The sequence below is a fragment of the Ideonella sp. P3_A4 genome (assembly GCF_056403075.1).
Map to the genome: position 1 here is coordinate 1 of NZ_JBFUGE010000002.1, position 55,955 is coordinate 55,955.

Consider the following 55,955-nt stretch of genomic DNA (forward strand, 5'->3'; position numbering starts at 1 on the left):
CTTCGCCCGCCTGGTCAATCTGAGCCAGAACCCGCTCGCCCTCGTCCGGTGTGTGCAACTGCGCCATCAGCGCCTGGCGCTGCCGAGCGCTGAGCTCGTGCAACCGCTTCAACCACCGCTTCCAGTCTTGTTCCTGCATCGCCTTCTCCAGGGAACCCGGCTTGCCGCCGTCTACCTGGCACGATGCACTTCCACTGGCTCATGGCCTGCGCCTGTCACTACTCAATGCGCAAAGAGCCTTTTTCTTGGCCGAGTGAGCCGTGGCGCGAACCTCTGCACAATGCGGCCATGACCCTGACCGAGCTGCGCTACATCGTCGCCGTGGCCCGCGAGCGCCATTTCGGCCGCGCGGCCGAAGCCTGCTTCGTTTCGCAGCCCACGCTGTCGGTGGCGATCAAGAAGCTCGAAGAAGAGCTCGATATGAAAATCTTCGAGCGCGGCAGCAACGAGGTCACGATGACGCCGCTGGGCGAGGCCATCGTGCGCCAGGCGCAGCAGGTGATCGAGCAGGCGCAGGGCATCCGCGAGATCGCCAAGCGCGGCAAGGACCCGCTGGCCGGCCCGCTGCGGCTGGGCATCATCTACACGATCGGCCCCTACCTGCTGCCCGAGCTGGTGAAGAACGCGATCGAGCACACGCCGCAGATGCCGCTGATCCTGCAGGAGAACTTCACCGTCAAGCTGCTGGACATGCTGCGCACCGGTGAGCTCGACTGCGCGATCATGGCCGAGCCCTTCCCCGACACCGGGCTGGCGATCGCGCCGCTGTACGACGAGCCCTTCATGGCCGCAGTGCCGCGCACGCATCCGCTGGCGTCGCGCGAGCGCATCACGTCTGAAGAGCTCAAGCGAGAGACGATGCTGCTGCTGGGCACCGGCCACTGCTTTCGCGACCACGTGCTCGAGGTCTGCCCCGAGTTCGCACGTTTCTCGAGCGACGCCGAAGGCATCAAGAAGAGTTTCGAAGGCTCGTCGCTCGAGACCATCAAGCACATGGTCGCTTCCGGCATGGGCGTCACCGTGGTGCCGGCGCTGTCGGTGCCGCGCGAGCCGCAGCTGCACGTGGTCTTCATCCCGTTTGCCGAGCCGGTACCCACGCGCCGCGTGGTGCTGGCCTGGCGCAAGACCTTCACCCGCTATGAGGCCATCGCCGCCTTGCGCAACGCGGTCTACGCCTGCGAGCTGCTCGGGATGAAGCGGCTGACCGGCTGAGCCGGGCGCTGCAGTAGCGGCGGCGCGCACCTTTCCCACACGTTACGAAACTTCGGCGTTGTTCGGCGCACGCCGTCAGCTTACGGTTGGTGTGTCTCTGATGCACGGCGGGCTCGATCCTGCCTGCGATACAACACCAAAGGGAATAACCCATGCTGATTTCCGACGCAGGCGCGTCCGCGCCCTATTGGCCGCCACAAGCTGCCGATGCGCAGCCCGTCACGCCGCCGCCTCCACCGCCACCTCCCGCACCGCCGCGCTACACCGAACAACAGGCCACGTCTGACGCCAAGCGGCTGTGGGATGCGACCGAAGGCGGCCTGTTCGGCTGGGGCACCGACGAAGACCAGGTCTGGTCGACGCTGAAGGACAAGAGCGCCGACGACCTGGCCCTGCTCAGCCGGATGTTCAAGCAGAACTACGGCAAGGACCTCGACCACGTACTGCGTGACGAGCTGAGCGGCGACGAAGCCAAGCGTGCCGAATCGCTGCTGCACGCAGACCAGTCCGACGCCAACGCCGTGGCCCTGCACAAGGCGGTTCAAGACGGCTCGACCGACGGCGTGCTGGACCTGGTCGATGGCCTGGACGCGAAGGGCCGCGACGCGCTGGCGCAGGCCTATGCCAAGCGCTACGGTCAACCGGCCGACCAGCAGAACGCCGGCCAGTACTTGCTCAAGCAGATCCAGGGCTCGCCGCAGGAAGTGGCCCGGTTGCGGTTCTCGCCTGAAGAAAGCACACGCCTGACGAGCTTGTTCGCGCCGCAAGGTGGCGATGTGGCCACCGGCGAAGCGCAGGCCGATGCAGCCAAGGCCAAAGAGGCGATGGACGGCTGGGGCACCGACGAGGGCGCGCTGCTGGACATCTTCCGCGGCAAGACGCCGGAACAGGCCAAGGCCATCTCGACCGCCTACCAGGTGGCTTACGGCGACGACCTGAAAGGCCGCCTCGACGACGAGCTGAGCGGCACCGACCAGGACGAGATCTTTCACCTGCTGGATGCGCCGACCAGCGACCCGGTGGCCAAGGCCGCGTGGGACGCCGACGACAGCGCGATCCAGCTGCAGAAGGCGGTCGACGGCCTGGGCACCGACGAAGACGCGCTGCGAAGCACACTCGAAGGCAAGACACCCGAGCAGATCCAGGCGATCAGTGCGGCGTTCCAGAAGCGCTACGGCACCGACCTGAAATCGCGGCTGGAGGAAGACCTGAGCGGCGACGATGCCGCCGGCATCCTGCACCTGCTGCAGACACCGGGCGCGAACGACCCGCGCCGTGCGTCGTGGCAGATCGACCAGGACGCCGTCGAGCTGCATCGCGCGGTCGACGGCCTGGGGACCGACGAAGACAGCATCCGGCAGATCCTCGGCATGCACAGCAAGGGCGAGATCGATGCCATCGCTTCGGCTTACCGCGAAAAGTACGGCAGCGACCTGCGCGCCGACCTGACCGACGACCTGGACGGGCGCGACGAAAAAGAGCTGGTCGACCAGCTCTACGACCGCGGCGCGATCGACCTGAAGGCCGACCCGGCAGCGGTCATTGCCGAGAAGAACCGGCGCACGCGCGAGTTGCAAGCCTACGAGGGCGACACGAGCGGCATCGGCTTCGCGCAGCAGCTGTTCCGCGCCGACTTCGATTTCGAGACCGACGGCGAGCGGCTGGACCGCACGCTCGACACCTCGGAAAGCGCGTTGAAGCAGGGCGACATCGCGACCGCTGCGCGCAACGCCGGCTTCTCGGAAGAGAACATCAAGACGCTGGTCGAGACCAAGGACCAGGCGGGCGAAACGGCGGCCGCAACAGCGGCGGTCGCGGCCACGGTCGTCGTCAGCGTGGCCACCGCCGGCACGGCGACGCCGCTGGCGGTCGCTGCGTTGTCGGCTGCGGCGGCAGGCACAGCCAGCGGCACCGCCTACGTCGCCGTCGACTCGCAGGCCGGCGGCACCGAAGTGGCGCGGCAGGTGCTGATCGGCACGGTGTCCGGCGCCACCGGTGCGGTGCCGATCGGGCGGGCCACCTCGCTCGGCGTTTCGCTGGCCGACGACGCAGCGCTGGCCACCACCCGCGGCACCGTCTTGGGTGCGGTACGCAACAAGGTCGGCGACCAGGTGATCATCGGCATGCAGGTGGGCGTTGGTGACAGCGTCGCGCGCACGGCGACCGAGAGCGAGACCTGGTCCGGCGATTTCCTCGATGGCCTGAAGCAGATCGGCGAGAACGCCACGGTCGCTGGCGGTGCCGGCGCCATGATGGCCATGGTGCCGATCGTGCCACGCGGCGCGCTGTCGCGCGGGGCTTCTCAGGCGGCCGAGGGTGCCGCCAGCCGGTCGATCCCGACGCGCATGCCCTGGTACCTGGAGAGCAAGCCGAAGGACTTCTGGCGGCATCCGCGCCAGCTGTTTCGCAACGACACGCTGAAGAAGGTCTACGACGATCCGAACCATCCGCTGCGCGGCATCATCCTGGCCGACCGCAAGGCCGCGGGCGCCGACCCCTACAAGAAAGACTGGCTCAAGCCACCGGCCCGGACGCACGAGGCGCTGATCGGCGCTTCGCCGTACCACGACGCCCCGCACCTGCGCCAGCTGGCCGAGCAGCACCCCGAGTTCGGCAACTGGGTGCGCGACGCCGAGGCTGCCGGCATGCCACCGGTCGAAACGCTGGCCACCAAGGAAGACTGGGCGAAGTGGATCGACGACGCGGCCACGCATGTGGGCCGTCCGCCGTCGGCGGTGCTGGACCTCAAGCCGATGTACTTCGAGGCCTCGCATCTGACCTCGCTGGCCGAGCTGAAGACCGACTGGGGCGACTGGATCTACCGGGCCGAACAGGCCGGCGCGCAGCGCTTCGACACCTTGGCCTCCGAGGACTTCGCCGAATGGGCCGAGAAGGCGACAGCGCTGGTCGGCCCACCACCGGCCACGCCCGAGCGACTGGCGGTCGGCTTCGCCTACATCAATCAATGGGACAGCGTGTCGATCGAAGCCAAGGGCGGCTTCATCGAGCTGCAGGCGGTCGATGTCGGTGGCGTGCCTGTCGAAGCGCGCACCGCGCAGCGGCTGGTCGAAGAGGGTTACCTGAAGCCCAGCGACATCGGTCCACCGCACCCGGGCTGGAGCATGAAGTAGGTTGCCCGCACCGACCGCGCGGCCCGTCAAGCCGCGCGGGGCTATCGCCGCGCTGAACAAACTCAATTGGCCTTCGCGGACCCCGAAAAATAGACTTTGCTCATCGCCCCACGGGCCGCCTCACACAGGAACCGACGATGAGCAAGACCCCCCCGCCCCGCCTGACCACCGCCTCCGGCATCCCGGTCGCCGACAACCAGAACTCGCTGTCGGCCGGACCGCGCGGCCCGTTGCTGCTGCAGGACTTCCACCTGATCGAGAAGCTGCAGCACTTCAACCGCGAACGTATTCCCGAGCGCGTCGTGCATGCCAAGGGCTCGGGCGCCTACGGCACTTTCGCCGTCACGCACGACATCACGAAATACACACAGGCCAAGCTGTTCGCCCAGGTTGGCAAGACCACCGAAACCTTCGTGCGCTTCTCGACAGTTGGCGGCGAGCGCGGCTCAGCCGACACCGAGCGTGACCCGCGTGGCTTTGCGCTGCGCTTCTACACCGAAGACGGCAACTGGGACCTGGTCGGCAACAACACGCCGATGTTCTTCATCAAGGACCCGATCAAGTTCCCCGACTTCGTCCACACGCAAAAGCGCGACCCGCAGACGAACCTGAAATCGGCCCAGATGATGTGGGACTTCTGGAGCCACGCGCCGGAGTCTCTGCACCAGGTCACGATGCTGTTCAGCGACCGCGGCACGCCCGACGGCTACCGCCACATGGACGGCTTCGGCAGCCACACCTACAGCCTGATCAACGCGGCCGGCGAGCGCGTCTGGGTCAAGTGGCACCTGAAGACCAAGCAAGGCATCAAGAACCTGATGGCCGACGAGGCCGCGCGCCTGGCCGGCACCGACCCGGACCACGCGCAGCGCGATCTGTTCAACGCGATCGCCGCCGGCGACTTCCCGCAGTGGGACGTCTCGATTCAGGTGATGACCGCCGCGCAAGCCGATGAGTTCGAGCGCCGCACCGGCTGGAACCCGTTCGACCTGACCAAGGTCTGGCCGCATGCGGACTTCCCGCGCATCCCTGTCGGCGTGCTGGAGCTGAACCGCAACCCCGACAACTACCACGCCGAGGTCGAGCAGGCCGCGTTCTCGCCCGCCAATCTGGTACCGGGCATGGGCTACAGCCCCGACAAGATGCTGCAAGGGCGGCTGTTCGCGTACCACGACGCGCAGCTGTACCGCGTCGGCACCAACCACCAGCACCTGCCGGTCAACCGCGCGCGCTGCCCGTTCCACAACCAGCAGCGCGACGGCGCGATGGCGATCCACAACGGCGGTGCGGCGCCCAACTACGAGACGGTGAACGCCGCCGGCACAGCGCCATCCGGCTTCGGCCACGGCGACCCTGGCTGGGCGCTGGACGGCGCGGCCGGCCGCTACGACGAGCGCGGCGAGTCGGACGATTTCACCCAGGCCGGCAACCTGTTCCGCCTGATGCCGCCCGATGCGCAGGACCGGCTGACGACCAACATCGCCAACGCGATGAAGAGCGTGACCGCGGATGTGCAGGAACTGCAGATCGGCCACTTCACGAAAGCCGACCCGGCGTATGGTGCGGCGGTGCTGCGCAAGCTGGCGGACCTGCGCGAGCGTTGAGCCCGCCGCGCCCCGCGGGCTTGATCAGGGTCACCCGGCCGCGTCGATGCGGCCGGGTGGCTGCGCTGGTACCGTAGCGGCCGAATCCACCCACCGACAGGAGAACCCCTGATGGCGAAAGCGAAAGACAAGAGCGTGCCGGCTGGCCGTGGCGGCGTGAGCATCAACATCGGCATCAGCGACAAGGACCGCGCCGCCATCGCTGGCGGCCTGGCCAAGCTGCTGGCCGACACCTACACGCTGTACCTGACCACGCACAACTTCCACTGGAACGTGACCGGGCCGATGTTCAACACGCTGCACGCGATGTTCATGGCCCAGTACACCGAGCTGTGGAACGCTGTCGATCCGGTGGCCGAGCGCATCCGCTCGCTCGGCCATCCGGCGCCGGGCAGCTATGCCCAGTTTGGCCAGCTCAGCTCGCTGAAGGACGCACCGGCCACGCCACCCAAAGCGCTGGAGATGGTGCGCATCCTGGTCGAGGGCCACGAGGCCGTCGCCCGCACCGCACGCAGCATCTTCCCGCTGGCCGACAAGGCCGGCGACGAGCCGACCGCCGACCTGCTGACGCAGCGCCTGACGGTGCACGAGCAGACGGCCTGGATGCTGCGTAGCCTGCTCGAAGAGTGAACCTCGCGCGCCGGCCCCGCCGATGCGCCTGAAGCACATCGAGGCCTTCAACGCCGTGATGCTCACCGGCACGGTGAGCGCCGCGGCGCGCCTGCTGCATGTGACGCAGCCGGCGGTGACGCAGACGCTGCAGCACGCCGAGCTGCAACTCGGCTTCGTGCTCTTCACCCGCCAGCGCAACCGGCTGGTGCCCACGCGCGAAGCCCAGGCGCTGTACCCCGAGGTGCAGCGCCTGATGTCGCAGCTCGAATCGGTGCGGCGCATCGCTTCGGCGCTGCGCCACGGCGAGGGCAGCCAGCTGCGCATCCTGATCGTGCCCTCGCTCGCGGTGCATGCCCTGCCCGCCGCACTGCAGCGCTTTCGCGCCCGCTACCCGGACATGCCGGTGTCGATCCACACGCTGCATTCGAGCGAGATCGCCCGCGCGATCGCGCTGCAGGAGGGTGACGTCGGCATCGTCTACGGCAGCCTGCCGCACCCGGCGCTGCACGAAGAGCTGGTGGCCACGGGCCGGCTGGTGTGCGTGTCACGCGCCGGCAACCCGGCCGCGGACCGGCGCAGCACCGTGGCGCTGGAAGACATCTTGCGCGCGCCGTTCATCCGCATCGACGAGCGCGACCCGCTGGGCACGATGCTCGCCGACCAGTGGACCCGCCTTGGGCTGGTGCCCAGTGCCGGCATCACGGTACAGACGCACCACATTGCGATGGTGCTGGCCGAGCAAGGCTTCGGCCCGGCCATCATCGACTCGTTCACCGCGCAGGCCAGCCACCGCGACACGCTGCATGTGCGCACCGTGTTGCCCGAGGTTCCGGTGCAGGTGAAGGCGCTGCTGCCGCTGGGCCTGCGCTCGCCGCAGCCGGTGGCCGATTTCATCGCCGCGTTCCGCGAAGTCACGGCCGCGGCCTGACGGCGTCGGCCGACTTGTCAGCCGGTCATTCGATCTCGACGACCGCCTCGATCTCGACCGCGAAACCCATCGGCAGCGAGCCGACGCCGATGGCCGACCGGGCATGCTCGCCGCGATCGCCGAGCACGTCGATCAGCAGGCCCGAACAGCCGTCGATCACCTCGGTGTGGCGGGCGAAATCCGGCGTCGCATTGACCATGCCGAACACCTTGACCACCTGCTTCAGCCGCGAGAAGCCGCCGAGGGCCTCTTGCATCACGGCCAGCAGGTACAGCCCGACGTCGCGCGCGTAGGCCTGGGCTTCGGCGACCGACACCTCGGCCCCGACTTTCGGCACCGGCCCAGAGCCAGGGCGCGCAGGCGCCCCTTTGCCAGACAGGTAGAGCATCGAGCCGGCGATGACGAAGGGCTTGAACCGGCCTCGTGGCGCGGTGAGGGTGGGCAGGCTGAGACCCAGGGCCTGGAGGCGTTGTGCCACGTGTTGATCCATCGGCAACCTTTGGGGTAACGGGCGCGAAGCCCTGTCACGGTGATGTTAGGGGCTGACAGGACGCAGCACTCGTTCGCGCATCAACCCCGTCAGTTGAGCGGCGCTGCCCGCCGCCAGCGTGAGCCCGAGGGCTCCGTGGCCAGTGTTGAGCCAGAGGTTCGGACAGCGCGTCACACCCATCAGCGGTCGCCCGCTGGGTGTGGCCGGACGCAGGCCGGCCCAGGGCTCGGCCTGTTCCACGTCGCAGGCGCCAGGGAAGCGGGCTTGCACGGCCTCACGCAAGGCGTCGATGCGGTCCGGTGCCAAGACCAGGTCCGCGCCGACCAGGTCGGCAAAGCCGGCCACGCGCAAGCGATTGCCCAGCCGCGCGAACACCAGCTTGCGGGCCTGGTCGGTCACGCTGACGCGCGGCGCCGCCTCATCCTGCACGATCGGCAGCGTCAGGCTGTAGCCCTTGATCGGCTCGACCGGCAGCCGCATGCCCAGCGGGCGCAGCAGGCCGGGCGTCGCAGCACCGGTTGCCACCACGAAGTGGTCGGCTTCGATGCACTCGCCCGACATCAGACGCAGGCGGCGCAGTCGCGCGCCTTGGCGATCGAAGCCACAGGCACGCTCACCCAGCAGCAGCGTGGCGCCACTGGCCTGCGCAAGGGCTTGCGCCAGCCGCGCGGGGTCGACGACTTCGTCGCTGTCGGTCCAGACGCCAAAAGCAGCCGGCGGCTCCGTGCTGGCCGCCAGCGCCGGCTCGATCGCCACGCATTCGTCGGCACTCACCAGGCGCTGCCGGCACCCCAGGGCCTGCTGCCAATCCAGCTGGCGCTGCACGGCGGCGCGCGCGCCGGCATGCCGATAAAGCACCAGCTTGCCGGGCCGGGCGTGGCCCACCGCCGCGGCGGCGCCGGGCAGCTCGTTCAGCCAGGCGTGCAGCGTGTCGCGGCTGAGGAAGGACAAGGCCAGCAAGGCCTCGGTGGTGCGCTGGACTTGCGAAGCCCGGCAGGCCAGCAGAAAGGAAGCCAGCCAGCGCCAATGCGCCCACTCGGCACGGGGCCGCCAGCGCAGCGGGCTGCTCGCCGACAACAGCCAACCCGGCATGGCACGCAGCGCCGCCGGCGTGGCCAAAGGTTCGACATAGCTGTAGCTCAGCTGCGCACCGTTGGCCAGGCTGGCGCCTTGGCCTGGTGCGTGCAGCGCGTCGACCAACGTCACCTGCCAGCCGGCGCGCGCCAAGGCATAGGCGGTCGCGCAACCGACGATGCCGGCGCCGACGATGCAGACGTGGCGGCGCGCCATCAGGCCGTCAGCCGCCGCTGGCCGAGCGACCACGCCACGGCCCGGTGCGCCAACGCAGCGGTTGCATCGATCAGCGGCAGTGGCACGTTGGCCGCGTCGAGCACCAGCGGAATCTCGGTGCAGCCCAACACCAAGGCGCTGGCGCCCCGTTGCTTCAAGGCCAGCGCGGCGGCGAGCAGCCGATCCGCGCCGCCCGACAGATCACCTGCCTTGACCGCCGCAATGCCGGGCATGACCCACTCCAGCATCTCGCGCGCGGTCGGCAGCAGCCACTGCACCGCCGGCGCGCCCTGCATCTGGCGATTGAGGTAGAGCCCCGAAGCCAGTGCAGCGTCAGTGGCCAGCAGGCCGATGCGGGCAGACGGGCCGGCCAGCGCCACCGCGTCGTGCAATGCAGCGTCGACCAGGTGCAGCATCGGCAGCTCGAGCGAGCGCTGCAGCTCGTCGAACCAGAGGTGCGCGGTGTTGCACGGCATCACGATCAGCTGCGCACCTGCACCGGCCAGGCGCCGCCCGCTGGCCACCAGCGCGGCCAACGGTGACTCGCCTTCGCCGCGGAAAGCCTCGTTGCGATCGGGCACTTGGGGAATCGAGCTGACGACCACCGGCACGTGCTCCTGGTCGGTGGCTGCGGGCGTGGCCAGCAGCATCTTGCGCATGAAGTCGATCGTGGCCAGCGGGCCCATACCGCCCAGGATGCCGACCACGCCCGCCGCGGCACTGTTGTCGATCACAGCAGGGCTCAGGTCGCCGGCTTGTCGGACAGGGCCTTCAGGTTGTCCCGCAGCTGCGGGCTCATCGGCGCATTCAGGTTGATGCCCTTGGGCGGAATCGGCGACAGAAACCACTTCTTGTACAGCGCCTCGAATTCGCCGCTGCGGATCAACGCGGCCAGCGTGTCGTCGACCAGTTTCTTGAAGGCGGGGTCGTCCTTGCGCAGCATGATGGCGTAGGGCTCGACCTGAATCGCCTCGCCGACCACCGTCAACTCGGCCGGGTTGAGCGAGCTGGCGCGCAGGCCGTAGAGCAGGATGTCGTCCATCCCGAAGGCATCGGCCCGCCCTTGCTGCACGAGCAACACGGACTCGGCGTGGTCCTTGGCCGCCAGCAGCTCGAAACCGAGCTTGCGCTCGAGGTTGACCCGGCGCAGCACCTGCAAGTTGGTGGTGCCGGTGGTCGAGACCACCTTCTTGCCGGCCAGGTCGGCCAGCGACTGGACCGGTGAGTTCGCCTTCACCAGCAGGCGCGTGCCGGTGTAGAAGTAGTTCGTCGCGAACGCCACCTGCTTGGCACGCTCGCTGTTGTTGGTGGTCGAGCCGCACTCGATGTCGATCGTGCCGTTCTGCAGCAGCGGGATGCGGTTCTGCGAGGACACGGCATGCGCCTCGACCTGCAGGTCGGCGCGGCCGGTGGCCTTCTTCACCTGCTCGACCACCTTGGCGCAGATCTCCCAGCCGAAGCCAGTGGGCTGCGCGTCACCGCCCAGGTAGGAAAACGGGATCGACGACTCGCGGTAGGCCACGGTCATGTGGCCTTGCGCCTTGATCTTGTCCAGCGTGGTGGCTTCCTGGGTCCAGACGGGGGCCGGTGCACCCGCCAGCAGGCCCAGCGCGAGCAGGGCCGGGGCAGCAACAAAGATCGAGCGATGCATCGTGAAGTCCTTTCGGGTGGCCGCGGGCTGCGGCGAGGCGACAGGACAAATGCTAGTCACGGCGTCGGCGGGCATTCATTGCGTCTTGAGCGAAGACCATAAGGTCTGCTGATGGCACCCCCGCCGGCCGTCGGGGCAGCCACGATCGTGCCGTGTCGCTAGTTGCTGCGCCGTACGCTGCGCAGGACGTTCAGCAACAGCACCGCACTCAGGCCTCCGACAGCCAGCGGCTGATCGGCCACCAGATCGGCCACTTGGCGAAAGACCTCGGGCGTGGCTTGCTGCAGGTAGGCTGCCAACTCCATCACCTGGTCGGCGCTGATGCGCGCGGCATCGTCCAGCGTCACCTGCAACCGGGCCCAGCCATGGCGCTGACGCACGGCGGCAAAGACGCCGCCGGCCACGGCCACCAGACCGAGCGCGCCCATCGGACGCATCAAGCACTCGATCAGCTGCACGCGAAAATCGGCCGGCGCCTCGCGGAAGACACCAGCCACATAGAGCGGTACCAGCACGGCACCGCCCTCGCCGCCGGAAGCGGAGGATTGCAGGGCTTCGTTCATGGTCGCTCGATCCTGCAAGCGTCGCGTTGGCCAGGCGTGAAGCCAAGGTAAAAAACGGTGACTTGCGGCGACGAAGTCCGGCATGCCCTGACCGCGGCAATCGTCATGCCCATGCCACTGAGCCTGGGAGCTAGTCGTCCAGTGTTTTCGGCCAGCTGGCCTTCAGCAGCCGCGACAACGCACGGTCGGCCAACAGCTTGCCGCCAGTCTGGCAACGGGCGCAGTAGTTGGTCTCGTTGCTGGCGTAGACGATGCGCTGCACCGGCGCGCTGCAGACCGGGCAAGGCTGGCCAAAGCGGCCGTGGACCGCCATCTCGGGCCGAAACGCCGTCACGCTTTTTGGCCAGCCACCGCTGCGCGCGGCCTCGGCGCGCAGCCGCTCGGTCCACTCGGCCAACACCTCGCGTGTGGCCTCGAACAAGCGCACGCGCTCGTCGGCGCTGAGCGAGGTGGTCAGCGTCACCGGCGACAAACGCGCGCGGTGCAGGATCTCGTCGGAGTAGCTGTTGCCGATGCCGCTGAAGGCTTGCGGCGCGGTCAAGGCGCGCTTGAGCGTGTGCTTGCCGGCGAGCAGTCGCGCATCAAACTCGGCTTGGCTGGCCTGCATCACTTCCAGACCGCCGGGGTCCATCGCGGCCAACGCCTCGCGACCGGCCACCAGATGCAGCGACGCGCGGCGCTGTGTACCGGCTTCGGTGAAGACCAGTGTGCCGGCGTCGAACTCGAAGAAGGCCTGCGCACCCTTGGCCGGCGGCTTGGCACCGGCCGCGTACCAATGCAGGCGTCCGGCGATCATCAGGTGCAGCACCAGGAACCAGTCCTTTGCCGCGTCGCCGGGCACGTCGCCCTGCAGCGCGATGACGACCCGCTTGCCCAGCCGCTCCACGCCGTGCACCGATCGACCTTCAGCCGCGTTGATGGGCGGCACCGCGGTGCGCAGCAGGAAGGGGTTGACGATGCGGATGCGCCGCAACACCGATCCCCCTAGCTTCGCGGCCAGGCTCTCGGCGTAGACAGAAACGTCAGGGAGTTCAGGCACGGTGCTGGCATCATCGCAGCCTTTCGCGAGCACACAGCAGGACGAGGGACATGACAAAGACCACTCACACGAGCGCGCAGCGCCTGGCATTCGCCGCGGTCGCGCTGGCCGCCGCCCTCAGCCTGACTGGCTGCGGCAAGAGCAAGACCGACCTCGGCGAGGGCGGCGCGATCGTCAGCGGCTCGGCCGGCCCGAATGGCGCGCACAACGCGGCGCACGAGCTGCAGCGTTGCGACGCGCCGGTGGCCACGCTGGCCCTGGTCGAGAACCCGAACGGCTACACCTATTCCAGCAGCTACCACCTGCCGTCAACGCCGCTGCCACTGGTACGGTTGTTGGCCCAGCAGAGCAACTGCTTTCGCGTCGTCGACCGCGCCGCCGGCCTGCGCGGCACGATCCAGGAGCAGGAGCTGAAGGACGCCGGCGTGCTGCGCAAGCAAGGCAGCACGGTCGAGAAGGGCAAGGGCTATGAAGCCCAGTACACGCTGACGCCCGCCCTGACCTTCTCGGAAAAGGACGCTGGACGCGAGATCGGCGGCATCCTCAGCATGATCCCGGTGCTGAACAAGCTCGTCGGCGTGGCCGAGCAGGTCAAGCTGAAGGACGCGCAAGTGACCTTGCTGTTGACCGACAACGAGACCACCGAGCAGGTGGCCGCCTCGACTGGCTCGGTGCGCGTGACCGACCTGGGCATGGGCGGCCTGATTCTGGGCAAGCTGGGCGGCGCCGCCGGTGCCGGCTGGAGCAACAGCAACGAAGGCAAGGTGATCGCCGCCGCCTTCCTGGACGCACACAACCAGCTGGTGGCCTCGGTGCGCGAGCTGCAAGCCAAGGACCTGCCGCCGCCGGTGCCGACGAAGGGCAAGAAGACGGCAGGCGGCTGAAGCCGAGGTGCGGTGAGGCGGCGGACATGCCGCCCGCCACCGCTGTCGTCGGTTCTATTCCTGGCAGGTCATCGGCAAGGCCGATTCCTGCTCGTCATGCTGGTTGAGCAGTTGGCCCGACAGCGCGTCGAACCAGTACTGCATCCGGCTCGGATGCTGGCAGTAAGTTCCGACCACTTCGACTCGCCAAGTCAGCGTGGGAGCCGGCGCAACGAGGGTCCACGCGGCCACGGTCAGCTCCGCGCTGGTCGTCGCCTCACGCCCTTTCTTTCGAAACGATTCCAGCGCCTGGGACAGAGCCTCATCGCGTCGCATTCGCGGGGTGACGGTCGGCAGGTCCAGCGGCGCGGTGAGCATGCGGGTCACATTGGTCAGCGTGCCGTCCGGCATCAGGTGGACGATGATGTCGCCACCTGCTACAGGCACCCCCTGGTAGGCGCGGTCGAAACGGATGTGGAACTGACCCACCTGGTCGGGCTTCAGCGGTTCGGTCCGGCGCACGATGAAGGTGTCGCGCGGCGCGGCCTGGGCTTGCAGCGCGGCCGGTTGACCCGGCTGCAGCAACGCCTGCGCTCGAGCGATGGCCACGTCGGATGTCGTCGATGCGGCGCCCGAACAGGCCTGGACAACGACCGCACAGGCCAAGGAGAAAACCGCCGACGCGGTGCGCGACAAGGTCATGGTGAGTCTCCCAGCGAGGTGATTGCCAGCTGTTCGAGGAAGGTGCGCAGCGCGCGTTCGCTGAAGCGGTCGGCCGGGATCAGCGGCCCATCGCTGAACTCGATCAGCCGGCTGTTCATGTACGCGGTGTTGAGGCCCATCAGCTGGTCCATCACGTCGCCCTTGGCGGAGCCGCTGCTCTTGAGCACCACCATTTCGTGGTGGCCGTTGAAGACGTAGATCGGCTGGCCCGCGTACAGGCAGAAGTCGACCGCAGGGCTGTTCGGGTCGTGACCCTGGGCGGACAAACCAGCCTGACGCATCGATTTTGCGATCACGTCCGACTGCCAGACGCAGCGCGCGCCCAGGCCGGCGTCTTCCTGCGACAGACCCTCGAGCTCGTAGGCACGCGCGCGTCGGCCGCAGTTGCGTCGCGCACCCGGGTCGGCGGAAATGTCCACCTTCGGCGCGGCCGGATGCTCCATGTCGACCAGATCGCCCAATGCCGTCGAGCCGCCGCCGACACCATCACTGCAGACCTGCCCGACCCACGCGTGCCGCTCGTGAAACAGCCTGAGCTCGCACGAACTGCGTGGGTCAGCCCAGAGCAGGCGGGAAGTGCTGAAGGTCGCCCACTTGGCCCCGTCGAAGTATTCGTCCGATTCGGCGATCGCGAGCTTGCCCAGGTAGGTGTCCGACGGCATCTTGATCGGCGCGCCGGTGGGCAGGTTCTTGGTCACGCGGCAGGCTTCGACGCTGAAGGCGATACCCTTCTTCAAGCCCTCGACATTGCCGCTGCCGACTGTATGAAGATGGATGGGCTTGGGGCTGTTCGGGGCGTCGGCGGCGCCTGCGGTGCTGGCGATCAACGCTAGTGTCGCCAGCGCGAATCTGCTCAAAAGGTACGGCGTTTTCATCGGCAAGACTCGGGTTGGAGACGCTCAGCGCGGCGCGCCGAAGTCGGCCGTCACCCAACGCGCCAGCCGACCCACCGTGCACAAGCTGGTCACCTTCATCCAGGGGATGGCGGGCAGCCGATAATCCGGCTCTACATGGCCTGCACCCCGGGCCACCCCTTCTCCCCGCCGCCCGGCCTGCACGCCGCGGCGCTGCGCTTGACCTGCCATGGCCTCCGACCTCACGCCCCATGTGCGCCGCCGGCGCACCTTCGCGATCATCTCCCACCCCGATGCGGGCAAGACCACGCTGACGGAAAAGCTGCTGCTGTTCTCGGGCGCGATCCAGATCGCCGGCTCGGTGAAGGCGCGCAAGGCCAGCCGCCATGCAACGTCCGACTGGATGGAGATCGAAAAGCAGCGCGGCATCTCGGTCGCCTCGTCGGTCATGCAGATGGAGTACCGCGACTGCACGATCAACCTGCTCGACACCCCGGGCCACCAGGACTTCTCGGAAGACACCTACCGCGTGCTGACCGCCGTCGATGCGGCGCTGATGGTGATCGACGCGGCGAACGGCGTGGAGCCGCAGACGCGACGGCTGCTGCAGGTCTGCCGCGCCCGCAACACACCCATCCTGACCTTCGTCAACAAGATGGACCGCGAGGTGCAGGAGCCGCTCGCGCTGATGGACGAGATCGAGCGTGAGCTGGGCATGACCGTCGTGCCCTTCACCTGGCCGGTCGGCATGGGCAAGTTCTTCGGTGGCGTGCTCGACCTGCGCAAGAACCAGATGCGCGTCTTCACGCCGGGCGAAGACCGCATCGCCGGCACCGAGGAAATCGTCGACGGCATCACGAACCCTGCACTGAACGACCGCTTCGGTGCCGCCTACGAGCAGGCCGCCGGCGAGATCGAACTGGTGCGCGACGCCGCGCCGGCGTTCGACGAAACCGAGTTCCTGGCCGGCCGCCAGACACCGATGTTCTTCGGTTCGGCGGTCAACAACTTCGGCGTGCAGGAAGTGCTCGACGCGCTGGTCAATCTGGCGCCCTCGCCCAGCACCCGCACCGCGATCCAGCGCACGGTGGAGCCCGACGAGCCGAAGTTCAGCGGCGTGGTCTTCAAGATCCAGGCCAACATGGACCCGGCCCACCGCGACCGCATCGCCTTCGTTCGCGTGGCCTCGGGCAAGTTCGAGCGCGGCATGCGCATGAAGGTGGTGCGCTCAGGCAAGGAGCTGCGGCCCAACACCGTGGTCACCTTCATGAGCCAGAAGCGCGAGCTGCTCGACGAAGCGTTCGCCGGCGACATCATCGGCATCCCGAACCACGGCGTGCTGCAACTCGGCGACACGCTGACCGAAGGCGAAGCGCTGCAATTCACCGGTCTGCCGTTTTTTGCGCCGGAACTCTTCCGCTCGGTCGAAGTGGCCGACCCGCTGAAGACCAAGCAGCTGCGCGCCGGCCTGACCCAGCTCGGCGAAGAAGGCGCGATCCAGGTCTTCCGCCCGATCCTCGGCACCGTGCTGCTGCTGGGCGCGGTGGGTCAACTGCAGTTCGAAGTCGTCGCGCACCGGCTGGAGCACGAATACGGCGTCAAGGCCCGCGTGACTCCAGCCCGCTACAACGTCGCCCGCTGGGTGACCTGCGACGCGGCCGATGGCGGCGATCAGGAACTCAAGCGCTTCATCGACGGCAACAGCCACCGCATCGCCTACGACGCGGTCAACGCGCCAACCTTGCTACTGGAATACGCCGCTGAGCTGCGCGCGATCGAAGGCAACTGGCCGAAGATCAAGTTCCACGCGCTGCGGGAGCACGCGGGGTTGGTGTTTCAGAAGCGGTTGGAGGGGTGATCGGGAGCGACGCGTCGCCCTTTGTCAAGGCGTCATTTGAGGATCTGGAACAGGTTGTTACGGCTGTCCGTCCACAACGCCAGGCCGGGGATGGAGGTAATAGGTTCGCGCCGCTTCATGGCCTGCGGATCACTCAGGAACTGTCGGTCATTGGTCACCAGGACCCAAGACGAGGCCGTCTCAGGAAGCTTCTTTTCTCGGTAGTGCAGCAGCACGGCTTGCATGCCGGCATTTTCAGCAAGGCCGGCCACGACCGGTGGCAAGTCGAGAAAGAGGTTGGAAACATGGAAGGCGATGATGCCGTTCGGCTTCATGTGCGCGCGGTAGACGTCCATAGCCTCCTTCGTCAGCAGGTGCACCGGGATTGAATCGCCTGAGAACGCATCGATGACCAGAACGTCGAACTGACCCGGTTCGCCCCTCGCCAGTTCCGCCTGCATTTGGAGGCGCGCATCGCCGAGCACCAGTTCAATCTGCGCTGGCGAGTCCTTCAGGAACGTGAAGTCGCGCTGCGCGATCTCGATGCTCTGTGGATTGATCTCGTAGAAGCGGAAGACGTCCTTGTCCTTGCCGTACGCGGCCATGGTGCCGGCACCCAGGCCGATCACACCGACGCGTGCCGGTCGGCCGGCAAAGTGGTGGATGGCCGGTGCGACGCCGCTGGACGCGCCGTAGTAGGACGTCGGCGTGGTGCGATAGGCCGGCGCCGTGAACTGCATGCCGTGCATGATCCGGCCGTTGTGCAGGGTGCGCATCGCCTCGCCCTCACTCTTGCGTTCCATCACGTGCGATGCAGCGTAGAAGTTCCTCATGCGCACTGAGGTGTCTGCGGTTTCGCGATAGATCGTCACACCGGCCATGAACACGGTGGCGACGGTGCTGGCAAGGGCCAGCGCGAGGACGACGTGCGCCGCCTTGTTGGCGGTGAGGTAATGACGCCACAGCACCAGCATGAGCACGGCCGTGATGACGAGCGTGATCGGGAACTCGAACATGCTGTCGAGCACATGGGGCGCGACCACGCCGATCACCATGCCCCCCAGGGCCCCGCCCAGACTTAAGGTCAGATAGAACTGGGTGAGGTATGCCGCCGCCGGTTTGCGCAGGCTGAGTTCACCGTGGAAGAACATGCAGCAGCAGAAGGTGCCAACCGCATAGGTCGCAACGGTCACCGGGATATCGATGTCGGCCAGGACGACGTTCATGAACCACGCCATTGCCGCGAGCGACAGAATCATCGGTGCCGCGAAGATGGGGCGCCGGTACCAGCCGCGCCCTTCGAAGCAGAGCACGAAGGTCAGCAAGTACAGCGACAGCGGCAACAGCCACAACATCGGCACGGCCGCAATGTTTTGCGTGATGTGACCGGTCACGGACATCAACATCATCGAGCCCATGGCGGAAAGAACCAGCCACCAGGCGTAGTCTTTCCCCGTCGGCGGTGTCGCCCTCTCGGTGGGCTCCGTGGCCACGGCAGTGGCTGCCGCCACGCGAGGCGGCGCATGGCGGGCCGCCCACGCGCACAGGGCGCAGATCACTGCGAAGGCCCCGAAGCCGACGCTCCAGGCATTCGACTGCTGCAGGCTGCCCGCAAAGGGTTCGATGACGAACGGGTAGGCCAGCAGCGCGACCAGCGACGCCAGGTTGGACAGGGCGAACAACCGATAGACCGAGCTGCCCGGGAACAGGCGCGTGTACCAGGATTGCAGCAGGGGCCCGGTCGTCGCGAGACAGAAGTAGGGCAGTCCGACGGTCACCAAAAGCAGGAGCAGGAGTTGGCCGATCGGCGCTTGCGTTGGATCAGGCTTCAGCCACTCGCCCGGGATGACGGGCAGCATCGCAGTGGCGGCACACAGCAAGGCGATGTGCACCACAGCGTGCGAACGAGGCGCGAGGCGGCGCGTCGCCAGGTCGGAGTAGGCATAGCCTGCCAGCAGGACCAATTGGAAGAACATCAGGCAGGTGGTCCACACGGCGGACGTACCGCCGAACCACGGCATGATCTGCTTGGCGATGATCGGCTGCACCAGGAACAGCAGGAAGGCCGACAGGAAGATGCACGTGATGAAGAGATAGCGCGTGGCGGTGCCAGCATCGGAAGCCGCGGGCCTGGCGGCTCCGATCGGCATGGCAGTCTGATTCATCGGAAAACCTATCGGTGCGCTGATCGGGTGCGCTCTCAGCTGACGTTCGTCGTCCGGACGCCGCTCATGGCTGGTGTTCAGGTTGCCAGGGCGAGCAGCACCCCGGGGCGAAGTTGCAATTGGCTGGCCAGGCCGGCGCGCAGCTCCAGTGTGTAACGAGCCTGCCGGCATCCCGCAGCGCGCCAGGGTCGCAGTCGTTCGACGACCTTGGATACGTTGCCATCGGAACGCAGGAACACCACGTCGATCGGATAGCGCATCCCGATCGTATGGACCGAATTGCACGGTGCAATCCAGAGTCCGCAAGGGTCTTCGAGCACCGGGGTGGCCAGCAAGCCGATGGCGCGAGACCACCAACTGGCCGCCGTCCGGATGCGCAGAGTGGTGCGCTCTCCGTCGACGTGCAGGTTCTGCAGTCCGGACGCGTTCACAGCCCGGACGCCAGGAACTTCATGACAATCGGGAAGCCGATCACCACGAACGTGCAAGGAAAGATGAACATGATCAGCGGGCCCAGCATCTTGACCGGCGCTTCCATCGCGAGCTTCTCGGCACGTTGGAACCGTTCGGTGCGCCGCTGGTCGCTCTGCGCCCGCAGAATCGGCGCGAGGCTCGACCCCATCAATTCGCCTTGCACCAGCGCACTCACGAGGCTCGAGACCGGCGCATAGTCCAGACGCTCGGCCAAGTCGCGCAGCGCTTCCAGTCGTGGTTTGCCCGCCCGCACGTCGCGAAGGACTCGGTTGATCTCCAGCATCAAGGGACTCGGCTTGCACTTGTCCACCGCCTTCTGCAAGGCGCCAGTGAGGTTCAAGCCCGACTCGATCGACAGCGTGACGATGTCCAGAAAGAAGGGCAGCGCCTTCAGAATCGCCAGATTGCGTGCCTTGGTGTGGTCGCGCAACCAGATGTCGGGGTACATGAAGCCCATGAGGCCTCCCAGCACGGCCCCCATCAAGCCGCCGCCGTCGCCCGACAAGGCGATGCCCGCGCCGAGGCCGACCAGCAGTCCAACCACCTTGCCGCCGAAGAACTGCTGCGGCGTCAGTGCGTACTCTTGCCCTGCCTTGCGCAACCGCGCAAACAGAGCCACCTCACGCTGACCTTGCAGTAGAAATCCGAACGTGTTCGCAAACACGTTGATGGCGGGCCAGAGCCAGCGAAAGCCCGGCGGTGGTTGATCCCGGTAGATGGTCTCGGCCTGGCCGAGCTCGAGAAACAGGCGACCAATGGCCACCGCCGCAATGGCCAATGCGAGGCCGCCCGCGGCCGCAACGATCCAGATGTAGCCGTCCATGATGTTCAGACGTCGATAGTGACGATCTTCTTGATGAAGAAGCCGCCGAGCGCCAGCATGACAAACACGCCGGCCATCACGCACCAGCCATACCAGGTGACGAAGAGCGGCATCATGGCGGCCGGGTCCATGGTGTAGAGAATCCCGGTCAGAAAGACCGGCAACAGGCCGACGATCAGCCCCTGCAGCTTGCCTTGCGAGGTCAGCGCCTTGATCTTGCCTTCCATCACCGCCTTGGCACGCAGCGTGCTCGCCAGGCGGTCGAGGATCTCTGACAGGTTGCCGCCCACCTCTTTGGCAATCGTCATCGCGGAGACGAACAAATCGATGTCCTCGAGCTTCAGGCGCTGGGCCATGCCGCGCAGCGAGTCCTCGAGGGACAGGCCCAGGCGTTGCTCGCGCAGCAGGATGGAGAACTCCTGCGAGATTGGCGCGGGGTTCTCCTTGACGACCATGTCCAGGGCCTGCTGCAGGCTGGCGCCGGCCCGCATCGAGCCGCCCATCATGGTCAGCGCGTCAGGCAGTTGCAGCACCAGCTTGGCTTGCCGGCGATTTCGCATCACCACCCACGCCACCCGCGGAAAGATCGCGCTGACGACGAGGCAGACCACCGCGAGGAACGGCGAGCCCGTGGCCACCCAGACGATGACCGGCAGCAGAAACAGCAGCGCGATGTTGAATTGGAACAGCGTGCGCGGATCGAGGAAGAGGAACATGTCCTCCAACGACACGCGGGCGTGCTCGGTGAAGGAGCTGCGCCATTTCTCGTAGCCTGCCCGCGTCGTCATGGCGACGGCCAGAACGGCGCCGAACACCATCAATGCGATCAACGCGACTTCGATGCTCACGCTCGCCGCTCCCGGCCTTCAGCCGCTGGCATGCCGTCGTGGAAGATGTTGAGGTCCAGAGGAATGCCGATTCGCGCCAGATCTTCGTAGAACTCCGGCACGAAGCCGCGACCCGTGAAATAGCCCTGGGTCTTGCCATTGGCACCGATACCGGACTGCACGAAGGCAAAGACCTCCTGCAGCTGAATCTTGCCGCTTTCAACGCCGGTCACCTCGACGATGTTGGTGACCTTCCGCGTGCCGCAGGCAAATCGTGTTTGCTGCACGATGATGTCGATGGCCGATGCCACCTGCTCGCGAATGGCGGTCACCGGCAGGTCCATGCCTGCCATCAGCACCATCACTTCCAGACGGGCCAGCATGTCCCGCGGCGTGTTGGCGTGCGCCGTGGTCAGCGAACCGTCGTGACCGGTGTTCATCGCCTGCAGCATGTCCAGCGCTTCACCGCCACGGCACTCACCGACGACCACGCGGTCGGGGCGCATCCGCAGCGAGTTCTTGACCAGCTCTCGGATCGAGATGTGCCCCTTGCCTTCGATGTTGGCCGGCCGCGCTTCGAGCGAAACGATGTTGCTGTGGTGCAGCTGCAGTTCCGCCGCATCCTCGATGGTGACGATACGTTCGCCGTCCGGAATGAAGTTGGACAGGATGTTCAGCAGCGTCGTCTTGCCGGAGCCCGTGCCGCCGGAGATCAGCATGTTCTTGCGCTGCTCGACGCAGACGCGCAAGAACTCGATCATGGCGGGACTGGCCGAGCCGAACTTGAGCAAGTCATCGGAGCCAAGCTTGCGCTTGGAGAACTTCCGGATGGTGATGGACGGGCCTTTCAGCGCCAGTGGAGGGATGACCGCGTTCACCCGCGAGCCGTCCTTCAAGCGCGCGTCGACCATCGGCGAGCTTTCGTCGATACGCCGACCGATCGGTGCCACGATGCGCTCGATGATGTTCTGCACCGCGCGATCGCTGGTGAAGACGGCGGGCCAGCGTTGCAGCTTGCCACTTCGCTCGACGAACACTTCGTCGTGCCGGTTGACCATGATTTCGGTGATGGACCCGTCGGCCAGCAGCGGCTCCAACGGTCCGAGGCCAATCGCCTCGTCGCGTACTTCGTCAAGCAGCTTTTCGCGGTCGATGTCGGCCGGCAGGTCCGGCAGACGCCCGATGAGATCGCGGATGAGCTTCTCGGTGAGCTCTCGCAACTCGGTGTCCGCCATCCGGTGCGTGTCGGTGCGACGCACGTCGAAGGCTTCGAGCAGCTTGTCATGCAGCACGCGGCGGAAGCGGTAGTGATCATCGCTGGCCTCGGTCGGCATGTCCTGCTCGGGAGCGGGTGCTGACGCAGGTTCCTGCATGCCGGGCGCTGGCGCCTCCGGTCGCTGGGCCACTTTGACAGGTTGCGGACGCTGGGCCTCCGGCGCCGGACGCGGACGCACCGGGGGGGCGCGGCCCGGTGCCGGCGCGGGTGCCTCGGCGTCATCGGGCGTGGCGCCGCCGGGGCGCTTCCACGCGACCTTGATCGAATGGGGCCCGATGCGGATCTCGTCGTCATCGCCAACGGGATGGGCCTGTTCGAGCTTGCGGTCGTTCACCAGCGTGCCGAAGGTCGAGTCGAGGTCTCGCACGAAGACCTTGTCGTTCGAGACGAAGATTTCAGCGTGACGGCGACTGACGCGCCAACCAGGCAGGTTCACCTCGCAGTCGGTGTCCTTGCCGATGACGCAACGGGGCGCGTAGATGTGCAACGGACTCTGTCCGCCACTGGCGCCGCCTGCGATTTGGATCGTCAACATGTGTCGTCCCCTGACTCAGCGACTGCCCCGCGATTCGCCCACAGCGGGCGGTTCGGTGGATGGCGCTGGCGTGTCATCGGGCTTGGGCTCCAACCGGCTGCGGGTGCGCGTGTCGGTCTCCGTGGCGATGGCCGCAGCCTTCTCCAGGGCAAGCTTGTTGAGCGCCGAATCGGGCGTTATCACGCGCGGCGTGGCGATCACGAACAGCTCGGTCTGCTCAGTCCGCGTTTCGCGGGCACCGAACAGCAGGCTCATGAAAGGAATGCGGCCCAGGCCGGGCAAGGCGTCGGAGGACTTGTCGAACTTCTGGCGCAGCAGGCCGGAGATCACCAGTGGGTCGCCGTGCTTGAGCGCGACCTGCGTCTCCGTACGGTTCGTGGTGAAGGCGACGAAGCCGCCGTTCGAGTTCCGGGTGTCAGGCTCGCTGACCTCGATCAAGATATGCGAGTCGATGTTGCCGTCCTTGTCGGCCACCGGCTTGAACTCGATCATGACGCCGTACTTCTTGTAGTCGACCGACACCGCGCCGAGGCCCGCGCTGACGGGAATCGGAATTTCACCGCCGGCCAGGAACTCCGACGCGCCGCCGCTGCGGCAGGACAGGCGCGGCTCCGCCAGCGTCCATGCATCACCATTCTGCTCGAGGAAGCTCAGAGCCGATGTGATTTGCGTGGCAAGGCCCAGGTAGGTCGCGATCGGGTGCGCGGTGTTCACCGGCGCGAAACCTTCGAACGGGCGATACGGCGTATTGCTGTAGCCGAGGGCGGTGGTGGCCAGCGTCGGGCCCGTGGCATTGCTTGCCCACTTGATGCCGAGCGCGTCCAGCGCGCGCTTCTTGACTTCGACCACGCGAAGATCGATCTGCACCATGCGATCGAGCTTCAGCGGATCGGCGTCCGAGGGCGCGTCCGGAACCAGGTTCAACACCTGCGGAAAGCTGGAGGCAAGGATTTTCAACCGGGCGGCGACTTCGCTGTTCGGATAGCGCCCTTCCATGACGACACGATCGCCGATCAGGCGCGCAGTGATGCCCGGCGTCTCGCTGAGCATCGCCTGCAGTTCTTCCAGAATGCGGGTCGCGCGTACGACCTCGATCTTCAGCTCATAGCTGATTTGACGTCCGTTGCGAAGCCACACGTGCATGATCGTCTGCCCGGCTGCTTCAGCCAGTAGCACGATCTCGCGATCGTCGACGACCGTCGCCTTGACCAACGAGCCATTGCCGATGGCGATACGGGCTACGCCCGGCAGGCCGATCGTGGTCACCTCACCAACGGCCATCGTCCGCTTCAGGCCGGACTCGACCACCACAGGAGGAACGGATCCCGTCCGCTTGGGCCGGGCGGGGACACTGGTCGCGGCAGCAGGCGCCGGCGTTTCGACGACGGTGCTGGTGGCGGATGGAGAGGCGCCAGCAGGCGCGTTTTGCGACTGCGAAGACACGGGCACCATGCTGGCGAGCGCAGCAAGGAGCCATGCTCCGCTTCGCAGCGGAGCAGCTACGTTGGAAACCAAGATTCTTCTCCCTCTAGGAATTCGTTCCGCGCGCCATCAGCGCGCAGCAGCAGCAACCGGATTGGCCGTCAACGCGCTGAGCTTGCTCAACTGCGTCTTGACGTCGGCGGGGCCACCACTGCCTCCGACGATGTACTCGACCAACGGGCCGCTGGGGCCACGTCCGGTCAACGCGGCAATCTGCGCCGCCGTCAGGGGCCTCGTTCCGTTCGGGTCTTCGTCTTCCGGATGGCGCAGCACCGCCGTCAGACGGCCGGAACCCTTGGCCACGATCACGCGATCCGCATCGAACGGCGAGACCTCCAGCGTGACAGTGGAGAAGGACCGTTCTTTACCGTCATCGTCTCTGCGCGTGAGTGTCTGGTCGGTGGCCAGCACAGAAACGTTGGAGAGCAACGGTGCGGTCACGTCGCCTTCGGTGGTGCCGCTGCCAGGCGCCGGTCGCGCCGTGTAGATCAAGTCGATGCGGTCGCCGGGGCGCAGCATGCCGGAAATGGAGTTGACCGTGTCTACCTCGAAGGTCAACGCCCGCCAGCCCTTTTTCAGCGTCGCCGAGAACGCCTGATTGCCATTGCCTTCGGAATGCATCGGCAGCAGCACGTCGCCGCGATGCAGCGGGATGGCGAGCCGCTGGTTGGCCAAGGCCTGGAACTGGTCCGGGCGAACGGCGTCCTGGTGCAGATACTGTTTCGGGACCGAGCGGATGGCCATCGCGTCCGTGGTGATCGGTTCGCCGCGGGCCATGTCCCGCTTGGCCACCACGACCTTCATCGTCTCGTTGCCGCGCCGTGCATCCTCCTCCAGCTGCGCCATGCGCCGCTGGATCAGCCGGTTACTCAGCGCAACGGCGCCGATGCCCAGGGCAACCGCTACGCCGAGCAGCACCCAGTTCTTGTTTACTTTCTGGAATGGAGAAGCCACGATCAATCAGGGAAGTGAGATGTAGTACGTGAGGTTCTGGAAGAACGCCTTGATCATGTCCACCAGGTACTGCGCCGCGGTCTTGCCGTCGAATTCGGCATAGAACATGGCCGCAGCCAGCAAGGTGCCGACGACGAGGTACTCGACCATCGCCTGGCCCGATGCACGCCGGCGGGCGACGAGGCGCACGCTCACGGCAGTGATCCGTTCGTCGGACCGGTCTGATTAATCACTATGTTCACGCGCCCCCCCGTTGGCATTTCTGAAATCGTCATCTCCACCGACTTGCTCGCCTTGTCGAAATAGCCCACCCAGGACTTGTTTCGAAGCGACTTGTCGTCGCCGGCTTCGCCGGTCACCTGATATCCCTGTCGAACCCACTCGCTGCGCCACCGGTCCACGTTGATGCGGAAACCCGCGGTGCTCGTCAGACTGCCCCAGAGACTGCGTCTGGGGCCATCGATGCTCTCCATGACCTGGGTCACTTGCGTGTCCGAGTACTGCTTCCATGCCTGCGGCGTGTAGTCGGACTTGATCTCCGCCGGCTTGGTGACGCTGAAGGTGCCGGTGCTGCCGCCCTGCTTGCCCTTGCGGATCTGCAGCGCCAAGTGATGCTCGTCGTCCAGCGTGCTGACGACTTCCGCCCCCGCAACGATGTAGGCGCGCACGCCGGCCCGATAGTCACGCGACCACTGCTGGCTGATGAATTCCTTCAGTTCCTGCGGACTCAATTCCGAGTCGAACTTGAGGATCCGCGATGGCAAGCCGTTGACCCATGCATCCTGTGCGACCCATTCGTACTTCGTGCGCGGAATCGTCGGCACCTCGGGCCAACCCTTCAGTGTCTGCGCCCCCGCATGCACGGGCGCCAGCATCATCAAGAAGACCGTGGCGCCTGTCTGCAGGCCACGTCTCAGCAACCCTGATCGGTCCATGATCCTTCCAGCCGGTCCCTGGGCACGGTGTCCGACTTCACGCAGCCGAGCTCGATGTCGTGACCATCGCCTTCGAATACCCAGAGGAACACGTTCATGGCGTCGCCGATGAGCGCAATGTCGTCGGAAAACAGCAGCTTCTTTGTCGTGCTGTCCGTGTGGCCATTGCCCGACGACGCCCATCGATCGCCGACAGCAGCCGTCGCAGCGGCAATGCGCAGCAACTCTGGCTTGCCGCTCGCCTGGTCCATCTTGTTGATCAGGCTGATTTCCACGTTCGCGACGTGCGCGCCGCGGGTCGTGTTTTCCAAGGTGGTGAGCTTGGCCGCCGAGTCCAGGCCAGGAGGTTTCCTCATGCTGCCTGCGGCCCACGTTAATTTGACGTCATCCAGCTTCTGCAGCAATGCGCCGAAGCTCGCATCGCGCCAGAGTGCCGGCAGGCCCTCTTCCTTCTTGAGCGGCACGGCCGAATCGTCGGACCTCAGCTTACCGTCCTTGTACTTGCCGTCGACGAAGAATCGGCGACGCATCTGGTCTTCGATCTTGGTTCCAGCCAGACGCGATTCCTCGGGCTCGATGGCGCGCTGGAACGCGGCGTACCGGCTGGCCTGGTTGGCAGCGCTTTGCAGATCGCCGTACTTGCCGGCATAGGCCACCGCCAGGAACAGCGGCACCAGGACCACCAAAGCCACCACAAACTCGGTCATGGACTGACCGGCTTGGCTGGAGCGACGAGGCAGATAGGGAGTTCTCATTTCACCTCCTTGGATTCGGTCTGTAGGGACTACTTCATTTCGAGGTTGACCGCGGACGCGGGAACCAGCGCCGGCTGCTTCACGAAGCTGTTGGCAGCATCGAGGCTGAAGCGCTCCGCCGCGATGGTCGTGCCGGACTCGACGAGAACCGGCGTCGACACCGGCGTGGCCGCGTCATAACCGCCTTCCGCCGCATCGCGCATGCGTTGCGCGACGGGGCTACGCGTGTGCGCCGACCCAGCAGCGATCACCACCGGACGACCTTTCATGCCTGCATACCAAGGCTGCTTGCGCCACAGGCACTGGTCCATCCCGCGCTTGTCGATCGACTTTGCAGGCGAAGGCGCACCGACGACCTTCATCATCAGGTCCTGCTGCCACACGCACTGCTGTCCGTTGATGGTCTCGGGCGGCAGCTCCTCGGCCAGCTTCAGCAGGCGGCCGGCGTCCGACTTATCGCGGGGACATGTGGCACGCTGCCCCGGCTCCAGAGGCGCTTCCCGGTCCACGTGAGGCGAGTTCGTCCGCTTGCCGTCCTCGCCAAGCACGCCGCTTGTGCCCTTCATGTACTCGGCGCAGCCGTTCATGATCGTCACGTCGAACCAGCGCTCAAGCATCGGCTTGCAGTCGGCAGACATGCGGATGAGCTGTCGCGTCACATAGTGTGCTTCGCGTTGACCATCGAAGAACGACTCTTCCCGGAAGTACTTCGTGTTCGCGGCCGCGGGCAACGGTGTGACGTTCCGCTCCGCGGTCTCCGCGTCTTCGTGCAGCACGAGCTGGCGGCAGCTCATCTGCGAGTTCTTGTTCTCGCCTTCCAGCTTCAGGCGGTCGCGCATCTCATGCAGCACGTGCAGGGACTCCGTCGCATTCGCTGCGACGGCCGCTCCTTGCGCGCACATGACCGACAAGGCCAGGCAAGCCACTCGCAGATCCGACACTTAGTGGGCCCCCGGGGTCAGCCCAAAGGTCAGGGCCGCGTCGGTCGGGCTCATGCCCAATGCCGTCAGATAGCCGATCTTTTCCGCCCTCGAAATGTCTGTCAGGCGCACTTGCCAATAAGGGCTGTACAGCGAGCCGTACTCCTTCGCGCTGTCATGGCGATAGAGGCTCGAGGCCGTCCAGTCGCCGATGGCGCTCGACGGGCGCTCGAAGAAGACCCGCGCCTTGCCGATGGACGACGTCTGCTCGCCGAGCAGCTTTTCCTGCATCTCGGGAGAGCCGGCGGGCGAGTCGGTCTTCACGCCCATGTTCATCGTCGAGGTCGTCAAGTTGGCGCCGCGATCACGCTTGACCGCCACGACATAGTCCACCCCCAGAGTGGCGCGGTGGGCCGCGTCGCGATCCTTGATGTCGTAGAACTTGGGCACGCCCGTCCACTCGCCATGCGTGTCGCCTTCCTTGCGGGCATTGCGTTGCGCGTCCCGACCGGGGCTCCAGGTGCTGCCCTTGCTGCCGCTGTCGTCAGCGTTCGAGCGTCCCCAGCCGATGGCCTCGTATTCCTTGCAAGGCAACGGCGGCTTGCCGCACAAGCCCCAGTGCCAGTACTCATAGGTGTCCTGCGACTCCCACTGGTCCAAGCCCTTCAGGTCGGTGCCACCGCGCTTGTCGAAGCCCATCACCGGCTCGGTCGGCGGCTCCATCCACCAGGCGCCCGGACGGTCGCGCCCCGTGAACTGGTCGCGGGACCGCATCAGGACGTCCTTCGCGTAGTTCCTGCGATCGTCGTCGCTCGTGTAGCGGCGGGTGAAGTCCACCCAGGCTTCGCCGTTCTTGATGAAGGTGAACCCCCTGACCAAAGGCCGGCCGTCGGCGGAGTGGCCACCATCGAGGTGGTCGCCGAATGCCACCTTGTTGGCCGCGGCGACATCGCCGGCAGCGCGATCCGCCAAGGGACTCAGCAAGGTGGTCAGGGCACCGTGCGAGAGCCCCATGGTGAACTTCAAGCCTTCCAGGTAGAGGGCCTGCGCATCGGCCGCATAGCCGACCGCCGTTTCCGAAATTTCAGCGAACTCTTCGACGAGCTTCAAGACACGGCTGAGGTACGGGCCGGCGTATGGGATCCAGCGTGCATACGGCTCGATGTTTTTCGCCGTGTACCTGATGTACTGCAGCCAGCCCTGCATGCCGACGGTCTGCACCAGGAACACTTCGTTGGCCATGATCGCGCGGTTGTTGTAAGCCATCAGGTTCAACGCGCGGGCTTCCATGGTCGCACCGGCCATCGCGGCTGCATCGGCGGCGTTGACGGTCTTCTGCTTGGCAGACGTGACCTGGCCAACGCTGAACACGCCATACATCACGGCGACGCTGGCGGCCATCGTGCCCAGCAGCCAGATCACCGCCTGGCCTTTGGAGCGCTTCTTGGTCTTCGTGGCGGAGCGCGCGACCCCGCCGACGAAGGCATGACCGACCTGGTTGTTCTTGCTCACAGTGTTCCCTTTCCTGCTGCTGTGTTCACGTCCACCGGCGTGTGAACGCCGGCGGCAGCTTCTCGATTCAGTTGACCTTGACCAACTCCACCCGACGGTTCTTCGCGCGACCCGCCTCGTTGCGGTTGTCCGCGATTGGCGACTCCGAGCCATGACCCGCCGAAGCCAGACGGGCGGCGTCGCCGCCTTCGGCGACGACAGCTTTCATGACGGCGGCAGCGCGTGCCTGAGACAGGCGCTTGTTGTCGGCCGCCTGACCGACGTTGTCCGTGTGTCCTTCGATCGACAGCTTGAGTTTCGGTTGCTGCTTCAACAGTTGGACGATCTCTTTGACGGCCGCGATGCCATCGTCCTTGAGCACGGCTTGGTTGGTGTCAAAGTTGATATAGAGCGTGGCAAATCCGGACTGACTGATCTCGTCCGCGAGTTGCGTCGCCTTCACGACTTGCTCCATCGCCTTCTGTTCGACGATGGTCAGGTCGATCTGGTTGACATGCGGAGGCATGCGCACCAGGACGCTCACCAGCGGCTTGCCGGGAGATCGAATCTCGAACACATGCCACAGATACCCCAGGTCATCACCCGGTGAGTTCAGCTGCTTGCCACCAAGGCTTTCAATGGCGGCCTTGTAGTTTCTGTAGACCTGGATCAGGCTGGGCTTCGGGCTGGTCTGGTGTCTATAGATGAGCTTGGTGGTCTTGCCCTCGAAGGTGACCGGCCCGCTGTAGACCGCCCCCTTCTGCTGGGCGATTTCGCGCTTCGGGTCCAGCGTGATGGACTCGAAGTCCATCACCTCTTTGCTGCGGATGGTGTAGCCAGGCATTCCGCTGAGCAGCGGATGATCCTCGTGCGCCCAGCCAACCATTGGCATGGCCAGCACCGCCAGCGTGCCAAGAATCGTGCGTCGCCCCAGAGAGTTCATCAGATAGCCGCGGGCACTACGCCCGACAAGGAGTGAAGATGGATCGCCGGCGCGATGCGTTGCCGAACGATTATTTGGTGCCGGCCGGCTCGGTGAAGTTTTCCATCCCGATCGATGCCTTCGCTTCGACAGTAGCCATGGTTCCCGAGGACACGGCAGACTTGTTCGCCTCGTTGGCCTTCGTGGCGTCGCCGCCCAGGGAAGCGGCCATGCCTGCAGTCTGGTGCCTGACAGTCTTGCCGAAGAGGTTGTAGACGCCGATGGCCGCGATCGCGATCAGCGCGACGATGATGATGTACTCCGTCATCCCTTGGCCGCGGCTGCGTACGCGAGCTGCTGTTGCTTGCTTCACGTTGATACCCCAAGCAGAAAGAAGAACAGGGGCGGCTTCGACAGCCACCCCAGTTGATTCGCCCCTTCCGGGACGAATGCCTTGCGGATTACTTGGTCTCCGGCTTCACCGCGGCTGCGTCGGTGAAGTTCTCGAGGCCCTTGACATTGGCGGCTTCCTTCACGGCGGCATCGCCGTCCTTGGTCGCCAGGTTGTTGGCTTCCTTGGCCTTGTCGGCCGAGCCACCCAGAGCCGCGGCCATGCCGGCAGTCTGGTTGCGCACCGTGGCGCCGAATAGGTTGTACACACCGATCGCTGCGACGGCGATCAAGGCGACGATGATGATGTACTCGGTCATGCCCTGACCGCGCACGCGGCGCTTGCTCTGAATCGGCATCATATGTTTCCTCACTAACACGTTGTTGACATGGGATGGAGCAGGGCCCAATCCCCATAGCTCACTCATTGAGCCATAGCGCTTGCGGCCCCACTTGCACCGCTTGCGAGTCGGCACGTTACGAGGGGTGCCAAGAACGCACATCCCCTAACCCTAGGATTAGTGCAACATGAAGTAAACACGTGGCCACCATGTAACGAATCAAGCTGTTAGGGCTTGATCGCTCCAGCGAAGCCTACGAGACTCGCGCGCCAATTAGTCAATAGAACGGCAGGGAGTGGTGTCGCAAGCGTTCGTGCACGCAGGTTCAGAAAGACGAGATGCATCTTTGCATCACCTCGTCGACTCGCATGCCTTCAGTGCTGCGGGCTTCTTCCTGGCCACCGCTGTCGCTGCCGCCATGGTGCTGGGATGGAGCGCCGCAGCTGTTGCGCCATGGTGGTGCACGGGCCTGGCCATCACCGGCCTCGTCTTTTCGGTCATCGCGCTGACGCGGCGATCAGAAGGCCTGGGCTGGCTCTGCGTTGCACTGTCGTGGATCGCCTGGCAACTCGCCGGCATGGGTTGGGTGGCCCTCGCGGTTCGTGATGGCGCCCATCAGATATGGTGGCAGTCGCTCGTGCTGGCCGTTCTGCTTGCCTTCCAGATTGTCCCGTTACTTATATGTTGGGGTCTGCTGGGCTGGGCCGGGCGCGTGGGTCCGAGGGCATGGGGTCGCTCGCCAGGCTGGTTGGCTTGGCGCTTCGGTCTGACGCTGGCATGCACTGAAACTTTGCGTCAGACGAGTTGGTGGGGCAGCGGCTACGCCGGTCTGTCCACCCTGGCTGTCGACGTGCCCGGCGCCCACGCCCTGATACCGGTCCTCGGCGGCGCGGGGTGGGCGCTGGTCCTGTGGGCTGCATGCACATGCCTGGCGCTCGCTGCGTGGCACGCCCTGTCCGGCGCCAGGCGGCTGCCCATGTGGTATCTGGGCGCGGCGGCTGCGATCTCGATCGTCGCGGGGTTCTGGCCTGCCAAGTCGTGGACCGCGGAGATGACCACCTCCGTCGCGGCGGTGGCGGTGCCGGCACCTGCGGCGCAGAACAAGCAATGGACCGTGCAAGACCGCGATCACGGGCTGGAACAACTCGAGCAGGCCATTGCCAGATCCCGCCGCGGCAGCGTCATCGTCACCTCCGAGAGTTTCTTCCTGCTGCCTCCGCCGCGCGAAACCTCCGGTCGCTGGGGTGATCTGGTTCGCCGGGCCCGCAAGGCTGGCCAGCATCTGCTCATCGGCATGCCATTTCCGGTCCGCGAAGACGATGGCATTCACTTGATCAACGCTGCAGTCCAGATCTCGCCGGACCGGTCATCGGTGTATGGCAAGGAACGGTTGGTGCCCGGTGGTGAATACCTGCCTTGGGCGCAGACCCTGGGGCCGGTCTACGCGCGGCTCTTCAACGACACCAGCGAGGGCCAACATCCCAGCCCGCCGGAGTATTCGCAGGTGCTGTTCGCCGACGGCAGCATCATCGGCGCGTCGATCTGCCACGAGCTCGCCTTTCCGTTGACGATGATCGAGCGCGCCGCGAACGCCAACTGGCTGGCCAATCTCTCCAGCGACTCGTGGATCGACAGCGATCTGTACCGAGGCCAGATGATCACGCTGGGCCGCCTGCGCGCGATGGAGACGGGCAAGCCCTTGCTGCGCGTCAGCCAGGCCGGGCCATCGATGCTCGTGTCGCCTTCGGGCGAGGTGACTTCTCTGCTGACGCATGACCATGCATCGGGCGAGGTCGCAATCACGCCCACGACCGGCATCACGCCCTATACAAGCTTCGGCCCCTTGCTTGCCTGGGCGCCGCTGGTGTTGCTTGCACTTTGCTGCGTCGCCAGCCTGTTCTGGCCTTCCCCACCCCCTTCGCTCGACACGCCATCATGACCCATCACCCATTGCGCCTGCGCGCGCGCGCCTATCGCCGCCTCTCGCACATGCGAGGCGTTTCTCTGATCGAGTTCGTGATCGTCTTTCCGCTGGCGACCTTGTTCGTGCTCGGGCTGATCCAGACCGGCATGGTCTACATGGCCAAGCTGACCTTGAACAACGCGACGTTCATGGCGGCCAGGCAAGGGTCATTGCATAACGCCAACCTGGACATCATTGAGAACGAGCTACTGCGCAACACGAGTCCGTTCTACCAGGACAGCACCGAGACGAACTTCGCCAAGCGTGTCGCCAAGGCGAAATTGGCCTACGAAAAGACATACCTCGACCTCGATCACTTGATGCTGGCGCGACCGAAGGTCGAGATCCTCAATCCTTCGCCTGAAGCCTTCACCGACTTTGGCCTCAAGGATTCGAAGGCAGGGGTGACCTACATCCCCAACGACAACCTGGAACATCGCTCATTGACGGTCGGCACCAAGTCGAACCTGAACATCCGCGACGCCAACCTGCTGAAGATCAGGGTCGTCTATCCGTACGAACTGAAAGTGCCGTTGATGGCGGGCGTCGTGACTCGTGTGATGTGCGGCGGCACGATCGGCGTCGAGGCCTACGGCAACGTGAGCTTCTGGCAAGCGCTCTTCGGCCCCGCTTCGCAGGAATGCCTGCGCTACTACAGCATGGGGTTCATCCCCATCGAGACCTTTGCCATCATCGAGATGCAATCTCGCGCCGAGAAGAAATCGTGATTTTTCTGGAGAAGAAATTGTTGAATGCAATGAAAGCCGCCATGCGCGTGGCGCCTGTGATTCTCGCTGCCACTCTGGCGGGGTGTGGAGGGGGCGGCAATGAGTCGGGCGATAAAGACAACCTGGTCGCCACGCCCAATGTGGTGATTGTCGAAGGCCTGCAGAACCAATGCGCCGTCGGCAAAGGGCCCGATATTCACGTTTACGGCGGCCAGCCACCGTACAAGCTGGCCATCTCGATCCCGGATGGGATCGTGACGGACAAGAAGGAGCTCCGCAACAGCGGTGATGCCTTCACGATTTACTTCATCAACGGCTTCTGCATGGAGAACTCACCGATCACCATCGAAGACGACATGGGTCGCTTGACTGAAGTGCTCGTCACCAACAAAGTCAAGCAATGAAGGCCCGCCTGCACATGACCGCCATGGCGGTCTGCTGCACGATGGGTTGGCTGTCGCCAGCGGCCGCGCTCGCTCAAAAGGCCGAGGGATTGAGCGTCTGCCGCACGGGAACGGTAGAGATGATCGTCGGCGGCGTGGCGGCTGCACCATCGAGTTGCAGCCCGCGCACGGGTGCCGCGCGCGCCAGTCCGGCTCTGGCTGAGGCAGGCGCTCAGCATCGCCCGGTCGTGAGCGTGCGGCTGGACGAAGGGGCCGACGACCGTCGACGCATCCTCGAAGCCGAGCTTCAGCGCGAACTGAGCCGATCCAATGATCTCGCCCGCCAATCGAATACCCCGGAAGGGGCTGCTGCGCTGACCCGCAGCCGTGCCGACGTCGCGGCGTTGCGCCAGGAACTGGCCCGCGTAGGCGTTTCGTCTCACTGATGCCTCGATGACTTTTGAGACGGCGCCTTCCGCGCCCACTCGGCAGCAGTTGCTGGCCGTCTACGCGGCTGCACCGTTCGCGCTGATGCTCATCCTGTTCGATCAGGCGTGGCAGCGCGGCCTGTGGCAGGAAACGCTGTCGACCAGTGCTGCGTCATGGCCTGTCTACGGCCTGGTGTTCGGCGTGCCCCACGTGCTCGCCAGCTTCTTCAGCTTCGGCGACAAGACACTGGCCCGAGCGTGCTGGCCCATCTTGCGGCCCGCGCTTTGGCGCGCAGCGCTCGGCACCGCGCTGGTGGTGCCGTTCATGGACACCCGATGGGGCCCTGCCATCGTGATTGCGACCACCATGGTCCACGTGGTGGGCCAACAGACGGGGTTGGCCGTCGGGCAGGCCAGGCTGTTCGGAGTTTGCGCGCCCGTGGTCATCATGGGCTGGCGGTGGACGCTGTCGCTGGCGGCCTGCGCGACCGCGGTAGCGATTGGCGGCGAGGCCCTGTCGCCGGCCACCGACGCGCCCGGACTCTGGCTCCAGGGAGCCGGCGTCCTGCTGGCGGCTTCGTTTCCGTTCGGCACATGGCTGGCCTGGCGTGGCCGCAGCAGGCAAGGGGACATCCGCGCGCTGCTGGCCATGCAAGGCACTGCAGCCATCGGCTGGGCGGCGGTGATCCTCGGCTATCCGCTCCTGGGCATCTGGCTCTTCCGCTGCGTGCACGACGTGACGGCCTTCATGGTGTATGGCGGTCTGGCCAACGCCCGCGAGCGGCTACAGCCTCGTCAGAATCTCTTTTTCAAGTGGACGCTGCCCGGCGTGCGGCAGCCGGGTTGGTGGCTGTGGCCCCTTGCCTCTGTGCTGATGCTCATCCTGGCGCTGGCCGGAACGCCCTACTACGTGCTGCTCTGGATCACCTGGGTGCACTACCTCGCCGAACATCGGCTCTGGCGCAACGGCTCGCCGCTGCGCCAGCACTTGAGCCTCAGGTAGACAAGCGCTCGGCGCCGTCCTTTACTGCAGCACCATCTCGACGCGACGGTTGCGGGCCCGCCCGGCGTCGTCCTCGTTCGCGGCCACGGGCACCAGGTTCGCGACCCCCTTGGCCAGGAGGCGCTTGCCGTCGATGCCATACGGCGCAGCACTCAATGCAGCCACAACCGCCTGCGCGCGCTGCTGGGACAACGACAGGTTCGCCTCGAGCGCGCCGACGTTGTCGGTGTGGCCGACGATGAAGACCTTCCAGGCAGGCTGAGCCTTCAATGCGGCCGCCAAGGCCTCGAGCTGAGGCTTGGACTCGGGCTTCAGTTCTGCCTTGCCGGTGTCGAACAACAAACCGCCAAGCGTCGCCCTCCCTTCGGCCTTGAGGCCGGTCTGCAGCGTCGTCGCGTCAGCCACGACGACCTGCCCGGTGGCCATGGCCTTCGGCTCGACGATCTCCAGGAAGACCGCCGCGATGTTCGTCTTGTCGTTCACCGCATCGGTGGCGTACATCACCACGTGGGTCGGCTGCCCACCACGAAGTGCCGAGCCGCTCCAGAACATGCCCCTGCTCGAACCTGTCGCCGACGTCACGTTGAACTTGCCACCGCCCTGGCCCGCAGGAATGAACGCCCCCGGCAGCCAGTGCAGGCCCTCGAAGGGCTGCAGGTGCCGGTTCCAGGCCCAGTAAAGCTTGTCGCAGCTGGATTCGCAGCTGAATTCCTTCTTGAATCCGGCGGCTGTGAAGGCCTGCTCGTGGTTGCGCCATACCTCCAACGGGCTCTTGCCCTTCGGCGCAAGGTAGACCAGGCGCGTGACCTGCCCCTCCAGTGGACGGACTTCGGCGAGCTTGTCGCTGCCGGCCAAGGCGGGGCCAGAGGGCAACTGGACTTGCGTCCAGGCCTCCTGGCGGTACCCCACCAGCCAGGCACCGTCAAAGCGACGAATCAGGGAGTGGTCCTTGCCTTCGGCAATGTCGGTGCCCCAGGGCACGTCGGCCGCCTGCGCGCAGGTGGCCGCGATCATCAACGGCAACACCGCGAGTCGTTTGCACAAAGTGTTCGATTTCATGTTGGTCCAGTCTCAAAAGACGTCATGGCATTTCGCCCAACGCAGCACCAAAGAGTGTCGATGACGTGAGGGTCCGGATACGACTCAAGACGTAACATTGCCGCTGCCTCGTGATCGACGCGACGCTTCCCCTGCGGCGCGACAATCATCCGTGATGGCCACTGCTTCTTCGCCCACCACGACAGCGCCCCGCTCGCGCCTGGCCCTGTACCTCGACCTCATCCGCTGGAACCGTCCCGCCGGTTGGTTGCTGCTGTTGTGGCCCTCGCTTGCCGCGCTGTGGATCGCGGCAGACGGCTTCCCGGGCTGGCATCTGGTGATCGTCTTCGTGCTCGGCACGATCCTGATGCGCAGCGCCGGCTGCTGTGTCAACGACGTGGCCGACCGCGAGTTCGACAAGTATGTGAAGCGCACCGCGAACCGGCCGGTGACCAGCGGCGCCTTGCCGGTAAAAGAAGCGCTGGGGCTGGGCGCGGTGCTTGCGCTGCTAGCCTTCGGACTGGTGCTGACGACCAACCCGCCGACCATCTTGCTGTCAGTCCTGGCGCTGGCGGTGGCCATCGCCTACCCGTATGCCAAGCGCTTCGTTTCGATGCCGCAGGCGGTGCTGGGCGTGGCGTTCAGTTTTGGCATTCCGATGGCGTTCGCGGCGGTGCAGGGCAGCCAGTTCTGGAACATCGCGGCCGTTGGCAACGCGGTGCCATGGCACGCATGGTGTCTGCTGGCGATCAACCTGTTCTGGGTGTTGGCCTACGACACCGAATACGCGATGGTTGACCGCGACGACGACCTGCGGATCGGCATCAAGACCTCGGCCATCACACTTGGTCGTTATGACGTGGCCGCGGTGATGGCGTTCTACGTGGTCTATCTCGTCAGCTGGGGCTGGGTCACGACACGCCTGGGCGTGCCGAAGCTGGTCTGGGCTGGCATCGCCGTCGGCGGCGCGCAGGCCGCGTGGCACTACACGCTGATACGCGAGCGCTCACGTGACGGCTGCTTCAAGGCTTTCCGGCTGAACCACTGGGTCGGCTTCGCGGTGTTCGCGGGCACGGCGGTAGCGCTGGCGCGCATCTGACCGCGCCGCGAGGCGCGATCCCGTCAGACGCGTTGCAGCGTCAGCCTGTGCAGGCGCCGATGTTGCGTCCTTCGTGCTTCATGTAGATCTTTGGCACGACGACGCCGCTGCCATTGCGATCGGCCAGGTTGGTCCCGACCATCGTCATCTCGTAGCGATCGCTGCTGTAGGTGGCTTGCACATCCACCGTTCCCGTGCCGTTGGGCTGCTGGCACTCGAAGCGGCCGCTCGCCTTGCCCCCTTCAGCCTTCACATCCAGTGCGCGGCAGCCGGACTGGGCCACCTGCGACACCATCTTCTGCAATGTCTGCTCAATGCTCTGGCCGGCATCGGCCGGGGTCAGGCATCCCTGGCTCGCCGGGAACGGCTTCCAATGCTGGCCGTCGGCCGAGATCGAGGACTGCCGGCTCCATTGGCCGGGCTTGGGATTCTCGGCGTGCGCCGCGGCGGCGAGCGTCAGCGCAGCAGTCAGCAAAGCGAGTCGTTTCGTGGTGTACATGCGAAGTTCTCCGGGTGTCGTAAACAGTGTTCAAACGCGCGTTGCGCACCTATGGTGCACAGGGCTGAGCCGCCGGAGGTGTCGACAGGTAACGGCAGAGCGCCAAGTCCACCGACTCAGGCACCAAACTCGTCGCCGAGTTCCTTGGCGCGTCGCGCGGCGGCGTGTAGCGCCTGCACGAACGCATCCATCACGCCGTACTCGTCCAGCGTCGTGATCGCAGCGTGGGTGGTGCCACCTTTGGAGGTCACGTTCTGCCGCAGCACCGCCGGCGATTCGCTGCTTTGCGCGGCCAGCGCCGCGGCGCCAGCGAACGTTCCGACGGCCAAGCGGCGCGCCTGGTCGGCGGTCAAACCTAACTCGTTACCCGCGCGCATCATCGCCTCGACGAAATAGAAGACATAGGCAGGGCCGGAGCCGGACAACGCGGTCACCGCGTCCAGCTGCTCTTCACGCTCGACCCACAGCAGCTCGCCTGTCGGAGCCAGCAATTGTTCGACGCCGGCGCGCTCGTCTGCGGTCACCGCATCGCTCGCATACAGACCCGACATGCCGCGGCCGATCAGCGCCGGCGTGTTGGGCATCGTGCGCACGACGTGGGTACTGCCAGTGGCCTCTGCGATCGCTGAGTTGCGAATGCCAGCCATCACCGACAGCTGCAGCGCACCTTTCACATACGCGGCACACGGCTGCGCGGCCTCTTTGAACAGCTGCGGCTTGACCGCCCACACCACCAACGTGGCGTTCGCCAACGCAGGGCTCGCCGCCACTTCGACCACCACGCCGAACTGTTGGCGCAGCTTCTCGGCCTGGGCCGCGAAGGGTTCGATCACATGGATCGCGGAAGGCGCGTGGCCCGACTGGATCAGCCCGCCGATCAACGCCGAAGCCATGTTGCCGCCGCCGATGAAAGCGATGGTCGCAGAGGTGAGGTTTGCCGTCATGGCCGGCAGTGTAGAGGTCCCGCGCCCTGTACACATGAGCAGATGCGGATGGGGTTATGCAAACAATGCATGCAGCTCCGAGACAAATTCAGCCCTCTCTTCACTAGAGTGCCGACCCATGCTGTGGCGGCTGACTCACGAGGTGAGCCACCGCTGTATTCACATCTTGGAGTCCACGAGAAATGTCCAGCCCGCTTTCCTTTGTCCACCCGACCGCCGACAGTCCCTGGGGCACCTACCTGTCGCAGGTTGACCGCGTCACGCCTTACCTGGGCCATCTGGCTCGCTGGGTCGACACGCTCAAGCGCCCGAAGCGCGCGCTGATCGTCGACATCCCCATCGAGCTGGACAACGGCACCGTCGCCCACTTCGAGGGCTACCGCGTGCAGCACAACATGTCGCGCGGCCCGGGCAAGGGCGGCGTGCGCTACCACCCCGACGTCACGCTCGAAGAAGTGATGGCGCTGTCGGCCTGGATGAGCATCAAGAACGCCGCAGTGAACCTGCCGTACGGCGGCGCCAAGGGCGGCATCCGCGTCGACCCGAAACTGCTGTCGAACAAGGAGCTGGAGCGCATGACGCGTCGCTACACCAGCGAGATCGGCATCATCATCGGCCCGCAGCAGGACATCCCGGCACCGGACGTGAACACCAACCCGCAGATCATGGCGTGGATGATGGATACGTACTCGATGAACGTCGGCGCCACCGCCACCGGCGTCGTGACCGGCAAGCCGATCCACCTCGGTGGCTCGCTCGGCCGCGTCAAGGCCACCGGCCGCGGCGTGTTCGTCACCGGCCGTGAAGCCGCCCGCCGCATCAACCTGGACCTGAACGGCGCCAAGGTCGCGATCCAGGGCTTCGGCAACGTCGGCTCGTCGGCCGCCGAGCTGTTCGCGCAAGCGGGCTCGAAGATCGTCGCGGCGCAAGACCACACCGGCTCGATCTACAACGGCAGCGGCTTCGACCTGGCCGAGCTGATCCCGCACGTGAAGGCCACCGGCGGTGTCGCCGGCTTCAAGGGCAGCGAGCCGATGGGCAACGAGGAGTTCTGGGACGTCAAGGTCGACATCCTGATCCCCGCCGCGCTCGAAGGCCAGATGACGGCCGACCGCGCCCGTCGCACCAGCGCCAAGCTGGTGCTCGAAGGCGCCAACGGCCCGACCGTGCCGGCCGCCGACGACATCCTGGCCGACCGCAACATCCTGGTCGTGCCGGACGTGATCTGCAACGCCGGTGGTGTGACCGTCAGTTACTTCGAGTGGGTGCAGGACTTCTCCAGCTTCTTCTGGACCGAAGACGAGATCAACCTGCGGTTGGACAAGATCATGGTCGGCGCCCTGAAGCGCATCTGGGACGTGGCCGACCAGCACCAGATCACCCTGCGCACCGCAACCTTCGCGGTCGCTTGCGAGCGCATCCTGGCCGCGCGCGAAGAGCGCGGTCTGTATCCGTGATGCACCCCTGAACTTGGGGGGTCAGCGCAGTCGCTGTCATCGGCGGCGCTAGACTTCGCGTTGCAGCCTTGCCGGGCCTGGACTCGTCCAGTGGCTCGGCCGGTGCGTCAAGCCGGGCCCGCGCCCGGCTTGCGTCTTTTTGAAGATCCTCCACGGATGGGAGTCCTGATGAAACTACGCCTGACATCGCTCGGCACCTTGCTGCTCGTGGCGAACGCCGCCTGGGCTGGAAACTCGCAACCCACGGTCGAACACTGCGATCGTGAAATGGGCAGCCTGGCAGTCTCGGAGGTGCAGGACTACATGCTCACGCGGCTGTCCTATTACAAGCTGGGCTCGCCGAGCACGATGCTGCGCATGATCGCGCAGGAGTCGGGCTGCTTCGCCGTCGTCGAACGCGGCGCGGCCATGCAAAACCTGCAACAGGAACGCTCGCTGGCAGCGGGCGGACAGTTGCAGCAGGGCTCGAACATCGGCGGCGGCCAGATGCAGGCGGCCGACTTCGTGATGACTCCTGCGGTGCAGTTCAGCGACGAATCCGGCGGTGTCGGCGGCTCCGTGAGCAACCTGCTCAGCCGGGCAGGCGGAGTGCTAGGCCAGCTCAGCAGCGTGGCGGGTGGCGTGAAATTCAAGGAAGCCGAAACCACGCTGCTCGTGGCCGACGTGCGCTCGGGCATCCAGGTGGCCAGCGCCGAAGGCAAGGCCACCAAGATGGATTTCAGTGTCGACGCCTGGGGCTGGGGCAATTTGGGCTGGGCATCGGCCGGCGGCTACACCAAGACGCCCGAAGGCAAGCTGATCGCGGCCAGCCTGTTGGACAACTTCAACAAGATCGTCCAGCAGATCCGCAGCAAGCCGCAGCTGATCCGCAACACCTCGCAGGCGTCGGTGCAGAACGCCTCGCAGTCGATTGCCGCGACCGGCAGCGGCTCGGTCGGCCAGCCTTCGCCCGCGGCGATGGCCGCGATCCAGCCGCAGCAAGCCGGCGGTGCACTGCCCGCCACGCTGATCGGCGCCTTCTCGGGCCAGTACAGCGGCGGCCAGCAGGGCGTGTTCTCGATCATGATCGGCAACGACGGCCGCATCACCGGCGTCGGTCAATCGTCCGCCGGTGCCAGCTTCACCGTCACCGGCATGGCCAATTCCAACGGTTCGCTGGTGATGGCCGGAAGCGGCCAGGCGGGCGCGTCGCAATTCACCGGCGTGATCGACCCGAACAGCGGCGCAGTCGTCGGCACCTGGCGCATGGGCACCGGCCGCAGCCAAGGCAACTTTAACGGCCGCAAGCAGTAAGCGCTGCGTTAGCGGAATCACTGGCCACCTTCGGGTGGCCTTTTTGTTTGCGGAACAATCGGCGCGCCGTTGCCTTGAAGGACTGACATGACGACACGCCGTTCCCTGCTCTTGTGGCTGCCGCTGGCCACCGCGCTGGCTGCCCCACTGTGCGCGCAGAGCGAGACCTGGCCCAGCAAGCCGGTGAGGATCGTCGTGCCGGCACCCGCCGGCAGTTCGCTGGACAACATCGCCCGCCTGCTCAGCGACCGCCTGGCCGAGCGCTGGGGACAGCCGGTGGTGGTCGACAACAAGCCCGGCGCCGGCGGCATGCTGGGCACCGACATCGCGGCCAAGGCCGCGCCGGACGGCCACACGATGGTGCTGTCGTTCAATGGCCCGATCGCCTTCGCGCCCTTTCTCTACAGCAAGGTCCCCTACGACGCGGCCAAGGACTTGGCGCCGGTCGTGATGACGACTTCGCAGCCCAATGTGCTGGCGGTCAATGCCGCCAAGGTGCCGGCCAAAACGGTCAAGGAATTCGTCGATTGGGCCAAGGCCGGCAACGGCGCGATGAACTACGCGTCGCTCGGCAACGGCAGCTCGGCTCACCTGACGATGGAGCTGTTCATGGCCGAGGCCGGGCTGAAGGGCACGCACATCCCGTACAACGGCTCGCCGCCGGCGGCGCTGGCGGTCGCGCAGGGTGATGTCGACGCCACCTTCATGGTCGCGCCGGCGCTGCTGCCGCACGTGAAGTCGGGCAAGGTGCGGCTGATCGCGCTCAGCAGCGCGCAGCCGGTCGAGTCGATGAAGGAGCTGCCGACGTTGGCCTCGGCGGGCTACAAGGCGGTCGAGTCGATGGCGTGGAACGGTCTGTTCGTGCCGGCCGCGACGCCGGCCCCAGTGATCGCGAAGATCAATGCCGATGTCAATGCGCTGTTGGCCGACAGCGCGGTGCGGACAGCGCTCGACAACCAGGGACTGACGCCGGTGGGCGGTAGCGCCGCCGATCTCAAACACCTGGTCGAGGCCGAGCAAAAGCGCTGGGCACCGATCATCACGAAGATCGGCGTCAAGCTCGATTGAGCCGCCTCGCTCGACGCTGACCCGGCCGGGATCTCTCAGGCTTTGACGAACAGCCGGTAGTCGGCGGTGTACGGCACCTTGGCCTGGTGGCCCAGTTCGTCGGCCGCGCAAGCCGCCGCGGGCGCGACACCACCCACCGTGCGAATGCGCTGGATGCTGGTGACACCCGCATAGCGGCCCGCTGGCCCGGCCGTCTGCGTGCTCAGCAGCAACCAGGGGATCGCACCGGCTTGCGGCGCGTCGGCCTTGGCCTTCACGCTGCCCTTGATGCGGCTGCCGTCGGTGGCTTCCCAGTGCGGGCCCGCGTAGTGCTTGCCGACTTGTTTACCCTGCGCATCGAGCAACTCGGCCTCGGGCGCTACGAAGGCCCATTCGTTGCCGGCGGCGCCTGCCTTGGCGCGGCACTCGTAGATCTGCACACCGCGAGCAGCCACGACCTCGAGCAGGCGTTCGCCGGCTGGGGCCTGCAAGGCATCGGGGATGGTGGGGGCGGGTGGTGTCGTGGTGCTGCAGGCGCTGATCAGGCCAGCGGTCGCGACAGCGGCCATCACAGTGGTCAGGTGAGCAGAGTGGGTCATCGGGAATCTCCGTCGGGGTGAATGAGGTCAGCCGGCCTGCGACTTCGGGCCAGCTTGTCGCCACCTACGGAGCGGGCGCGCGTTTGGACGCAGCGCCCGCCGAAGAACATGCTCAGTGCAGCCCTGCCAGCAGCGCCGCGTTGCCGCCAGCGGCCGCGGTGTTGATCGTCACTGTCTGCTCGGCGCAGAAGCGGTAGAGCTGACGCGCGCTGGTCGCTTCCTGCAGGGCCAGCAGCGGCACGATCGCGCCGTCTTGCGCCGCCAGTTGGCGGGCCAGGCGCGGCAGCCAGTCGGCGCTGGTCGCACAGACGCCCGCCACGCGGCGCTCGGCCACCAGCGCCGTGCCCAGCGTCTCTGCGCTGCCAGGCAAGGTCTGCAGCGCACCGCCGGGCAAGCCTGCTTGCTGCAGCAAGTGCAGCCAAGGCCGCGCCGCGGCCAGCGTGGCCTCGTCGCCGACCCAGGCCACCGTGTTGCCGGCCACCAGTGCAGCGGCCAAGGCGGCGGCCAACTCGGCCGCCGGTGCAGCGCCACCGATGAAGGCGAAGACACCGCGGCCATGCAGCCGCAGCTCATTGCTCTCGCCGGTCGGGCCCGGCAGCGTGTTTGCGGCGAGCCGAGTCTCGGCCTGCGCCGCCAGCGTGCGCCAGCGTGCCGCCAGGCCTGCGTCGGAAGCGGCCAAGGTGTCAGCGGCGCTGCGCAGCCAGCTGGCTCGGTCGGCCAGCGGCGTTGCACTCCACACAGCGTGCTGGGCCACCAGCCCATCCACCGCGCGGCGTGCAGTCTCGATCGCAGCCGGTGCCGGCGCTGCGGCGGGCGTCGATTCAGCGCTGTCCACTGCGACTGCCGGGGCGCCCGCCTCGGCACCAAAGCGCAGCACATAGTTCGGTCCGCCCGCCTTCGGGCCGGTGCCCGACAGGCCTTCGCCGCCGAACGGCTGCACGCCGACGACCGCGCCGATCATGTTGCGGTTGACGTAGACGTTACCGATCTGGGCCAGCTTGGCCAGTCGCTCGGCGCGGCTGTCGATGCGGGTCTGGATGCCAAAGGTCAGGCCATAACCCAGCGCGTTGATTTCGCGCACCAGGGCTTCGGGGTCACCGCCCCAACGCACCACGTGCAGCACGGGGCCGAAGATCTCGTTCTTCAGATCGGCCACACGCTTCAGCTCGAACGCCGCCGGCGCCACCAGGCGCGGGAAGGCCGCAGCATCGGTCTTGGTCTCACCCAGCAGCTTGGCTTCGCGCTTCAGGCGTTGCACATGGCCGGCAATGCCCTGGAAGGCCTCTTCGTCGATCACCGGGCCGACGTCGGTCGCGAGCTCCGACGGATCGCCGACGCGCAGCTCGGCCATCGCGCCCTTGATCATCTCGATCACGCCATCGGCGATGCCTTCGTGCACGCACAGCAGGCGTAGCGCTGAGCAGCGCTGGCCGGCCGAGCGGAAGGCGCTTTGCACCACCGCGTCGACCACTTGCTCGGGCAGCGCCGTCGAGTCGACGATCATCGCGTTCAGGCCGCCGGTCTCGGCAATCAGCGGCACCGGTGCGCCGCCCTTGTCGGCCAGCGTGCGCTGGATGATGCGGGCCACCTGGGTCGAGCCGGTGAAGCAGACGCCCGCAGTGCGCACGTCAGCCACCAGACCAGCGCCAACGGTTTCGCCGGGGCCATGCAGCAGTGCCAGCGCATCGGCCGGCACGCCAGCTTCGTGCAGCAGCGCGACCATGCGCGCGGCCACTGCCGGCGTCTGTTCGGCCGGCTTGGCGGCCACGCTGTTGCCGGCGGCCAGAGCAGCCACCACCTGGCCGGCGAAGATCGCGAGCGGGAAGTTCCACGGGCTGATGCAGACGAAAACGCCACGGCCGCTGGAGGCCTCTGTCTGCGCCGCCACCTGGTCGGCGTAGTAGCGGCAGAAATCGACCGCCTCGCGCACCTCGGCCACGCAGTCACCCAGTGTCTTGTGGGCCTCTTTGACCAGCAAGCCGCAGTACTCGGCCAGGCGTGCGTCGAGTAGGTCGCCAGCGCGGCGGACGATCGCCGCGCGCTCGGCGGCGGGCCGCACGTTCCACGCGGCAAAGCCCTGCTGTAGGCGCTGCATCGTGCTGTCGATGTCGCCGCGGGTCGCTTCAGGCACCGGCTCGACATGGGTCGCGGCGATGGCCGCCGTCAGCGGGGCGCGCTGGGCCAGGCAGGTGATGTCGGCGCCGGTCGAATTCAGCCGTCGCACGACACCCTTCTCGCCGTACAGGTCGATCGGCAGCGGCAGCCCTTCGGTCGCCTCCGGCGCACCCGCATGGGCCTCTGCCAGCGGCGAAGCGAGCAGGTCTTCCGGCGCGACGCGCGGGTCGGCCAGCTTGTGCACGAACGACGAGTTGGCGCCGTTTTCGAGCAGCCGGCGCACCAGGTAGGCCAGCAGGTCGCGGTGCTCGCCAACTGGCGCGTAGACGCGACAGGCCATGCGCGGGTTCTTCAGCACCTCGCGGTAGACGCCGTCGCCCATGCCGTGCAGGCGCTGCATTTCATAGTGCGTGTCGGGCTCGGCACCGGCATCGCGCGCCATCGTGACGATGGCCGCGATGGTGCCGGCGTTGTGCGTGGCGAACTGCGGGTAGATCACGTCGCGGTGTGCCAGCAGCGCCTTTGCGCAGGCCAGGTACGAGACGTCGGTGTGCGCCTTGCGGGTATAGACCGGGTAGCCCGGCAGGCCCAGCTCCTGCGCGCGCTTGACCTCGCCGTCCCAGTACGCCCCCTTGACCAGGCGGACCATGAAGCCCAGCCCATGGCGGCGCGCGATCGCGGCGACCTCGTCGACCACCGCCAGCGCGCGGGTCTGATAGGCCTGCACCGCGAGGCCAAAGCCGCGCCACTTCGGGTAGGTCTTGGCGATGCGCTCGGCCAGCGCCTCCAGCACATCGAGCGACAACTCGAGGCGATCGACCTCTTCGGCGTCGATGGTGAGGTTCAACTGCGCCGGCGCGGCGCGCTCGATCAGCGACCACACGCGCGGCAGCAGTTCGGCAAACACGCGCTCGCGCTGAGCGTCTTCATAGCGCGAGAACAAGGCCGACAGCTTGATCGAGATGCCGTCGCTGGTCTCCGGGCCGGCGCCCCTGGCAGTGGCCGCGATCACATCGATCGCGTTGGCGTACGAGGCCAGGTAGCGCTCGGCGTCGTGTTCGGTGCGAGCGCCCTCGCCCAGCATGTCGTACGAATAGCGCAGGTTGGGCTGCTCGCGGCGTTGCGCGGCGGCTTCGCCCATCGCCTCGCCGATCGTGCGGCCGAGCACGAACTGGCGGCCCAGCAGCTGGATCGCCCGCACCGTGGCAGCCACGACCGTGCGGGCGCCCAGGCGCTTCAGCAGACCCGGCTCCTCTTCAGCTTCCGGCAAGAACTTTTTCGACAACGCGATCGCGGTCGCTGACAGGCTGGCCAGCATGCCGCCCGAACCGTCGGCGCCATCGAATTCGGCCCGGCCCAGCTGATCGGCCGTCAGCGCAACCGCGGTTTCAACGTCGGGTACACGCAACAGTGCCTCGGCCAGCCGCATCAGCGCCAGCCCCTCGGCACTGGAGATCGGGTATTCCTTCAGCAGCGACTCCATCGCCCAGAACGGCGCCGGCTTGTCGCGCACCGCCTGGACCCAGGGTTTGGCCTGGGCCACCACCACCGACCAGTCGGCCCCGGAATCCAGGCGCTGGCGCGCGGCCTGCAGCGCCTCGTGCTCACGCACATACGGGAAAGGCAGACGGGCCCGGGCCGGGGGGACGGCGAACGGGGTAGGCGAGGTGGCAACAGCGCTCATGAGGGTGCTTTCAAGCCGAGCCCCGCCGTAACACGCTGATTCAGCGGCCGGGGGCCCATGGCGGTAGAAATCCTGACTGGAAGGATTGGCAGCTTACGCGGACAATTCCTGAAAAAGATTCGGAGTTCCCAGCCTGTGACGAAGTTTTCTCAAGCATGCAGCCCACAATAAACGACCAAAGCCTCGCCGATCGCGGGCTCGACAAGATCGATCTGAGAATCCTGCGCGTTCTACAAAAGGACGGACGGATCAGCAACCTGAAACTGGCCGAAGAGGTGCACCTGTCGCCCACCGCGGTGCTCGAACGGGTCAAACGCCTGACGCGCGACGGCTTCATCCTCGGCTACGAAGCCCGCCTGAACCCGCTCAAGCTGGGCGCAGGGCTGATGGTATTCGTCGAGGTGCTGCTGGACCGCACCGTGCACGACGTGATGGACAGCTTTCGCGCCGCGGTGCAGGTGCGGCCCGAGATCCTGGAATGTCACCTGGTGGCCGGCGGCTTCGACTATTTGTTGAAGACCCGGGTGTCGGACATGGCGGCCTACCGCAGCTTCGTCGGCGACGTGATCTGGTCCCTGCCGGGTGTGCGGGAAACCCGCACCTACGCGGTGATGGAAGAAGTGAAAAACAGCACATCGCTGAGTTTCTGAGCGGACAGTTATAGGAGCTAACGGCGGCGCAGGCAGAGCGCGGCCAGCGCACGGCCGCTCCGAAGCGGCCGCGCACCCGCTCGGCGGGTGGTGGCGGTATTCCGCGACCGGGTGCCCCCCCCCGATCGGGGGGGTGCCCCTCCCTCATGCGGGCGATGGTGCCAGGGGTGGGCTCTGACGGACGATCTCGTTCATGCCGGCCGAACCGGCAAACCATACGAGGGAACCGCCGTGACCAGCCCAGCCATCCACCTTGCCGCCCACCTGCGCCTGCCGCCTTTCCTGTCGCGCCTGCCGATCGAGCGCCCGCTTCCGCGCGGCTGGCCGACCTGGCTGCCGGCTCCAGCCAACCGGCCCGACGACGTGGCGCTGCAAGCCGGGCACGAGCCGACGGTCTCGATCGAAGACTTGCCGCAGTCACTGGGTGTCGAGCCGATGCTGCCCGGCTCGGTGGCCGCCGGCGGCTGGTACGACTCGAGCCTGGACCTGAAGCTCGGCCTCGAGGTGCAGGACCTCGGCCCGGTCGAGTGGCTGGACGAGTCGGACGGCGCGTTCGCCTGAAGCGCCGCTCTCAGCGGCGACCCGCCTAAGCGCGCGCGCCGAAGATGGCGCTGCCGACGCGCAGCAGCGAGGCGCCTTCGAGCACCGCCGCCTCCAGGTCCGCGCTCATGCCCATCGACAAGGTGTCCAACTGCAGGCCTTGATCCCGCAGCGCGATGAAGGCCTCGTGCAACCGCCGGTGCGGCGCCCGCTGCGCAGCCAGGCCGTCGACCGGCTCGGGGATCGACATCAAGCCGCGCAGTCTCAGCCTCGGTAACGTTGCCACCGCCCGAGCCAACGCCGGCAGTTCGTCGAACACGATGCCGCTCTTGCTGGCCTCGCCGTCGACATTGACCTGCAAGCATATGTTCAACGGCGGCAGGTTCTCCGGCCGCTGCGCCGACAGCCGTTCGGCGATCTTCAGCCGGTCGACCGTGTGCACCCAGTCGAAGGCCTCGGCCACGACCCGCGTCTTGTTCGACTGCAGGGGCCCGATCAAATGCCATTCGAGTTGCGCGCGCACATCGGCCAGTGCTTCGATCTTGACCAAAGCCTCTTGCACATAGTTTTCGCCGAAGGCATGTTGGCCGGCAGCAACCGCCGCGCGCACCGCTTCTGCCGGGCAGGTCTTGCTGACCGCCAGCAACGTGACACGCTGCGGCGAGCGGTTGCACTCGGTGCAAGCACGGTCGATCCGATGCCGCACTTGGCGTAAGTTCTCAGCGATACTGCCCAGGTTCGTGCCCATGATTGCCTGAGCATAAGACACGAACATCGGGCACCGAGATTCGCCGTTGACGGCCGCACGGTGTCACCCAGAGACAAGCCGCCCAAACCGCCCCATGGACATCACCCAGCTGCTGGCCTTTTCGGTGAAGAACAAGGCATCGGACCTGCACCTGTCAGCCGGCCTTCCGCCGATGATCCGCGTGCATGGCGACGTGCGCCGCATCAATGTCGACCCCATGACGCACAAGCAAGTGCACGCCATGGTCTACGACATCATGAACGACACCCAGCGCAAACAGTATGAAGACACGCGCGAATGCGACTTCAGCTTCGAGGTGCAGGGCCTGGCGCGTTTTCGCGTCAATGCGTTCCACCAGAACCGCGGCGCCGCCTCGGTCTTCCGGACCATTCCGTCGAAGATCCTGACGCTGGCGAATCTGAACTGCCCGCCGGTCTTCGCCGACCTGGCCCTGAAGCCACGCGGCTTGGTGCTGGTGACCGGCCCGACCGGCTCGGGCAAGTCGACCACGCTGGCCGCCATCGTCGACCACCTGAATGAGAACGAGTACGGCCACATCCTGACGCTGGAAGACCCGATCGAGTTCGTGCACGAATCGAAGAAGTGCCTGGTCAACCAGCGTGAGGTCGGGCCGCACACGCTGAGCTTCTCGAACGCGCTGCGCGCCGCACTGCGCGAAGACCCGGACGCGATCCTGGTCGGCGAGTTGCGTGACCTGGAGACCATCCGCCTCGCGCTGACCGCGGCCGAAACCGGCCACTTGGTGTTCGGCACCTTGCACACGTCCAGCGCCGCCAAGACCATCGACCGCGTGGTCGACGTCTTCCCCGCGGCCGAAAAAGACATGGTGCGCGCGATGCTGTCCGAGTCGATGCAGGCCATCATTTCGCAGACCCTGTGCAAGACCAAGGACGGCAACGGCCGGGTGGCGGCGCACGAGATCATGCTGGGCACAGCGGCCATCCGCAACCTGATCCGCGAGAACAAGATCGCGCAGATGTACTCGTCGATCCAGACCGGCCAGAACCTGGGCATGCAGACGCTGGACCAATGCCTGGCCGAGCTGGTGCGGCGCAATGTGATCGGCGCCAACGAGGCACGCTTGAAGGCGAAGTTCCCGGAGAACTTCCCGGGCTGAGGCCGCGGGCAGCAGGGTCGAGGAGAGTCAGGGCATGGCAGTCGGTGGATTCCTGTTCCGGTGGTGGCGGCCGGCCAAGCCCAAGCCGGAAGTGCGTCAGCGTGCCGACGATTCGGGCTTCTACGCGACGCAGTTCGTTGACCGCCATGACGACGCGCGCCGTGTCGCCTCGTGGAAGCAGCGCCCGGCCGACATGCGCGAGCGCAAGCACGACGAATCCAGCGGCATCACCGCGCTGGTGCGCCTGTTCAGCCATGACCGCACGATGGCAGCGCTGGGTGCCCAGCAACTGCAACTGCTGGCCGGGCAACTCGAATACGTCGAGCTCGACGCCGGCAAGCGCATCTTCAGCCAGGACGAGCAAGGCGACTATCTGATGATCGTGCTGCAAGGCGCCGTCGCCGAAGAGCGCGCACAACCTTCGGGCGCCAAGGTGCGCCTGGGCGAGGTGCGCGCCGGCGAGGTGCTGGGCGAGTTGTCGGTGATCGATGGCGGCACGCGGCTTTGTTCATGCACCGCGCTGACGCCTGTGCACCTGGCGGTGCTGGCCCAACCGACGCTCGACCGCCTGCTCGCGGAAGAGCCGCGGTTGGCCGCCGCGTTGTTGGGCTGGCTGGCCAAGCGGCTGTCGCTGCGTTTGCGCCAGGTCAGCGCCCGCGTTTCGGTGTTGCTGAGCCGCATGCCCGCCGCCACCGATCAGCCGCGCTGAGACGGCCCCATTTTCTGCAATTCGGAGACCCTCCATGGAACGCGACCAGGCCTCGAAATTCGTCAGCGACCTGCTGCGCCTCTTGGTCACCCGCAACGGTTCGGACTTGTTCCTGACCGCTGATTTCCCACCCGCGATCAAGGTCGACGGCAAGGTCAGCAAGGTGTCGCCACAACCGCTGTCCGGCGCGCACACCATCACGCTGGCGCGCGCGATCATGAACGACAAGCAGGCGGCCGAGTTCGAGCGCACCAAGGAGTGCAACTTCGCGATCTCGCCGGCGGGCATCGGGCGCTTTCGCGTCAGCGCGTTCATGCAGCAAGGCCACGTCGGCATGGTGCTGCGGACGATTCCGGCGCACATCCCGACAGTCGACGAGCTGGGCCTGCCGACGATCCTGAAAGACATCGCGATGACCAAGCGTGGCCTGGTCATCATGGTGGGCGCCACCGGCTCGGGCAAGAGCACGTCGATGGCCGCGATGGTGGACTGGCGCAACGAGAACGCGCAAGACCACATCATCACGGTCGAAGACCCGGTCGAGTTCGTCCACCCGCACAAGAACTGCATCATCACGCAGCGCGAGGTCGGCATCGATACCGAAGACTGGGACATCGCGCTGAAGAACTCGCTGCGCCAGGCGCCGGACGTGATCCTGATGGGCGAAGTCCGCGACCGCAAGACGATGGAGCTGGCGGTCGCCTTCGCCGAAACCGGCCACTTGTGCATGGCCACGCTGCACGCCAACAGCGCCAACCAGGCGCTGGACCGGATCATCAACTTCTTCCCCGAAGAGCGACGCGACCAGTTGCTGATGGACATCTCGCTGAACCTGAAGGCGATGATTTCGCAGCGCCTGATCCCGCGCCAGGAGGGCAAGGGCCGCCGCGCCGCGGTCGAGATCATGCTTAACACGCCGCTGATGGCCGACCTGATCTTCAAGGGCCAAGTGGGCGAGCTGAAAGAGCTGATGAAACGCTCGCGCGAGCTCGGCATGCAGACTTTCGACCAGGCGCTGTTCGACCTCTACGAGGGTCAGGTGATCACCTACGAAGACGCACTGCGCAACGCCGACTCGGTCAACGACCTGCGGCTGCAGATCAAGCTGAACAGCCAGCGCGCCCGCGTCACCGACCTGTCGGCGGGGACCGAACACCTCACGATCGTTTAGCCCCCACGCCCCCTTCCGGGGGCTGCCCCCCGAGGGGGCTCGCGCAGCGGACCGGCAAAGCCGGTTCCGCGCACGCCACTTGATGTGCGGCGACTCCTGCGGAGCGCCGCGATGGCACGCATGGAGCGGACACGATGAAGACATACGAACCGATTGCGCCAAGGCGCGTGGCGTTTCTGGGGCTGGGCGTGATGGGTGGGCCGATGGCGGCGCACTTGGCGGCGGCCGGGCATGCGGTGACGGTTTACAACCGGACGTCGGCGAAGGCGCAGGCGTGGGTCGCAGAGAACGGTGGGTCGTCGGCGGGCACACCGCGTGCGGCGGCTGAAGGCGCTGAGTTCGTGTTTGCGTGTGTCGGCAATGACGACGACTTGCGGGCGGTCACGTTGGGGCAGCAAGGCGCGTTGGCTGGCATGGCGCCGGGGACCGTTTTTGTGGATCACACCACGGCGTCAGCCGATGTGGCGCGTGAGCTGCACGCGGCCGGTCTGCAGCATGGCATCCACTTTGTCGATGCGCCGGTGTCGGGCGGCCAGGCCGGCGCGGTCAACGGCTTGTTGACTGTCATGTGCGGCGGCGATGCGAAGCCCTTCGATGCGATGAAACCGGTGGCGATGGCTTATTCGCGGGCGGTGACGCTGCTGGGGGCCAGTGGCGCCGGCCAGCTGGCAAAGATGGTCAACCAGATCTGCATCGCTGGCCTGGTGCAGGGCCTGTCAGAAGCGATCGCATTCGGCCAGAAGGCCGGGCTGGACATGGCGATGGTGCTCGATGTGATCGGCAAAGGCGCTGCGCAGAGCTGGCAGATGGACAACCGCGGCAAGACGATGGTCGAAGACAAGTTCGACTTCGGCTTCGCGGTCGACTGGATGCGCAAGGACCTGGGCCTGGTGCTCGACGAAGCCCGCCGCAACGGCGCCAAGCTGCCAGCGACGGCGCTAATCGACCAGTTCTACGCCGATGTGCAGGCCCAAGGCGGCGGGCGCTGGGACACGTCCAGCCTGATCCGGCGTTTGAAGTAAGACCCCTGGCAGCGCCCCTCGAGAGCGCGCCAGGGTCGATGACTACTTCTTGGCGTCGAGCGCCTTCAGTTCGGCCTCGGTGATCATCTCGAACACCCGCACCACCTTCTGTACGCCACTGACGGTGCGGGCCACTTCGGCGGCCTTGTCGGCTTCCTTTTCGGTCACCCGACCCATCAGGTAGACGGTGCTGCGTTCGGTGACGACCTTGATCGCATGGGCCTGGATGTTGCCGTTGTCGATGAATGCGGCCTTGACCTTGCTGGTCAGCAGCGCGTCGTTCGAGCGCGCGGTCAGCGAGCTGAAGCTCATCACTGCCGTCTCGTTGACCGTCGAGCGCACGTTCTCGATCCCTGCGATGGCTTTTTCGACGGCTTCGCGGTCGGTATCGGTGGCCACCTCGCCGGTGATCAGCACCAGCCGGTTGTAGCTGGTCACGTTCAGGTGGGCGCGCTCACCCAGCGCCTCCTTCAGGCGCGGACCGGCCTTGAACTCAATTGCCTGGTCTTCCAGCTGTGCGCCCGAGGTGCGGCGGTCGCCGTACAGCAGCGCGCCGGAAGCAACCGCGCCGCCAATGATCAGCGGTGCGCAGGCGCTGGTCAGCGCCGCGGCGAAAGTGGCCAAGGCCAGCGTGGCCAGCAGGGTAAAACGTCGGGGCATCATGGTCATGGTGTGGGCACAGGTTGAGGGCGATCGATGACAGGCAGAGTCGTGCGACTCAGCTTGGTTCGGCATCACCCAGCAGTTGAAGGTCGATCGCGTCGCATAACGCATGCAGCACCAGCAGCTGCAGCTCATGCACGCGGGCCGGCCGCTCATGCGGCACGGCGATCCAGACATCGGTTTCGCCCAGCAGCGCAGGCAGGGCCGAGGCCTCGGCAGCAGGGCCGCTGAGCAGCACCACGCTCATCTCTTTGGCATGGGCCTCGCGCACAGCGGCCAGCAGCGCGGCGTCGTCGCCGCCCGTGCTGCAGGCCAGCAGCAGATCACCCGGCTGCCCCAGCGCACGGACCTGCAGCGCCAAGCCCAGCGCACTGTCGCCGGCCAGCTCGCTGATCGCTTGAAGCGGCTGCGCCAGGCTCGGGCCCAGCGCCAGCGCGGCCAGCGGCGGGCGCTCGCGTTCGAAGCGAAGCAGCAGCGCCGAGCACAGCCACTGCGCCAGCAACTGGCCACCGCCCTGGCCGCAGGCCAGCAGCTTGCCGCCGGCGGTGAGGCAACCAACCGCGGCCTGCGCGGCGTCGGCGATCGGGCGGGCCAATCCCTCGGCCACCTGGTACATCAGGTCGGCACATTCGAAAAACTGCTGCTGGATACGGGCTTCGAGCATGGGCGCCGATGATAAGGGGCTCGCCCTCCGCTCCGGTGACAGGCTCGACAGGTCGCAGCCCAGGCTCAGGCTGCGTCGAAGGCCGCACGCAGCCAGACCAGCTCGTCGCCATCGATCGCCACCACGTCGAAACGGCAAGGCGGCAAGCGTGGCAATCGCGCCAGGTAGTGCTGGGCGGCGTAGACCAGCCGGGCTTGCTTGGCAGCCGAGACGCTGGCTGCTGCGCCGCCGCCGGCCTCGCGGTTGCGGCGGGCGCGCACCTCGACAAAGACCAGCGTGCCGTCCCGGTCGCGCAAGATCAGGTCGACCTCGCCGGCACGGCGGGACGGACCCCGCGCGACCCGATAATTGCGCTCGATCAGCTGCAGGCCCTGCTGCAGCAAATAGGCCAGTGCCCGCGCCTCGCCGCTGGCGCCGGTGGCCTGCCGGCCCGTGGGCGGCGCCCCTTCCGCCGAGGCCGCATCCACACGCTTGGGCTTGGACCTGAAGAACATGCACTCCCCTTCCCCGCTCGCGCTGACGCAAGCCGCCGCCCAGATGGCGGGTGGCCAGCACTACCCGGCGTCCGCGCTGTACGTGGTGGCCACGCCGATCGGCAACCTGGCTGACTTCAGCCTGCGTGCGGTGCACGTGCTGGCGCTGGTCGACGCGGTGGCTTGTGAGGATACCCGCGTCACTGCCGGGCTGATGCGCCATCTGGGGCTGGACAAACCGCTGATCGCGCTGCACGAGCACAACGAGCGCAGCGCCAGCGAGCGCGTGCTGGCACGACTGGCCGCGGGTGAGCGGGTGGCTTATGTCAGCGATGCAGGCACGCCGGCCGTGTCGGACCCTGGTGCGGTGCTGGTCGAGCAGGCGCGGGCCGCGGGCTGGCGGGTGCTGCCGATCCCGGGGGCCAGCAGTGTCGTAGCGGCGTTGAGCGCTGCCGGGCACGCGCCGTCCGGCACGAGCGACAGTGCGGCCTTTCACTTCGCCGGCTTCCTGCCGCCCAAGGGTGCAGAGCGGCTGGCCGCGCTGGACGCCGCACTGGCCCAGCCCTGTGCCTGCGTGCTGTTCGAGGCGCCACACCGCGTGGCCACGCTGTTCGACCAACTGGCCGAGCGCGCGCCAGCGCGGCGCATCACCATCTGCCGCGAGCTGACCAAGCAGTTCGAGCAAATCGAGACGCTGGACGCTGCTGCGCTGCCTGCCTGGCTGGCGGCCGACTCCAATCGGGTCAAGGGCGAATTCGTGCTGGTGCTGCATGCGGCCCCCATCGCACCGGCCGCCGAGGGCGACGACGC

General features: G+C 66.4%; 55 protein-coding genes and 1 pseudogene (1 of these 56 running past the window's edge). 23 read left to right on the forward strand and 33 right to left on the reverse strand.

Annotated features, from left to right (window positions below):
• Positions 1-288 precede the first annotated feature (288 nt).
• The 5 genes from AC1DYI_RS00435 (at position 289) to AC1DYI_RS00455 (ending at position 7,487) form a co-directional block, all read left to right on the forward strand.
• The gene (locus tag AC1DYI_RS00435) at positions 289-1,212 is read left to right on the forward strand and encodes a LysR substrate-binding domain-containing protein (RefSeq protein WP_477202098.1); all 924 of its coding nucleotides are present in this window, start codon (positions 289-291) and stop codon (positions 1,210-1,212) included.
• A 152-nt stretch (positions 1,213-1,364) separates the two neighbouring features.
• A complete protein-coding gene (locus AC1DYI_RS00440; RefSeq protein ID WP_477202099.1) occupies positions 1,365-4,343 on the forward strand; it encodes an annexin in 2,979 nt (992 codons plus the stop codon).
• 137 nt (positions 4,344-4,480) lie between these two features.
• Positions 4,481-5,947 (forward strand): catalase, encoded by a 1,467-nt coding sequence (locus AC1DYI_RS00445; RefSeq protein WP_477202100.1) that lies wholly within the window; start codon positions 4,481-4,483, stop codon positions 5,945-5,947.
• A 111-nt stretch (positions 5,948-6,058) separates the two neighbouring features.
• Positions 6,059-6,577, forward strand: coding sequence for a Dps family protein (locus AC1DYI_RS00450; protein ID WP_477202101.1), 519 nt, complete (start codon positions 6,059-6,061; stop codon positions 6,575-6,577).
• A 22-nt stretch (positions 6,578-6,599) separates the two neighbouring features.
• Positions 6,600-7,487 (forward strand): LysR family transcriptional regulator, encoded by an 888-nt coding sequence (locus AC1DYI_RS00455; RefSeq protein WP_477202102.1) that lies wholly within the window; start codon positions 6,600-6,602, stop codon positions 7,485-7,487.
• 25 nt (positions 7,488-7,512) lie between these two features.
• Here AC1DYI_RS00455 and AC1DYI_RS00460 read toward each other — a convergent pair whose 3' ends face one another.
• From AC1DYI_RS00460 to AC1DYI_RS00485, 6 genes are all read right to left on the reverse strand, one after another.
• A complete protein-coding gene (locus AC1DYI_RS00460) occupies positions 7,513-7,965 on the reverse strand; it encodes a RidA family protein (RefSeq protein ID WP_477202103.1) in 453 nt (150 codons plus the stop codon).
• 57 nt (positions 7,966-8,022) lie between these two features.
• The gene (locus AC1DYI_RS00465; RefSeq protein ID WP_477202104.1) at positions 8,023-9,267 is read right to left on the reverse strand and encodes a D-amino acid dehydrogenase; all 1,245 of its coding nucleotides are present in this window, start codon (positions 9,265-9,267) and stop codon (positions 8,023-8,025) included.
• Positions 9,267-10,001: a cysteate racemase gene (gene cuyB, locus AC1DYI_RS00470; RefSeq protein ID WP_477202105.1), complete on the reverse strand. Its 735-nt coding sequence runs from the start codon at positions 9,999-10,001 to the stop codon at positions 9,267-9,269. Before cuyB ends, AC1DYI_RS00465 begins: the two co-directional genes overlap by 1 nt.
• Positions 10,002-10,009: 8 nt before the next feature.
• Positions 10,010-10,918 carry an amino acid ABC transporter substrate-binding protein gene (locus tag AC1DYI_RS00475; protein WP_477202106.1) on the reverse strand — a complete coding sequence of 303 codons (909 nt, stop codon included), beginning with the start codon at positions 10,916-10,918 and terminating at the stop codon, positions 10,010-10,012.
• A 158-nt stretch (positions 10,919-11,076) separates the two neighbouring features.
• Positions 11,077-11,481 (reverse strand): hypothetical protein, encoded by a 405-nt coding sequence (locus tag AC1DYI_RS00480; RefSeq protein ID WP_477202107.1) that lies wholly within the window; start codon positions 11,479-11,481, stop codon positions 11,077-11,079.
• Positions 11,482-11,611: 130 nt separating this feature from the next.
• The gene (locus AC1DYI_RS00485) at positions 11,612-12,520 is read right to left on the reverse strand and encodes an Fpg/Nei family DNA glycosylase (RefSeq protein ID WP_477202108.1); all 909 of its coding nucleotides are present in this window, start codon (positions 12,518-12,520) and stop codon (positions 11,612-11,614) included.
• A gap of 50 nt (positions 12,521-12,570) precedes the next feature.
• On the opposite strand from AC1DYI_RS00485, the gene AC1DYI_RS00490 reads away from it, so the two are divergent.
• Positions 12,571-13,404 carry a CsgG/HfaB family protein gene (locus AC1DYI_RS00490; protein WP_477202109.1) on the forward strand — a complete coding sequence of 278 codons (834 nt, stop codon included), beginning with the start codon at positions 12,571-12,573 and terminating at the stop codon, positions 13,402-13,404.
• A gap of 54 nt (positions 13,405-13,458) precedes the next feature.
• On the opposite strand, the gene AC1DYI_RS00495 is transcribed toward AC1DYI_RS00490, so the two are convergent.
• Positions 13,459-14,085: a hypothetical protein gene (locus tag AC1DYI_RS00495; protein WP_477202110.1), complete on the reverse strand. Its 627-nt coding sequence runs from the start codon at positions 14,083-14,085 to the stop codon at positions 13,459-13,461.
• Positions 14,082-14,981, reverse strand: coding sequence for a hypothetical protein (locus AC1DYI_RS00500; protein WP_477202111.1), 900 nt, complete (start codon positions 14,979-14,981; stop codon positions 14,082-14,084). The genes AC1DYI_RS00495 and AC1DYI_RS00500 overlap by 4 nt, the downstream gene beginning before the upstream one ends.
• 208 nt (positions 14,982-15,189) lie before the next feature.
• Between AC1DYI_RS00500 and AC1DYI_RS00505 the strand changes: the two genes are divergently transcribed.
• Complete coding sequence (locus AC1DYI_RS00505) at positions 15,190-16,818, forward strand: peptide chain release factor 3 (protein WP_477202112.1); 1,629 nt, start codon at positions 15,190-15,192, stop codon at positions 16,816-16,818.
• 32 nt (positions 16,819-16,850) lie between these two features.
• Here the strand turns inward: AC1DYI_RS00505 and AC1DYI_RS00510 are convergent, their stop codons facing one another.
• The 15 genes from AC1DYI_RS00510 to AC1DYI_RS00580 all read right to left on the reverse strand — a co-directional run bounded on the left by AC1DYI_RS00510 (position 16,851) and on the right by AC1DYI_RS00580 (position 31,105).
• Positions 16,851-18,947, reverse strand: a complete 2,097-nt coding sequence (locus AC1DYI_RS00510; protein ID WP_477202113.1) for a fused MFS/spermidine synthase — start codon at positions 18,945-18,947, stop codon at positions 16,851-16,853.
• 92 nt (positions 18,948-19,039) lie between these two features.
• Complete coding sequence (locus tag AC1DYI_RS00515) at positions 19,040-19,393, reverse strand: DUF192 domain-containing protein (RefSeq protein ID WP_477202114.1); 354 nt, start codon at positions 19,391-19,393, stop codon at positions 19,040-19,042.
• Complete coding sequence (locus AC1DYI_RS00520) at positions 19,390-20,343, reverse strand: type II secretion system F family protein (protein ID WP_477202115.1); 954 nt, start codon at positions 20,341-20,343, stop codon at positions 19,390-19,392. Before AC1DYI_RS00520 ends, AC1DYI_RS00515 begins: the two co-directional genes overlap by 4 nt.
• Complete coding sequence (locus AC1DYI_RS00525) at positions 20,265-21,077, reverse strand: type II secretion system F family protein (RefSeq protein ID WP_477202116.1); 813 nt, start codon at positions 21,075-21,077, stop codon at positions 20,265-20,267. Before AC1DYI_RS00525 ends, AC1DYI_RS00520 begins: the two co-directional genes overlap by 79 nt.
• Positions 21,078-21,103: 26 nt before the next feature.
• Positions 21,104-22,897 carry an ATPase, T2SS/T4P/T4SS family gene (locus AC1DYI_RS00530; protein ID WP_477202117.1) on the reverse strand — a complete coding sequence of 598 codons (1,794 nt, stop codon included), beginning with the start codon at positions 22,895-22,897 and terminating at the stop codon, positions 21,104-21,106.
• A gap of 15 nt (positions 22,898-22,912) precedes the next feature.
• A complete protein-coding gene (locus AC1DYI_RS00535) occupies positions 22,913-24,412 on the reverse strand; it encodes a type II and III secretion system protein family protein (RefSeq protein WP_477202118.1) in 1,500 nt (499 codons plus the stop codon).
• 36 nt (positions 24,413-24,448) lie between these two features.
• A complete protein-coding gene (gene cpaB, locus AC1DYI_RS00540) occupies positions 24,449-25,333 on the reverse strand; it encodes a Flp pilus assembly protein CpaB (protein WP_477202119.1) in 885 nt (294 codons plus the stop codon).
• A 6-nt stretch (positions 25,334-25,339) separates the two neighbouring features.
• Positions 25,340-25,528, reverse strand: a complete 189-nt coding sequence (locus AC1DYI_RS00545) for a hypothetical protein (RefSeq protein WP_477202120.1) — start codon at positions 25,526-25,528, stop codon at positions 25,340-25,342.
• Positions 25,525-26,268: a hypothetical protein gene (locus tag AC1DYI_RS00550; RefSeq protein WP_477202121.1), complete on the reverse strand. Its 744-nt coding sequence runs from the start codon at positions 26,266-26,268 to the stop codon at positions 25,525-25,527. The genes AC1DYI_RS00545 and AC1DYI_RS00550 overlap by 4 nt, the downstream gene beginning before the upstream one ends.
• Positions 26,247-27,023 carry a hypothetical protein gene (locus AC1DYI_RS00555; RefSeq protein ID WP_477202122.1) on the reverse strand — a complete coding sequence of 259 codons (777 nt, stop codon included), beginning with the start codon at positions 27,021-27,023 and terminating at the stop codon, positions 26,247-26,249. Before AC1DYI_RS00555 ends, AC1DYI_RS00550 begins: the two co-directional genes overlap by 22 nt.
• A 29-nt stretch (positions 27,024-27,052) precedes the next feature.
• A complete protein-coding gene (locus tag AC1DYI_RS00560; RefSeq protein ID WP_477202123.1) occupies positions 27,053-27,874 on the reverse strand; it encodes a hypothetical protein in 822 nt (273 codons plus the stop codon).
• Between the two features lie 90 nt (positions 27,875-27,964).
• Positions 27,965-29,455, reverse strand: a complete 1,491-nt coding sequence (locus AC1DYI_RS00565; RefSeq protein ID WP_477202124.1) for a pilus assembly protein TadG-related protein — start codon at positions 29,453-29,455, stop codon at positions 27,965-27,967.
• Between the two features lie 67 nt (positions 29,456-29,522).
• Positions 29,523-30,377 carry an OmpA family protein gene (locus AC1DYI_RS00570; RefSeq protein WP_477202125.1) on the reverse strand — a complete coding sequence of 285 codons (855 nt, stop codon included), beginning with the start codon at positions 30,375-30,377 and terminating at the stop codon, positions 29,523-29,525.
• A 70-nt stretch (positions 30,378-30,447) separates the two neighbouring features.
• Complete coding sequence (locus AC1DYI_RS00575) at positions 30,448-30,684, reverse strand: pilus assembly protein (protein ID WP_477202179.1); 237 nt, start codon at positions 30,682-30,684, stop codon at positions 30,448-30,450.
• Positions 30,685-30,817: 133 nt separating this feature from the next.
• The gene (locus AC1DYI_RS00580) at positions 30,818-31,105 is read right to left on the reverse strand and encodes a Flp family type IVb pilin (RefSeq protein ID WP_477202126.1); all 288 of its coding nucleotides are present in this window, start codon (positions 31,103-31,105) and stop codon (positions 30,818-30,820) included.
• Between the two features lie 328 nt (positions 31,106-31,433).
• On the opposite strand from AC1DYI_RS00580, the gene lnt reads away from it, so the two are divergent.
• Genes lnt through AC1DYI_RS00605 form a run of 5 tightly spaced genes read left to right on the forward strand, consistent with a single transcriptional unit; the run spans position 31,434 to position 35,592 of the window.
• Positions 31,434-33,026, forward strand: coding sequence for an apolipoprotein N-acyltransferase (gene lnt / locus AC1DYI_RS00585; RefSeq protein WP_477202127.1), 1,593 nt, complete (start codon positions 31,434-31,436; stop codon positions 33,024-33,026).
• Entirely contained in the window at positions 33,023-33,778 is a 756-nt protein-coding gene (locus AC1DYI_RS00590) for a TadE family protein (protein ID WP_477202128.1), read from the forward strand. The genes lnt and AC1DYI_RS00590 overlap by 4 nt, the downstream gene beginning before the upstream one ends.
• Entirely contained in the window at positions 33,775-34,182 is a 408-nt protein-coding gene (locus tag AC1DYI_RS00595; protein ID WP_477202129.1) for a hypothetical protein, read from the forward strand. The genes AC1DYI_RS00590 and AC1DYI_RS00595 overlap by 4 nt, the downstream gene beginning before the upstream one ends.
• Entirely contained in the window at positions 34,179-34,607 is a 429-nt protein-coding gene (locus AC1DYI_RS00600; RefSeq protein WP_477202130.1) for a hypothetical protein, read from the forward strand. Before AC1DYI_RS00595 ends, AC1DYI_RS00600 begins: the two co-directional genes overlap by 4 nt.
• Before the next feature lie 49 nt (positions 34,608-34,656).
• Entirely contained in the window at positions 34,657-35,592 is a 936-nt protein-coding gene (locus AC1DYI_RS00605) for a hypothetical protein (RefSeq protein WP_477202131.1), read from the forward strand.
• 21 nt (positions 35,593-35,613) lie between these two features.
• Here the strand turns inward: AC1DYI_RS00605 and AC1DYI_RS00610 are convergent, their stop codons facing one another.
• Positions 35,614-36,651, reverse strand: a complete 1,038-nt coding sequence (locus AC1DYI_RS00610) for an OmpA family protein (protein WP_477202132.1) — start codon at positions 36,649-36,651, stop codon at positions 35,614-35,616.
• 154 nt (positions 36,652-36,805) lie between these two features.
• Between AC1DYI_RS00610 and ubiA the strand changes: the two genes are divergently transcribed.
• A complete protein-coding gene (gene ubiA, locus AC1DYI_RS00615) occupies positions 36,806-37,729 on the forward strand; it encodes a 4-hydroxybenzoate octaprenyltransferase (RefSeq protein WP_477202133.1) in 924 nt (307 codons plus the stop codon).
• A 40-nt stretch (positions 37,730-37,769) separates the two neighbouring features.
• Here the strand turns inward: ubiA and AC1DYI_RS00620 are convergent, their stop codons facing one another.
• Positions 37,770-38,228 carry a DUF3617 domain-containing protein gene (locus AC1DYI_RS00620; RefSeq protein WP_477202134.1) on the reverse strand — a complete coding sequence of 153 codons (459 nt, stop codon included), beginning with the start codon at positions 38,226-38,228 and terminating at the stop codon, positions 37,770-37,772.
• Between the two features lie 116 nt (positions 38,229-38,344).
• On the reverse strand, positions 38,345-39,172 hold the full coding sequence (gene proC, locus AC1DYI_RS00625) for a pyrroline-5-carboxylate reductase (RefSeq protein WP_477202135.1): 828 nt from the start codon (positions 39,170-39,172) through the stop codon (positions 38,345-38,347).
• Positions 39,173-39,354: 182 nt separating this feature from the next.
• Here proC and AC1DYI_RS00630 point away from each other — a divergent pair, with 182 nt between their 5' ends.
• From AC1DYI_RS00630 to AC1DYI_RS00640, 3 genes are all read left to right on the forward strand, one after another.
• Positions 39,355-40,629, forward strand: coding sequence for a Glu/Leu/Phe/Val family dehydrogenase (locus AC1DYI_RS00630; RefSeq protein WP_477202136.1), 1,275 nt, complete (start codon positions 39,355-39,357; stop codon positions 40,627-40,629).
• Between the two features lie 168 nt (positions 40,630-40,797).
• The gene (locus tag AC1DYI_RS00635; RefSeq protein ID WP_477202137.1) at positions 40,798-41,922 is read left to right on the forward strand and encodes a CsgG/HfaB family protein; all 1,125 of its coding nucleotides are present in this window, start codon (positions 40,798-40,800) and stop codon (positions 41,920-41,922) included.
• Between the two features lie 87 nt (positions 41,923-42,009).
• Positions 42,010-42,990, forward strand: a complete 981-nt coding sequence (locus AC1DYI_RS00640) for a Bug family tripartite tricarboxylate transporter substrate binding protein (RefSeq protein ID WP_477202138.1) — start codon at positions 42,010-42,012, stop codon at positions 42,988-42,990.
• A gap of 35 nt (positions 42,991-43,025) precedes the next feature.
• Here AC1DYI_RS00640 and AC1DYI_RS00645 read toward each other — a convergent pair whose 3' ends face one another.
• The 3 genes and pseudogenes from AC1DYI_RS00645 to AC1DYI_RS00655 all read right to left on the reverse strand — a co-directional run.
• Positions 43,026-43,568 carry a DUF3455 domain-containing protein gene (locus AC1DYI_RS00645; protein WP_477202139.1) on the reverse strand — a complete coding sequence of 181 codons (543 nt, stop codon included), beginning with the start codon at positions 43,566-43,568 and terminating at the stop codon, positions 43,026-43,028.
• A 112-nt stretch (positions 43,569-43,680) separates the two neighbouring features.
• Positions 43,681-44,445: an aldehyde dehydrogenase family protein gene (locus tag AC1DYI_RS00650; RefSeq protein ID WP_477202180.1), complete on the reverse strand. Its 765-nt coding sequence runs from the start codon at positions 44,443-44,445 to the stop codon at positions 43,681-43,683.
• Positions 44,425-47,367 (reverse strand): annotated as a pseudogene (locus AC1DYI_RS00655) (L-glutamate gamma-semialdehyde dehydrogenase); the annotation flags it as partial. The pseudogene AC1DYI_RS00655 and the gene AC1DYI_RS00650, both read right to left, overlap by 21 nt.
• 155 nt (positions 47,368-47,522) lie before the next feature.
• Here AC1DYI_RS00655 and AC1DYI_RS00660 point away from each other — a divergent pair.
• Together AC1DYI_RS00660 and AC1DYI_RS00665 are read left to right on the forward strand one after the other, a co-directional pair.
• Positions 47,523-48,017, forward strand: coding sequence for an Lrp/AsnC ligand binding domain-containing protein (locus AC1DYI_RS00660; RefSeq protein ID WP_477202140.1), 495 nt, complete (start codon positions 47,523-47,525; stop codon positions 48,015-48,017).
• Between the two features lie 231 nt (positions 48,018-48,248).
• Complete coding sequence (locus AC1DYI_RS00665; RefSeq protein WP_477202141.1) at positions 48,249-48,578, forward strand: hypothetical protein; 330 nt, start codon at positions 48,249-48,251, stop codon at positions 48,576-48,578.
• A 25-nt stretch (positions 48,579-48,603) separates the two neighbouring features.
• Here AC1DYI_RS00665 and AC1DYI_RS00670 read toward each other — a convergent pair whose 3' ends face one another.
• Entirely contained in the window at positions 48,604-49,305 is a 702-nt protein-coding gene (locus AC1DYI_RS00670) for a YggS family pyridoxal phosphate-dependent enzyme (protein WP_477202142.1), read from the reverse strand.
• Between the two features lie 94 nt (positions 49,306-49,399).
• Here AC1DYI_RS00670 and AC1DYI_RS00675 point away from each other — a divergent pair, with 94 nt between their 5' ends.
• The 4 genes from AC1DYI_RS00675 to AC1DYI_RS00690 all read left to right on the forward strand — a co-directional run bounded on the left by AC1DYI_RS00675 (position 49,400) and on the right by AC1DYI_RS00690 (position 53,345).
• Positions 49,400-50,443, forward strand: a complete 1,044-nt coding sequence (locus tag AC1DYI_RS00675) for a type IV pilus twitching motility protein PilT (protein WP_477202143.1) — start codon at positions 49,400-49,402, stop codon at positions 50,441-50,443.
• Between the two features lie 34 nt (positions 50,444-50,477).
• Positions 50,478-51,152, forward strand: a complete 675-nt coding sequence (locus AC1DYI_RS00680; RefSeq protein ID WP_477202144.1) for a cyclic nucleotide-binding domain-containing protein — start codon at positions 50,478-50,480, stop codon at positions 51,150-51,152.
• A gap of 34 nt (positions 51,153-51,186) precedes the next feature.
• Positions 51,187-52,323: a PilT/PilU family type 4a pilus ATPase gene (locus AC1DYI_RS00685; RefSeq protein ID WP_477202145.1), complete on the forward strand. Its 1,137-nt coding sequence runs from the start codon at positions 51,187-51,189 to the stop codon at positions 52,321-52,323.
• A gap of 134 nt (positions 52,324-52,457) precedes the next feature.
• Positions 52,458-53,345: an NAD(P)-dependent oxidoreductase gene (locus AC1DYI_RS00690; protein ID WP_477202146.1), complete on the forward strand. Its 888-nt coding sequence runs from the start codon at positions 52,458-52,460 to the stop codon at positions 53,343-53,345.
• A gap of 42 nt (positions 53,346-53,387) precedes the next feature.
• Here AC1DYI_RS00690 and AC1DYI_RS00695 read toward each other — a convergent pair whose 3' ends face one another.
• The 3 genes from AC1DYI_RS00695 to AC1DYI_RS00705 form a co-directional block, all read right to left on the reverse strand.
• Positions 53,388-54,014, reverse strand: a complete 627-nt coding sequence (locus AC1DYI_RS00695) for a BON domain-containing protein (RefSeq protein WP_477202147.1) — start codon at positions 54,012-54,014, stop codon at positions 53,388-53,390.
• 49 nt (positions 54,015-54,063) lie between these two features.
• On the reverse strand, positions 54,064-54,672 hold the full coding sequence (locus AC1DYI_RS00700) for an SIS domain-containing protein (RefSeq protein ID WP_477202148.1): 609 nt from the start codon (positions 54,670-54,672) through the stop codon (positions 54,064-54,066).
• Positions 54,673-54,737: 65 nt separating this feature from the next.
• Positions 54,738-55,166, reverse strand: a complete 429-nt coding sequence (locus AC1DYI_RS00705; RefSeq protein WP_477202149.1) for a YraN family protein — start codon at positions 55,164-55,166, stop codon at positions 54,738-54,740.
• Here AC1DYI_RS00705 and rsmI point away from each other — a divergent pair.
• Positions 55,165-55,955: the 5' portion of a 16S rRNA (cytidine(1402)-2'-O)-methyltransferase gene (gene rsmI, locus AC1DYI_RS00710; RefSeq protein WP_477202150.1), read on the forward strand. It continues 157 nt past the right edge of the window; the window shows 791 of its 948 coding nt (coding positions 1-791); the start codon lies at positions 55,165-55,167; its stop codon lies off the right edge, out of view. The two genes, AC1DYI_RS00705 and rsmI, sit on opposite strands and share 2 nt — an antisense overlap.

Coding starts and splice junctions, on each gene's coding strand:
- AC1DYI_RS00455 (WP_477202102.1), top strand. CDS start 6,600: ATGCGCCTGAAGCACATCGAGGCCTTCAACGCCGTGATGCTCACCGGC.
- AC1DYI_RS00640 (WP_477202138.1), top strand. CDS start 42,010: ATGACGACACGCCGTTCCCTGCTCTTGTGGCTGCCGCTGGCCACCGCG.
- AC1DYI_RS00450 (WP_477202101.1), top strand. CDS start 6,059: ATGGCGAAAGCGAAAGACAAGAGCGTGCCGGCTGGCCGTGGCGGCGTG.
- AC1DYI_RS00500 (WP_477202111.1), bottom strand. CDS start 14,981: ATGAAAACGCCGTACCTTTTGAGCAGATTCGCGCTGGCGACACTAGCG.
- AC1DYI_RS00700 (WP_477202148.1), bottom strand. CDS start 54,672: ATGCTCGAAGCCCGTATCCAGCAGCAGTTTTTCGAATGTGCCGACCTG.
- AC1DYI_RS00695 (WP_477202147.1), bottom strand. CDS start 54,014: ATGACCATGATGCCCCGACGTTTTACCCTGCTGGCCACGCTGGCCTTG.
- AC1DYI_RS00645 (WP_477202139.1), bottom strand. CDS start 43,568: ATGACCCACTCTGCTCACCTGACCACTGTGATGGCCGCTGTCGCGACC.
- AC1DYI_RS00590 (WP_477202128.1), top strand. CDS start 33,023: ATGACCCATCACCCATTGCGCCTGCGCGCGCGCGCCTATCGCCGCCTC.
- AC1DYI_RS00705 (WP_477202149.1), bottom strand. CDS start 55,166: ATGTTCTTCAGGTCCAAGCCCAAGCGTGTGGATGCGGCCTCGGCGGAA.
- ubiA (WP_477202133.1), top strand. CDS start 36,806: ATGGCCACTGCTTCTTCGCCCACCACGACAGCGCCCCGCTCGCGCCTG.
- AC1DYI_RS00575 (WP_477202179.1), bottom strand. CDS start 30,684: ATGACGGAGTACATCATCATCGTCGCGCTGATCGCGATCGCGGCCATC.
- AC1DYI_RS00530 (WP_477202117.1), bottom strand. CDS start 22,897: ATGTTGACGATCCAAATCGCAGGCGGCGCCAGTGGCGGACAGAGTCCG.
- AC1DYI_RS00685 (WP_477202145.1), top strand. CDS start 51,187: ATGGAACGCGACCAGGCCTCGAAATTCGTCAGCGACCTGCTGCGCCTC.
- AC1DYI_RS00630 (WP_477202136.1), top strand. CDS start 39,355: ATGTCCAGCCCGCTTTCCTTTGTCCACCCGACCGCCGACAGTCCCTGG.
- AC1DYI_RS00555 (WP_477202122.1), bottom strand. CDS start 27,023: ATGAGAACTCCCTATCTGCCTCGTCGCTCCAGCCAAGCCGGTCAGTCC.
- AC1DYI_RS00550 (WP_477202121.1), bottom strand. CDS start 26,268: ATGGACCGATCAGGGTTGCTGAGACGTGGCCTGCAGACAGGCGCCACG.
- AC1DYI_RS00480 (WP_477202107.1), bottom strand. CDS start 11,481: ATGAACGAAGCCCTGCAATCCTCCGCTTCCGGCGGCGAGGGCGGTGCC.
- AC1DYI_RS00490 (WP_477202109.1), top strand. CDS start 12,571: ATGACAAAGACCACTCACACGAGCGCGCAGCGCCTGGCATTCGCCGCG.
- AC1DYI_RS00635 (WP_477202137.1), top strand. CDS start 40,798: ATGAAACTACGCCTGACATCGCTCGGCACCTTGCTGCTCGTGGCGAAC.
- AC1DYI_RS00690 (WP_477202146.1), top strand. CDS start 52,458: ATGAAGACATACGAACCGATTGCGCCAAGGCGCGTGGCGTTTCTGGGG.
- AC1DYI_RS00505 (WP_477202112.1), top strand. CDS start 15,190: ATGGCCTCCGACCTCACGCCCCATGTGCGCCGCCGGCGCACCTTCGCG.
- AC1DYI_RS00670 (WP_477202142.1), bottom strand. CDS start 49,305: ATGGGCACGAACCTGGGCAGTATCGCTGAGAACTTACGCCAAGTGCGG.
- AC1DYI_RS00510 (WP_477202113.1), bottom strand. CDS start 18,947: ATGCCGATCGGAGCCGCCAGGCCCGCGGCTTCCGATGCTGGCACCGCC.
- AC1DYI_RS00435 (WP_477202098.1), top strand. CDS start 289: ATGACCCTGACCGAGCTGCGCTACATCGTCGCCGTGGCCCGCGAGCGC.
- AC1DYI_RS00475 (WP_477202106.1), bottom strand. CDS start 10,918: ATGCATCGCTCGATCTTTGTTGCTGCCCCGGCCCTGCTCGCGCTGGGC.
- AC1DYI_RS00465 (WP_477202104.1), bottom strand. CDS start 9,267: ATGGCGCGCCGCCACGTCTGCATCGTCGGCGCCGGCATCGTCGGTTGC.
- AC1DYI_RS00680 (WP_477202144.1), top strand. CDS start 50,478: ATGGCAGTCGGTGGATTCCTGTTCCGGTGGTGGCGGCCGGCCAAGCCC.
- AC1DYI_RS00675 (WP_477202143.1), top strand. CDS start 49,400: ATGGACATCACCCAGCTGCTGGCCTTTTCGGTGAAGAACAAGGCATCG.
- AC1DYI_RS00610 (WP_477202132.1), bottom strand. CDS start 36,651: ATGAAATCGAACACTTTGTGCAAACGACTCGCGGTGTTGCCGTTGATG.
- AC1DYI_RS00660 (WP_477202140.1), top strand. CDS start 47,523: ATGCAGCCCACAATAAACGACCAAAGCCTCGCCGATCGCGGGCTCGAC.
- AC1DYI_RS00570 (WP_477202125.1), bottom strand. CDS start 30,377: ATGAACTCTCTGGGGCGACGCACGATTCTTGGCACGCTGGCGGTGCTG.
- AC1DYI_RS00440 (WP_477202099.1), top strand. CDS start 1,365: ATGCTGATTTCCGACGCAGGCGCGTCCGCGCCCTATTGGCCGCCACAA.
- AC1DYI_RS00600 (WP_477202130.1), top strand. CDS start 34,179: ATGAAGGCCCGCCTGCACATGACCGCCATGGCGGTCTGCTGCACGATG.
- AC1DYI_RS00620 (WP_477202134.1), bottom strand. CDS start 38,228: ATGTACACCACGAAACGACTCGCTTTGCTGACTGCTGCGCTGACGCTC.
- AC1DYI_RS00495 (WP_477202110.1), bottom strand. CDS start 14,085: ATGACCTTGTCGCGCACCGCGTCGGCGGTTTTCTCCTTGGCCTGTGCG.
- AC1DYI_RS00580 (WP_477202126.1), bottom strand. CDS start 31,105: ATGCCGATTCAGAGCAAGCGCCGCGTGCGCGGTCAGGGCATGACCGAG.
- AC1DYI_RS00525 (WP_477202116.1), bottom strand. CDS start 21,077: ATGGTGTTCGGCGCCGTTCTGGCCGTCGCCATGACGACGCGGGCAGGC.
- AC1DYI_RS00445 (WP_477202100.1), top strand. CDS start 4,481: ATGAGCAAGACCCCCCCGCCCCGCCTGACCACCGCCTCCGGCATCCCG.
- proC (WP_477202135.1), bottom strand. CDS start 39,172: ATGACGGCAAACCTCACCTCTGCGACCATCGCTTTCATCGGCGGCGGC.